This is a genomic window from Frigoribacterium sp. 2355, from assembly GCF_054060695.1.
In genome coordinates this window covers 1-54,420 of sequence record NZ_JBSSDL010000013.1, presented here as the reverse complement: position 1 = coordinate 54,420, position 54,420 = coordinate 1, and the positions used below count along the sequence as shown (strand labels likewise).

General features: G+C 72.7%; 57 protein-coding genes and 3 tRNA genes (1 of these 60 only partly in view). 35 read left to right on the top strand and 25 right to left on the bottom strand.

Annotation, left to right across the window (positions count from 1 at the left end; genetic code table 11):
• From ACVJ1F_RS13460 to ACVJ1F_RS13445, 4 genes are all read left to right on the top strand, one after another.
• On the top strand, positions 1-35 hold the 3' end of the coding sequence (locus ACVJ1F_RS13460) for a HAMP domain-containing sensor histidine kinase (protein WP_456886805.1). The gene continues 1,576 nt to the left of window position 1, outside the view; 35 of the gene's 1,611 nt are visible here — the last part of the coding sequence; its start codon lies beyond the left edge, outside the window; its stop codon occupies positions 33-35.
• Between the two features lie 228 nt (positions 36-263).
• Positions 264-905, top strand: a complete 642-nt coding sequence (locus ACVJ1F_RS13455; RefSeq protein WP_456886803.1) for a PepSY domain-containing protein — start codon at positions 264-266, stop codon at positions 903-905.
• A 71-nt stretch (positions 906-976) separates the two neighbouring features.
• The gene (locus tag ACVJ1F_RS13450) at positions 977-1,852 is read left to right on the top strand and encodes an alpha/beta fold hydrolase (protein WP_456886801.1); all 876 of its coding nucleotides are present in this window, start codon (positions 977-979) and stop codon (positions 1,850-1,852) included.
• Between the two features lie 9 nt (positions 1,853-1,861).
• Positions 1,862-2,911, top strand: coding sequence for a lipoate--protein ligase family protein (locus tag ACVJ1F_RS13445; RefSeq protein WP_056047318.1), 1,050 nt, complete (start codon positions 1,862-1,864; stop codon positions 2,909-2,911).
• 93 nt (positions 2,912-3,004) lie between these two features.
• On the opposite strand, the gene ACVJ1F_RS13440 is transcribed toward ACVJ1F_RS13445, so the two are convergent.
• Positions 3,005-3,289: a GNAT family N-acetyltransferase gene (locus ACVJ1F_RS13440; protein ID WP_123571960.1), complete on the bottom strand. Its 285-nt coding sequence runs from the start codon at positions 3,287-3,289 to the stop codon at positions 3,005-3,007.
• Positions 3,290-3,360: 71 nt separating this feature from the next.
• Between ACVJ1F_RS13440 and ACVJ1F_RS13435 the strand changes: the two genes are divergently transcribed.
• Positions 3,361-4,221 (top strand): DNA-methyltransferase, encoded by an 861-nt coding sequence (locus ACVJ1F_RS13435; RefSeq protein ID WP_159825869.1) that lies wholly within the window; start codon positions 3,361-3,363, stop codon positions 4,219-4,221.
• A gap of 114 nt (positions 4,222-4,335) precedes the next feature.
• Here ACVJ1F_RS13435 and ACVJ1F_RS13430 read toward each other — a convergent pair whose 3' ends face one another.
• From ACVJ1F_RS13430 to ACVJ1F_RS13420, 3 genes are all read right to left on the bottom strand, one after another.
• Positions 4,336-4,509 carry a hypothetical protein gene (locus ACVJ1F_RS13430; protein WP_456886798.1) on the bottom strand — a complete coding sequence of 58 codons (174 nt, stop codon included), beginning with the start codon at positions 4,507-4,509 and terminating at the stop codon, positions 4,336-4,338.
• Between the two features lie 150 nt (positions 4,510-4,659).
• Entirely contained in the window at positions 4,660-5,244 is a 585-nt protein-coding gene (locus ACVJ1F_RS13425; RefSeq protein ID WP_456886796.1) for a MarR family winged helix-turn-helix transcriptional regulator, read from the bottom strand.
• Positions 5,245-5,639: 395 nt separating this feature from the next.
• A complete protein-coding gene (locus ACVJ1F_RS13420; protein WP_456886794.1) occupies positions 5,640-7,469 on the bottom strand; it encodes an MDR family MFS transporter in 1,830 nt (609 codons plus the stop codon).
• 137 nt (positions 7,470-7,606) lie between these two features.
• Between ACVJ1F_RS13420 and ACVJ1F_RS13415 the strand changes: the two genes are divergently transcribed.
• Positions 7,607-8,416, top strand: a complete 810-nt coding sequence (locus ACVJ1F_RS13415) for a M15 family metallopeptidase (protein WP_456886792.1) — start codon at positions 7,607-7,609, stop codon at positions 8,414-8,416.
• A gap of 133 nt (positions 8,417-8,549) precedes the next feature.
• Here the strand turns inward: ACVJ1F_RS13415 and pgm are convergent, their stop codons facing one another.
• Positions 8,550-10,169, bottom strand: coding sequence for a phosphoglucomutase (alpha-D-glucose-1,6-bisphosphate-dependent) (pgm, locus tag ACVJ1F_RS13410; RefSeq protein ID WP_456886790.1), 1,620 nt, complete (start codon positions 10,167-10,169; stop codon positions 8,550-8,552).
• 69 nt (positions 10,170-10,238) lie between these two features.
• Here pgm and pheA point away from each other — a divergent pair, with 69 nt between their 5' ends.
• Positions 10,239-11,192: a prephenate dehydratase gene (gene pheA / locus ACVJ1F_RS13405; protein ID WP_200412814.1), complete on the top strand. Its 954-nt coding sequence runs from the start codon at positions 10,239-10,241 to the stop codon at positions 11,190-11,192.
• A 51-nt stretch (positions 11,193-11,243) separates the two neighbouring features.
• Here pheA and ACVJ1F_RS13400 read toward each other — a convergent pair whose 3' ends face one another.
• The gene (locus ACVJ1F_RS13400; RefSeq protein WP_137847873.1) at positions 11,244-12,269 is read right to left on the bottom strand and encodes a diacylglycerol/lipid kinase family protein; all 1,026 of its coding nucleotides are present in this window, start codon (positions 12,267-12,269) and stop codon (positions 11,244-11,246) included.
• A gap of 98 nt (positions 12,270-12,367) precedes the next feature.
• On the opposite strand from ACVJ1F_RS13400, the gene serS reads away from it, so the two are divergent.
• From serS to ACVJ1F_RS13385, 3 genes are all read left to right on the top strand, one after another.
• Positions 12,368-13,633, top strand: coding sequence for a serine--tRNA ligase (gene serS, locus ACVJ1F_RS13395; protein ID WP_456886789.1), 1,266 nt, complete (start codon positions 12,368-12,370; stop codon positions 13,631-13,633).
• Positions 13,630-14,484, top strand: a complete 855-nt coding sequence (locus ACVJ1F_RS13390; RefSeq protein WP_456886788.1) for an HAD family hydrolase — start codon at positions 13,630-13,632, stop codon at positions 14,482-14,484. Before serS ends, ACVJ1F_RS13390 begins: the two co-directional genes overlap by 4 nt.
• Before the next feature lie 117 nt (positions 14,485-14,601).
• Positions 14,602-14,689: transfer RNA gene (locus ACVJ1F_RS13385), tRNA-Ser, on the top strand.
• A 136-nt stretch (positions 14,690-14,825) separates the two neighbouring features.
• Here ACVJ1F_RS13385 and ACVJ1F_RS13380 read toward each other — a convergent pair.
• Entirely contained in the window at positions 14,826-15,125 is a 300-nt protein-coding gene (locus tag ACVJ1F_RS13380) for a hypothetical protein (protein ID WP_056047292.1), read from the bottom strand.
• Positions 15,126-15,426: 301 nt separating this feature from the next.
• On the opposite strand from ACVJ1F_RS13380, the gene ACVJ1F_RS13375 reads away from it, so the two are divergent.
• The 7 genes from ACVJ1F_RS13375 to ACVJ1F_RS13345 all read left to right on the top strand — a co-directional run bounded on the left by ACVJ1F_RS13375 (position 15,427) and on the right by ACVJ1F_RS13345 (position 22,663).
• On the top strand, positions 15,427-16,626 hold the full coding sequence (locus ACVJ1F_RS13375; protein WP_456886786.1) for a glycoside hydrolase family 6 protein: 1,200 nt from the start codon (positions 15,427-15,429) through the stop codon (positions 16,624-16,626).
• A gap of 141 nt (positions 16,627-16,767) precedes the next feature.
• Positions 16,768-18,150 carry an LCP family protein gene (locus tag ACVJ1F_RS13370; protein ID WP_456886784.1) on the top strand — a complete coding sequence of 461 codons (1,383 nt, stop codon included), beginning with the start codon at positions 16,768-16,770 and terminating at the stop codon, positions 18,148-18,150.
• A 479-nt stretch (positions 18,151-18,629) separates the two neighbouring features.
• A tRNA-Ser gene (locus ACVJ1F_RS13365) sits at positions 18,630-18,719 on the top strand.
• Positions 18,720-18,883: 164 nt separating this feature from the next.
• On the top strand, positions 18,884-19,216 hold the full coding sequence (locus tag ACVJ1F_RS13360) for a hypothetical protein (protein WP_456886782.1): 333 nt from the start codon (positions 18,884-18,886) through the stop codon (positions 19,214-19,216).
• Positions 19,217-19,299: 83 nt separating this feature from the next.
• Positions 19,300-20,484 (top strand): acyl-CoA dehydrogenase, encoded by a 1,185-nt coding sequence (locus ACVJ1F_RS13355; protein WP_456886780.1) that lies wholly within the window; start codon positions 19,300-19,302, stop codon positions 20,482-20,484.
• A 29-nt stretch (positions 20,485-20,513) separates the two neighbouring features.
• Positions 20,514-21,911 (top strand): PIG-L family deacetylase, encoded by a 1,398-nt coding sequence (locus ACVJ1F_RS13350; protein WP_456886778.1) that lies wholly within the window; start codon positions 20,514-20,516, stop codon positions 21,909-21,911.
• Positions 21,908-22,663, top strand: coding sequence for a glycosyltransferase (locus tag ACVJ1F_RS13345; protein WP_456886776.1), 756 nt, complete (start codon positions 21,908-21,910; stop codon positions 22,661-22,663). The genes ACVJ1F_RS13350 and ACVJ1F_RS13345 overlap by 4 nt, the downstream gene beginning before the upstream one ends.
• 120 nt (positions 22,664-22,783) lie before the next feature.
• Here ACVJ1F_RS13345 and ACVJ1F_RS13340 read toward each other — a convergent pair whose 3' ends face one another.
• The gene (locus ACVJ1F_RS13340) at positions 22,784-23,449 is read right to left on the bottom strand and encodes a TetR family transcriptional regulator (RefSeq protein WP_173151885.1); all 666 of its coding nucleotides are present in this window, start codon (positions 23,447-23,449) and stop codon (positions 22,784-22,786) included.
• Positions 23,450-23,751: 302 nt separating this feature from the next.
• Between ACVJ1F_RS13340 and ACVJ1F_RS13335 the strand changes: the two genes are divergently transcribed.
• The 3 genes from ACVJ1F_RS13335 (at position 23,752) to ACVJ1F_RS13325 (ending at position 29,191) form a co-directional block, all read left to right on the top strand.
• Complete coding sequence (locus ACVJ1F_RS13335; RefSeq protein WP_456886774.1) at positions 23,752-26,295, top strand: ATP-binding protein; 2,544 nt, start codon at positions 23,752-23,754, stop codon at positions 26,293-26,295.
• Between the two features lie 5 nt (positions 26,296-26,300).
• Entirely contained in the window at positions 26,301-27,080 is a 780-nt protein-coding gene (locus ACVJ1F_RS13330) for a response regulator (protein ID WP_456886854.1), read from the top strand.
• Positions 27,081-27,277: 197 nt separating this feature from the next.
• Positions 27,278-29,191 (top strand): APC family permease, encoded by a 1,914-nt coding sequence (locus ACVJ1F_RS13325; RefSeq protein ID WP_123571946.1) that lies wholly within the window; start codon positions 27,278-27,280, stop codon positions 29,189-29,191.
• 89 nt (positions 29,192-29,280) lie between these two features.
• Here the strand turns inward: ACVJ1F_RS13325 and ACVJ1F_RS13320 are convergent, their stop codons facing one another.
• A complete protein-coding gene (locus tag ACVJ1F_RS13320; protein ID WP_456886772.1) occupies positions 29,281-30,327 on the bottom strand; it encodes a hypothetical protein in 1,047 nt (348 codons plus the stop codon).
• A gap of 300 nt (positions 30,328-30,627) precedes the next feature.
• Here ACVJ1F_RS13320 and glgX point away from each other — a divergent pair, with 300 nt between their 5' ends.
• Entirely contained in the window at positions 30,628-32,685 is a 2,058-nt protein-coding gene (glgX, locus tag ACVJ1F_RS13315) for a glycogen debranching protein GlgX (protein ID WP_267658922.1), read from the top strand.
• A gap of 138 nt (positions 32,686-32,823) precedes the next feature.
• Here the strand turns inward: glgX and ACVJ1F_RS13310 are convergent, their stop codons facing one another.
• The 3 genes from ACVJ1F_RS13310 to ACVJ1F_RS13300 form a co-directional block, all read right to left on the bottom strand.
• Positions 32,824-33,093, bottom strand: coding sequence for a hypothetical protein (locus ACVJ1F_RS13310; protein ID WP_173151877.1), 270 nt, complete (start codon positions 33,091-33,093; stop codon positions 32,824-32,826).
• Positions 33,094-33,359: 266 nt separating this feature from the next.
• Complete coding sequence (locus ACVJ1F_RS13305) at positions 33,360-34,292, bottom strand: aminotransferase class IV (protein ID WP_456886770.1); 933 nt, start codon at positions 34,290-34,292, stop codon at positions 33,360-33,362.
• 404 nt (positions 34,293-34,696) lie between these two features.
• The gene (locus ACVJ1F_RS13300; RefSeq protein WP_148053722.1) at positions 34,697-35,116 is read right to left on the bottom strand and encodes a hypothetical protein; all 420 of its coding nucleotides are present in this window, start codon (positions 35,114-35,116) and stop codon (positions 34,697-34,699) included.
• 58 nt (positions 35,117-35,174) lie between these two features.
• On the opposite strand from ACVJ1F_RS13300, the gene ACVJ1F_RS13295 reads away from it, so the two are divergent.
• Positions 35,175-35,828 carry an HAD-IA family hydrolase gene (locus ACVJ1F_RS13295; RefSeq protein ID WP_456886767.1) on the top strand — a complete coding sequence of 218 codons (654 nt, stop codon included), beginning with the start codon at positions 35,175-35,177 and terminating at the stop codon, positions 35,826-35,828.
• A 135-nt stretch (positions 35,829-35,963) separates the two neighbouring features.
• Here the strand turns inward: ACVJ1F_RS13295 and ACVJ1F_RS13290 are convergent, their stop codons facing one another.
• The 3 genes from ACVJ1F_RS13290 to ACVJ1F_RS13280 form a co-directional block, all read right to left on the bottom strand.
• Positions 35,964-36,980 (bottom strand): NAD-dependent epimerase/dehydratase family protein, encoded by a 1,017-nt coding sequence (locus ACVJ1F_RS13290; RefSeq protein WP_456886765.1) that lies wholly within the window; start codon positions 36,978-36,980, stop codon positions 35,964-35,966.
• 72 nt (positions 36,981-37,052) lie between these two features.
• On the bottom strand, positions 37,053-37,925 hold the full coding sequence (locus ACVJ1F_RS13285) for a metallophosphoesterase family protein (RefSeq protein ID WP_456886763.1): 873 nt from the start codon (positions 37,923-37,925) through the stop codon (positions 37,053-37,055).
• 144 nt (positions 37,926-38,069) lie between these two features.
• Positions 38,070-38,465: a hypothetical protein gene (locus ACVJ1F_RS13280; protein WP_056047249.1), complete on the bottom strand. Its 396-nt coding sequence runs from the start codon at positions 38,463-38,465 to the stop codon at positions 38,070-38,072.
• Positions 38,466-38,651: 186 nt separating this feature from the next.
• Here ACVJ1F_RS13280 and ACVJ1F_RS13275 point away from each other — a divergent pair, with 186 nt between their 5' ends.
• A complete protein-coding gene (locus ACVJ1F_RS13275) occupies positions 38,652-39,077 on the top strand; it encodes a YchJ family protein (RefSeq protein ID WP_456886761.1) in 426 nt (141 codons plus the stop codon).
• Positions 39,078-39,389: 312 nt separating this feature from the next.
• On the opposite strand, the gene ACVJ1F_RS13270 is transcribed toward ACVJ1F_RS13275, so the two are convergent.
• The 3 genes from ACVJ1F_RS13270 to ACVJ1F_RS13260 all read right to left on the bottom strand — a co-directional run bounded on the left by ACVJ1F_RS13270 (position 39,390) and on the right by ACVJ1F_RS13260 (position 41,240).
• Complete coding sequence (locus tag ACVJ1F_RS13270; protein ID WP_456886759.1) at positions 39,390-39,749, bottom strand: hypothetical protein; 360 nt, start codon at positions 39,747-39,749, stop codon at positions 39,390-39,392.
• Positions 39,750-39,765: 16 nt separating this feature from the next.
• Positions 39,766-40,278 carry a GNAT family N-acetyltransferase gene (locus tag ACVJ1F_RS13265; protein WP_159825105.1) on the bottom strand — a complete coding sequence of 171 codons (513 nt, stop codon included), beginning with the start codon at positions 40,276-40,278 and terminating at the stop codon, positions 39,766-39,768.
• 110 nt (positions 40,279-40,388) lie between these two features.
• Positions 40,389-41,240: a DUF429 domain-containing protein gene (locus ACVJ1F_RS13260; protein WP_173151862.1), complete on the bottom strand. Its 852-nt coding sequence runs from the start codon at positions 41,238-41,240 to the stop codon at positions 40,389-40,391.
• A 33-nt stretch (positions 41,241-41,273) separates the two neighbouring features.
• Between ACVJ1F_RS13260 and ACVJ1F_RS13255 the strand changes: the two genes are divergently transcribed.
• The gene (locus tag ACVJ1F_RS13255; protein WP_192124186.1) at positions 41,274-42,452 is read left to right on the top strand and encodes a VIT1/CCC1 transporter family protein; all 1,179 of its coding nucleotides are present in this window, start codon (positions 41,274-41,276) and stop codon (positions 42,450-42,452) included.
• A 53-nt stretch (positions 42,453-42,505) separates the two neighbouring features.
• Here the strand turns inward: ACVJ1F_RS13255 and ACVJ1F_RS13250 are convergent, their stop codons facing one another.
• The 3 genes from ACVJ1F_RS13250 to ACVJ1F_RS13240 all read right to left on the bottom strand — a co-directional run bounded on the left by ACVJ1F_RS13250 (position 42,506) and on the right by ACVJ1F_RS13240 (position 45,441).
• Positions 42,506-43,366, bottom strand: coding sequence for a phosphatase PAP2 family protein (locus ACVJ1F_RS13250; RefSeq protein ID WP_456886756.1), 861 nt, complete (start codon positions 43,364-43,366; stop codon positions 42,506-42,508).
• Positions 43,367-43,438: 72 nt separating this feature from the next.
• Positions 43,439-44,845: an MFS transporter gene (locus tag ACVJ1F_RS13245; protein ID WP_456886754.1), complete on the bottom strand. Its 1,407-nt coding sequence runs from the start codon at positions 44,843-44,845 to the stop codon at positions 43,439-43,441.
• 8 nt (positions 44,846-44,853) lie between these two features.
• On the bottom strand, positions 44,854-45,441 hold the full coding sequence (locus ACVJ1F_RS13240) for a helix-turn-helix domain-containing protein (protein ID WP_056047229.1): 588 nt from the start codon (positions 45,439-45,441) through the stop codon (positions 44,854-44,856).
• A gap of 182 nt (positions 45,442-45,623) precedes the next feature.
• Here ACVJ1F_RS13240 and ACVJ1F_RS13235 point away from each other — a divergent pair, with 182 nt between their 5' ends.
• Positions 45,624-45,914, top strand: coding sequence for a hypothetical protein (locus ACVJ1F_RS13235; protein WP_056047225.1), 291 nt, complete (start codon positions 45,624-45,626; stop codon positions 45,912-45,914).
• 88 nt (positions 45,915-46,002) lie between these two features.
• A tRNA-Arg gene (locus ACVJ1F_RS13230) sits at positions 46,003-46,075 on the top strand.
• A gap of 243 nt (positions 46,076-46,318) precedes the next feature.
• Here ACVJ1F_RS13230 and ACVJ1F_RS13225 read toward each other — a convergent pair.
• Positions 46,319-47,170 carry a helix-turn-helix transcriptional regulator gene (locus ACVJ1F_RS13225; protein WP_456886752.1) on the bottom strand — a complete coding sequence of 284 codons (852 nt, stop codon included), beginning with the start codon at positions 47,168-47,170 and terminating at the stop codon, positions 46,319-46,321.
• A 176-nt stretch (positions 47,171-47,346) separates the two neighbouring features.
• On the opposite strand from ACVJ1F_RS13225, the gene hxlA reads away from it, so the two are divergent.
• Complete coding sequence (gene hxlA, locus ACVJ1F_RS13220) at positions 47,347-47,970, top strand: 3-hexulose-6-phosphate synthase (protein WP_043597635.1); 624 nt, start codon at positions 47,347-47,349, stop codon at positions 47,968-47,970.
• Positions 47,971-48,069: 99 nt separating this feature from the next.
• Here hxlA and ACVJ1F_RS13215 read toward each other — a convergent pair whose 3' ends face one another.
• The 3 genes from ACVJ1F_RS13215 to ACVJ1F_RS13205 are packed head-to-tail and all read right to left on the bottom strand — an operon-like array spanning position 48,070 to position 49,642.
• A complete protein-coding gene (locus ACVJ1F_RS13215) occupies positions 48,070-48,405 on the bottom strand; it encodes a hypothetical protein (protein WP_456886750.1) in 336 nt (111 codons plus the stop codon).
• On the bottom strand, positions 48,402-49,010 hold the full coding sequence (locus ACVJ1F_RS13210; protein ID WP_456886748.1) for a hypothetical protein: 609 nt from the start codon (positions 49,008-49,010) through the stop codon (positions 48,402-48,404). The genes ACVJ1F_RS13215 and ACVJ1F_RS13210 overlap by 4 nt, the downstream gene beginning before the upstream one ends.
• Positions 49,007-49,642, bottom strand: a complete 636-nt coding sequence (locus tag ACVJ1F_RS13205; RefSeq protein WP_123571924.1) for an RNA polymerase sigma factor — start codon at positions 49,640-49,642, stop codon at positions 49,007-49,009. The genes ACVJ1F_RS13210 and ACVJ1F_RS13205 overlap by 4 nt, the downstream gene beginning before the upstream one ends.
• Positions 49,643-49,833: 191 nt before the next feature.
• On the opposite strand from ACVJ1F_RS13205, the gene ACVJ1F_RS13200 reads away from it, so the two are divergent.
• From ACVJ1F_RS13200 to ACVJ1F_RS13165, 8 genes are all read left to right on the top strand, one after another.
• The gene (locus ACVJ1F_RS13200) at positions 49,834-50,271 is read left to right on the top strand and encodes an Asp23/Gls24 family envelope stress response protein (RefSeq protein WP_056047193.1); all 438 of its coding nucleotides are present in this window, start codon (positions 49,834-49,836) and stop codon (positions 50,269-50,271) included.
• Positions 50,268-50,456: a DUF2273 domain-containing protein gene (locus ACVJ1F_RS13195; RefSeq protein WP_043597628.1), complete on the top strand. Its 189-nt coding sequence runs from the start codon at positions 50,268-50,270 to the stop codon at positions 50,454-50,456. The genes ACVJ1F_RS13200 and ACVJ1F_RS13195 overlap by 4 nt, the downstream gene beginning before the upstream one ends.
• Complete coding sequence (locus tag ACVJ1F_RS13190) at positions 50,453-50,806, top strand: hypothetical protein (RefSeq protein WP_043597627.1); 354 nt, start codon at positions 50,453-50,455, stop codon at positions 50,804-50,806. Before ACVJ1F_RS13195 ends, ACVJ1F_RS13190 begins: the two co-directional genes overlap by 4 nt.
• Positions 50,803-51,381 (top strand): hypothetical protein, encoded by a 579-nt coding sequence (locus ACVJ1F_RS13185; RefSeq protein WP_456886745.1) that lies wholly within the window; start codon positions 50,803-50,805, stop codon positions 51,379-51,381. The genes ACVJ1F_RS13190 and ACVJ1F_RS13185 overlap by 4 nt, the downstream gene beginning before the upstream one ends.
• Entirely contained in the window at positions 51,378-51,980 is a 603-nt protein-coding gene (locus tag ACVJ1F_RS13180) for a hypothetical protein (protein ID WP_456886743.1), read from the top strand. Before ACVJ1F_RS13185 ends, ACVJ1F_RS13180 begins: the two co-directional genes overlap by 4 nt.
• A 97-nt stretch (positions 51,981-52,077) precedes the next feature.
• Positions 52,078-53,127 carry an Asp23/Gls24 family envelope stress response protein gene (locus ACVJ1F_RS13175; RefSeq protein WP_456886741.1) on the top strand — a complete coding sequence of 350 codons (1,050 nt, stop codon included), beginning with the start codon at positions 52,078-52,080 and terminating at the stop codon, positions 53,125-53,127.
• A gap of 65 nt (positions 53,128-53,192) precedes the next feature.
• Positions 53,193-53,540 (top strand): hypothetical protein, encoded by a 348-nt coding sequence (locus ACVJ1F_RS13170; RefSeq protein ID WP_456886739.1) that lies wholly within the window; start codon positions 53,193-53,195, stop codon positions 53,538-53,540.
• A 77-nt stretch (positions 53,541-53,617) separates the two neighbouring features.
• A complete protein-coding gene (locus tag ACVJ1F_RS13165; RefSeq protein ID WP_267658902.1) occupies positions 53,618-54,226 on the top strand; it encodes a hypothetical protein in 609 nt (202 codons plus the stop codon).
• The last annotated feature ends 194 nt before the right edge of the window (positions 54,227-54,420 follow it).

The window sequence follows — 54,420 nt, the reverse complement described above, 5'->3', positions numbered from 1 at the left end:
GGTTCGTGGTCCACCTCCCCGCCGGTCCCGCCTGACCCGAACGCCCCACCGGGTGGTCGGCCGGTTCCCGCCCTCGGGCGGGTGCGCGCCGACCCGCCGAGGGGCACGTGGACCCGCCCGCTCCGGTGACGCGACCCGCGCCTCCTGAACGGATCTTCAGGTCGCTTCAGGACCGCTTCAGTGCCCTCTCGCGAGAGTGGGGTCCATCGGCTCGAGAGAGCGACAGACCCGGCCGCCCGGCGGCCCCACGAACGGAGCGAACCATGCTGAAGAACACCCTCACCAAGAAGAAGTCCCTGCTGATCGCCGGCGGGATCGCGGGCGTCCTCGTGCTGGGCGGCGGCGGCGTGGCCCTCGCCTCGGGCCTCGACGACGGCGTGTCGGCGCAGACCCGCGACCGGGCCCAGGAGGCGGCGCTCGCCGAGACCGGCGGCGGCACCGTGACCGAGGTCGACACCCTCGACGACGGACTCGTCGGCTACGAGGTCGAGGTCGTCCTGCCCGACGGTCGCGAGGCGACGGTGCTGCTCGACGGCGACTACTCCGTCACCTCGAGCCGCGTCGACGACGACGACTCGCGCGGGTCCGGCGCCACCCCGACGCCCGTCGCCGGCGACGACCGCGACGACGACTCGCTCGGGTCGGAAGCCACCCCGACGCCCGTCGCGGGTCCCGGGCGCGACGACTCGGCCCGTGACGACGACCTGACCGGCGCGGACTACGACCGGGCCGCGGCCGCCGCCCTCGCCGCCGCCGGTGGGGGCACGGTGACCGACGCCGACCGCAGCGACGACACCGGCGTGGCCTACGAGGTCGACGTGCGCCTCGACGACGGCACCGAAGTCGACGTCGACCTCGACCAGGCGTTCGGCGTGGTGCGCACGGACGTCGACGCCCGCCGCTGACGGGACGGGGCCCGGCCGGGCCGGGCCGGCCCGGCCAGGCCCGCGGGGCCCCGTGATGGGAGACTGGCTCCGTGCCCACCTTCTCCGCCGCCCGAGGCGACTACGAGTTCACCGACGCCCACGGCGTGACCGTGCACTACTACGTCTGGAAGGCGGCGTCGCCCAAGGCCGTGGTGCAGCTCGCCCACGGCCTCGGCGAGTACGCCCTGCGCTACGAGGACCTCGCCCAAGACCTCGTGCGGGCCGGCTACACGGTCTACGCGAACGACCACCTCGGTCACGGCGAGACCGGCCTCGGCCAGTGGGGCGGTGACCACACGAAGCTCGGCCGCCTGGGCCCGTCGGGGCTGCGCGGGGCGATGGAGGCGGTGGTCCGGATGACGGGCATCGCGCGCTCCGAGAACCCCGGCTCGCCGCTCGTGCTGCTCGGGCACTCGTGGGGCTCGTTGATGGCGCAGAAGCTCGTCGACGAGGGCTCCGACCGGTTCGACGCCGTCGTGCTGAGCGGCACGGCCTACCGCATGCCCGGCAGCATGAACGCGGGCGACCTGAACGCCCGGCACGCCCACCTCGGCGACACCGGCTACGAGTGGCTCAGCCGGGACCGGGCCGTGGTCGACGCCATGGCGGCCGACCCCCTGTCGGTGCAGGCGACGGCCCGACAGCTGTTCGGCACGGCCGACACGCTGCGGCTGATGGGTCGCCCCTCGACCCGGCTCGCGAGCGACCTCCCCGTGCTCGTCCTCGTCGGCGACGACGACCCGCTCGGCGGCGAGGCCAGCGCCCGCAAGCTCGCCGACGCGTACGTCAACCGCAGTCGGCTCAGCGACGTCGAGCTCGTGGTCTACCAGGGCGCCCGGCACGAGGTGTTCCGCGAGACCAACCGCGACGAGGTCGTCGCCGACCTGGTGCGGTGGCTCGACGACCGCGTGGGGCACCAGGCATAGGCTGCGACCATGCACGGTGAGTACAAGGTCCCAGGCGGAAAGCTCGTGGTCGTCGACCTCGACGTCAGAGAGGGGCGCATCGCCGGGTTCCGTCTCGCCGGTGACTTCTTCCTCGAGCCCGACACGGCGCTCGACGCCGTCGACCGGGCGGTGAACGGCCTGCCGGTCGAGTCCGACGCGGCGACGATCGCGGCGACGATCAAGCAGGGGCTGCCGGCCGACGCGGTGCTGCTCGGCTTCTCGCCCGAGGCGATCGCCGTGGCGATCCGCCGCAGCCTCTCGAAGGCGACCGACTGGCGCGACTACGACTGGCAGATCATCCACGACGCCCCGGTGTCGCCCAACGTGCACCTCGCCCTCGACCAGGTGCTCACCGAAGAGGTCGGAGCGGGCCGCCGCGGGCCCACGCTCCGCTTCTGGGAGTGGGACCAGCCCGCCGTGGTCATCGGCAGCTTCCAGTCGTTGAAGAACGAGGTCGACCTCGACGCCGCCTCGACCCACGGCTTCGAGGTGGTGCGCCGCATCAGCGGCGGCGGCGCGATGTTCATGGACGCCCAGTCGATCGTGACGTACTCGCTCTACGCTCCGGGCGAGCTCGTGCAGGGCATGAGCTTCGCCGACTCGTACGCGTACCTCGACGAGTGGGTCATCACGGCGCTCAAGTCGCTCGGCATCGACGCCTTCTACCAGCCGCTCAACGACATCACCAGCGCCAAGGGCAAGATCGGCGGGGCTGCGCAGAAGCGCCTGGGCAACGGGGCCCTGCTGCACCACGCCACCATGTCGTACGACATGGACGGCGACAAGATGGTCAAGGTCCTGCGCATCGGCCGCGAGAAGATGAGCGACAAGGGCACCACCAGCGCCGCCAAGCGCGTCGATCCCCTCCGGAGCCAGACGGGATTGTCCCGCGCCGAGATCATCGAGCGGCTCAAGCAGACCTTCACCGGCCTCTACGGGGCGACCGAAGGCCACGTCACCGAGGCCGAGCTCGAGAAGGCCGAGCAGCTCGTCACCTCGAAGTTCGCGACGCCCGAGTGGCTGGCGCGCGTGCCCTGAGCACGTGAGGGGCGCCGTCGAGGCGACCCGCGCCTCCTGCCGGGGGTCCGCCTCGGCGGTCTCGCCGCGGTCGCCTCGGCGGCCGCACCGCGGTCAGCGGTCGAGCAACTCGCGGTAGTCGACGTGGTCCTCGACGAAGTCGACCACGAACGGGCAGAGCGGCACGACGCGAAGGTCGGTGTTCGCGCGCACGTCGTCGAGGGCACCCTGGACGAGCCGGGCCCCCAGGCCGGCGGATCGTCGGCTGGGGTCGATCTCGGTGTGGGTGAAGCGGATCTCGTGGCCGGCGACGTCGTAGGCCGCGAAGCCGATCGTCTCGCCGTCCTCGACGAGGGCGTACTGGTTCTGGGTGGGGCGGTTCTCTACCTCGGTGGTCATCCCGACACGCTACGCGCCCCGGGCCGGGAGTCGGGCGCGTGTCGGTGCCCGCCAGGCAGCAGAATGGTCGGATGCCCCTCGACTGGACCACCGCCTCCCCGAGCCTCGTGGTCCACGGCGACGCCCTCGACGTCACGGCGCAGCTGCCCGACGGCGGGTTCACGATCGTCTACCTCGACCCCCCGTTCAACACCGGGCGGCAGCAGCGTCGCCGGTCGACGACGTCCGTGCGCAGCGCCGAGGACTCGACCACCTCGGTGGCGGGCTTCAAGGGCGTGCGGTACGAGCGCATCCGGGGCGACCTGATGGGCTACGACGACCGCTTCGAGGACTACTGGTCGTTCCTCGAACCGCGCCTGGCGGAGGCCTGGCGGCTGCTGGCCCCCGACGGCACCCTCTACCTGCACCTGGACTACCGCGAGGCGCACTACGCGAAGGTGCTGCTCGACGCCCTGTTCGGGCGGGACTGCTTCCTGAACGAGATCATCTGGGCCTACGACTACGGCGCCAAGAGCCGCACCCGGTGGCCGACCAAGCACGACACGATCCTGGTCTACGTCAAAGACCCCACGAAGTACCACTTCGACTCGACGAGCGTCGACCGCGAGCCGTACATGGCCCCGGGGCTCGTCACGCCCGAGAAGGTCGCCCGGGGCAAGCTGCCGACCGACGTGTGGTGGCACACCATCGTGTCGCCGACCGGTCGCGAGAAGACCGGCTACCCGACGCAGAAGCCCGAGGGCGTGTTGCGTCGCATCGTGCAGGCCTCCAGCCGCGAAGGCGACTGGGTGCTCGACTTCTTCGCCGGCAGCGGCACCACCGGGGCGGTGGCGGATGCCCTCGGTCGTCGTTACCTGCTCGTCGACAGCAACGAGGAGGCGGTGGCCGTCATGCGCAGACGGCTCCCGTCGGCGCAGGTCGAGTCGGTCTGACGGCGTGCAGGTCGGCGGCCGAGACGGCCGTCGTGACCGACCCGCGGACGAACGACACGAGTTGCTCGTGGGTCAGACTCTGCATCTGCTGGGCGGAGAAGCCCGACGGGCACGTCATCGCACGACGCCGAGCGCGAGGAGCAGGGCGGCGACGAGGCTGACGCTCGCGCCGGTGGCAGCCGTCGCGATGACGGCGAGCGTTCGCTGGCGGGCGGTGTCGCGCACCTCGGAGAAGGCGCTGCGGGTGGAGGTGGAGCGGTCGCTACGAGCGACGTCGATCGTGGTCATGTTCGGCTCGTCTCTGGCACCCCTGCGATGCCTGGCGGAACGGTGGGACTTCGGACGGTCACGACACCGCCGTGAATCGGCGCCGTGCGGTCAGACTGTCACGTCGATGGTTAGTCGATCTAGTCAGTTCACCAGTTGTTCGCTCAACGGCTAGGACGGACGGTGGCCCGTGCCCGTGCCCGTGCCCGTGCCCGTGCCGGCCCGGTCGGCCGGATCGCCGTCGACGTGGTGGTCGTCGATCTCGATCGCGGCCGTCATGCGCTGCAGGAAGCCCACGACCACGGCCGCCTCGTCGGCGTCGAGGGACTCGGCCGTCGAGATCATGCGGGCGTGCATCGCCGCCATGGTGTCGCGCACCTCGGTGTTCGAGTCGCCCGTGGCGGTCAGCAGGACCCCGCGCTTGTCGGTCGGGTGGGGGTGGCGCAGCATGTGCCCGCTCGCGACGAGGCGGTTGATCAGCACCGAGGTCGAGGCCGAGGTGATCTTCAGCTGGGCGGCCAGTTCTTTCGCGCTGACGGGGTCGCCGAGCCTCTGGGCCCGCAGGAGGAACCGCAGGGCGGCGAGGTCGGTGTCGTTCATCTTCATCGACTTGCGGGTGCGGGCCCGCATCGCCACCTCGGCGGCACGGTAGGCGCGGAGGGTGTTCAACACCGTGACGCCGCGCTCTTCGGTGCTGCTGCTATACCAATAGCCGGACGCGTCGAAGGGTGCGGCGGTGGCGTGCTGATCGGGCATGAGGGGAGTCTAGCCCCGTCGCTAGTCCGTCTAGCAAAAATCATCGCTGACCAGGTTTTTCTCGTTGTCAACCCCTGTGCTGCCGCTCGTGTCCGTCCTAGGCTCGACACGTCCGCCTCGCGTGGGCAGAGACGTCCCGCCGTGTCGACCAGAGCTTCACGCAGGGAATCGATTCGGTGGGGCGTCCCATGACGGAGAAAGGCCGCACACCCCGTGGGTGTGCGGCCTTCGGTCGTCTCGCCTCCCGCGTGAGCTTCACGGGCAGGGAACGCCGGACGCGGGACGAACCGTTCGGCACCGAAGCGCCGTCGAGGGAACGCTACCCGACACCTGCCGTGTCGCGACACCAGCTCGAGCGGATCGGGTGCCGGGCGGACGTCGCGCCGGGCACCGGATCAGCGCCGAGGCGAGGTGTCGTCGCCCCGTTCTTCCGTGGGCACGACGTCGATCGAACCCGTGTCGGGGGCGACCAGCGAACCGGTCTGCGCGGCGGCGGCCTGCGCCGAGAGTGCGGCGTCGGCGGCCACGGCGGCCCGTGCGTCGTCGGCTGCCTCGTCGATGGCCGACTTCTGGCGCAGCGGCGTGGCCTTGAGGAAGAAGCTCAGCACGAAGGCCACGAGCACCACCACCAGGGCGACCCAGAAGACCGTCACGGCCGCGTTCGCGAAGCCGTCGAGGAACGGCGCGGCGAGACGGCGGTCGGCCGTGTTGAGGAACGACGTGTTGCCGTCGAGTGCGCCGCCGACCTGCGACGTGTCGCCGCCTCCGGCCGCCTGGTAGAGCTTGAGGATCGCGGCGTTCGCCGGGTCGCTCAGCACCGACTGGTCGGCGAGGGCGGCCTGGGCACGGCCCTGCAGGCTCGAGTCGGCGAAGGCGTCCGCGATCGTCTGGGGGATGCGGCTGAAGAGCACGGAGAACAGCACGGCCGTGCCGAGCGTCCCGCCGATCTGTCGGAAGAACGTCGACGCCGACGTGGCCACGCCGATGTCGCGGGCCCCGACCGAGTTCTGCGAGGCGATGGTCAGGGTCTGCATCAGCTGTCCGAGTCCCAGGCCGACCAACAGCATGCCGACCATCATGAACCAGTACGGCTTGTCGAACGAGAGGTTCGTGAACCAGAAGAACCCGGCCGCCATGAACGCCGTGCCCGTGATCGGGAAGATCTTGTACTTGCCCGTCCGTGAGATGAGCTGGCCGGCGACGATCGACGAGATCATCAGGCCGGCGATCATCGGCAGCATCTGGAAGCCGCTCTCGGTCGGGGTCGCCCCGTTCACGAGCTGCAGGTACAGCGGAACCGTCAGCAGGGCGCCGAACATGCCGAACCCGACGAGCACGCCGAGCACGGTCGCCATCGAGAAGGTGGGGTTGCGGAACAGCTTGAGCGGGATGAGTGCGTCGTCGCCCATCGATCGCTCGATCACGACGAACGCGACGATGCCGACGGCCCCGATCACGTAGCAGGCGAAGGCTCCGGGCGAGCTCCAGCCCCAGGTGCGGCCCTGCTCGGCCACCAGCAGCAGCGGCACGGCGGCCACGATGACGGCGGCGGCGCCGAACCAGTCGATGCGCACGTTCTCACGACGCTTCTGGCCCGGGATGTGCAGGAACCGCACGACGATGAACAGCGCCACGATGCCGATCGGCACGTTGATCAGGAACACCCAGCGCCAGCCGGTGACGAAGAGGATCTGGTCGGCTCCGGCGAAGAGTCCGCCGACGAGCGGGCCGATGACGCTCGAGATGCCGAACACGGCGAGGAAGTAGCCCTGGTACTTCGCGCGCTCACGCGGGGCCAGGATGTCGCCCATGATCGTCAGCGGCAGGGCCATGAGGCCGCCGGCGCCCATGCCCTGGATCGCCCGGAAGATGGCGAGCTGGTACATGCTCTCGGAGAAGCCGGCCGCGACGGACCCGAGCAAGAAGATCGTGATGGCGATCAGGAAGAGCGGTCGCCTGCCGAAGATGTCGCTGAGCTTGCCGTAGATCGGCGTCGAGATGGTCGACACGATCAGGTAGGCGGTGGTCACCCAGGCCTGCAGGCTGAGCCCGTCGAGGTCGTCCGCGATCGTCCGCATCGAGGTGCCGACGATCGTCTGGTCGAGGGCCGAGAGGAACATGCCGGCCATCAGGCCGAAGATGACGTACAGGATCTGGCGGTGGGTCATCAGGCCCTGGCGCTCGGCGGGGGCCGTGGTCGTGGGTGCGGAGGCGGCGCTCGACATGGTGTCTCTTCTGTCTGGACGGGGGAGGCGCGACGAGGAATTGCGCAGTACGCAAAGTTACTTCACGGGCAAGCATCCGACAACAAGAGGAATCGTCCGTCCGTGTCGGTCCGCTGCTCGTGACTAGGCTCGACGCGATGTCACGCCGCCCCTCCCTGCCGCACCCCGCGGCCACCGTCCTGGCCGTCGTCCTCTCGGCCGGCCTGCTGGCCGCGTGCTCGGGGGGCGCGCCCGAGCCGAGCCCGAGCACGTCGGTCGCGACCGTCTCGCCGACGCTCACCCCCACCACGACCCCGACCGAGGAGGCGCCTCCCACGTCCCCCACGACACCCGCGTTCGACAAGGCGGCCCGGTCGGTCGACGACCCCGCCAGCCTCTGGGTCGTCAGCGACAAGCTACGCGCGCTCGACCCGGTCGACTACGTCCCCGGCGACCTCGTCACGCCCGACGTGGCGCACCAGAACCCGCCGACCCTCCGCGCCGAGGCCGCCGCCGCGGTCGTCGAGATGTTCCGGGCGGGCCAGGCCGAGGGGGCCGGGGCGTTCCAGGTGCAGAGTGCCTACCGCTCGTACGACACCCAGGTGAGCGTCTACGCCGGCTGGGTCCAGCGTCTCGGGCAGGCACAGGCCGATGCACAGAGCGCCCGTCCGGGTTTCAGCGAGCACCAGACCGGGCTCGCCCTCGACATCAGCCCCGTGCCGCTCAGTTGCGCGTTGCAGGCCTGCTTCGGGGACACACCGCAGGGGCAGTGGCTCGCGGCCAACGCATGGCGCTTCGGGTTCTTGCTGCGCTACCCGGCCGACAAGGTCGCCGTGACGGGCTTCACCTTCGAGCCGTGGCACTTCCGGTACGTGGGCGTGCCCCTCGCCACCGAGATGCACGACACGGGCGTCACCACGCTCGAGGAGTTCTTCGGCCTTCCGGCCGCCCCGGACTACGCGGGCTGACCCTGCCGCCTGCCCGCCGCCTGCCCGCCGCGCGGCCCCGCGAACCGCAGGACGGGCGTGTTCGTTGGACACGGGCGACCGAAGTCGCCCGTCCGTCACGAACACGCCCGTCGGGCGGTGCGGGAGGCGCGGGTCAGGCGCCGAGCGCGGCGTCGACGATGGTCTTCGCCTCGGCCTGGACGCGGGCGAGGTGCTCGGGGCCCTCGAAGGACTCGGCGTAGATCTTGTAGACGTCCTCGGTGCCGCTGGGGCGGGCCGCGAACCAGGCCTTGTCGGTGACGACCTTGACGCCGCCGACGGCCGCGTCGTTGCCCGGAGCCTTGCTGAGCTTGGCCGTGATGCGGTCGCCCGCGAGCTCGGTCGCCTCGATCGCGTCGCCGTCGAGCTTGCCCAGACGGGTCTTCTGCTCTTTCGTCGCCGCCGCGTCGACCCGCTGGTAGACCGGGTCGCCGTACTTCTCGACCAGTTCGGCGTAGAGCTGCGAGGGGGTCTTGCCGGTGACGGCGATGATCTCGCTCGCGAGCAGGGCGAGCAGGATGCCGTCCTTGTCGGTCGTCCAGACGGTGCCGTCCTTGCGCAGGAAGGACGCGCCGGCGCTCTCTTCGCCACCGAAGGCGACCGAGCCGTCCACCAGGCCGGGGACGAACCACTTGAACCCGACCGGGACCTCCCACAGGCGACGCCCGTGCGACTCGGCGACCTTGTCGATGATGCTCGACGAGACCAGGGTCTTGCCGATGGCCGCGTCGTCGCGCCACTCGGGGCGGTGCGTGTAGAGGTAGTCGATGGCGACGGCGAGGTAGTGGTTCGGGTTCATCAGGCCGCCGTCGGGCGTGACGATGCCGTGCCGGTCGGCGTCGGCGTCGTTGCCGGTCAGGACGTCGAACTCGTCCTTGCGGCGCACGACGCTGGCCATCGCCGAGGGGCTCGACGGGTCCATGCGGATCTTGCCGTCCCAGTCGAGCGTCATGAAGCGCCAGGTGGGGTCGACGCCCGGGTTCGTGACGGTGAGGTCGAGGCCGTAGACGTCGCGGATCGCGCCCCAGTACTCGACGCTCGCGCCACCGAGCGGGTCGGCGCCGATCTTGACGCCGGCCTGCTTGATGGCGTCGATGTCGATGATGTTGACGAGGTCGCCCACGTAGCCGCGGAGGAAGTCGTGGCGGCCGGGCGTGCCGACGCCGCGCTTCACGTCGACGTTGCCGGCGGCGATGATCTCGTTGGCGCGGTTCGCGATCCAGTTCGTGGCGTCGCTGTCGGCCGGCCCGCCGTGGGGCGGGTTGTACTTGAAGCCGCCGTCGCGAGGCGGGTTGTGGCTGGGGGTGACGACGATGCCGTCGGCCTTGTCGGTGTTCGCGGGGTCGTTGTTGTAGACCAGGATCGCGTGGCTGAGCGCGGGCGTCGGCACGTAGCCGCCCTCTGCGTCGGCCAGCACCTTCACGTCGTTGCCGGTGAGCACCTCGACCGCGGTGCGCTCGGCGGGGCCGCTCAGGATGTGCGTGTCGCGCCCGATGAACAGCGGGCCGGTGATGCCCTGACCCGCGCGGTACTCGACGATCGCCTGCGTGATGGCGGCGATGTGGGTCTCGTTGAAGGCGGCGTCGAGCGACGACCCGCGGTGGCCCGAGGTGCCGAAGACGACCTTCTGCTCGACCTCGCCGACGTCGGGGACGAGTTCGTAGTACGCGGCCGTGACCTCTTCGGGGTCGATCAGGTCGCTGGCTTCTGCGGGGGTTCCGGCACGGTCGGTCATGGGGACATCCTGGCACCCGCCGCCGACCTTCGTCGCGGTGCCCGGGCGGCTCTCAGTAGGCTCCTCGTCATGCCGACCCGCGCCTCCTCGACGACCTACAGCTACCTCGGGCCCGCGGGCACATTCACCGAGGCGGCGCTCAAGCAGGTGCCCGAGGCCGTCGGGGCCACCTGGAAGAGCGTCAACAACGTCGGCGAGGCCCTGGCCGACGTCGTCTCGGGCGTCAGCACGGCCGCGATGATCGCCATCGAGAACAGCGTCGAGGGCGGGGTCAGCGCGACGCAGGACGCCCTCGCCACCGTGCCGGGCCTCCGCATCGTCGGCGAGTACCTGGTGCGCGTCAACTTCGTGCTCGTCGCCCGGCCGGGCACCCGCATCGAGGAGGTGCGGCTCGTCAACGCGCACCCGGTCGCCTACGCGCAGACCCACCGCTGGCTCGAACGCAACCTGCCCGGCCACGGTCACCTGCCCGCCTCGTCGAACGTGGCCGCCGCCGCCTCGCTGCTCGAGCCGGGCGGCGCCGGGGGCTCCGCGGACGCCGCGGTCGCGCCTCCCGGCATCACCGACCACCACGACCTCGAGGTGCTCGCCCGCGAGATCGGCGACAACGACCAGGCCGTCACGCGCTTCGTGCTGGTCAGCCGGACGGTACCCGTGCCGCCCGCGACCGGTGCCGACAAGACCAGCCTGATCGTCGAGCTGCCGGCCGACGGCTCGGGGGCCCTGGTCGACATGCTCGAGCAGTTCGCGACCCGCGGCATCAACCTCAGCCTCATCCAGTCGCGGCCGATCGGCGACGCCCTCGGGCGCTACCGGTTCGTCATCGACCTCGAGGGGCACGTGCTCGACGAACGCGTGGCCGACGCCCTGCTCGGGCTGAAGCGCTTCAGCCCGAGCGTGATGTTCCTCGGGTCGTACCCTCGTGCCGACGGCGCCCCGGCCGAGGTCTCGCCGCGGTACGACGACGAGGCCTTCGTCGACGCCCGCGACTGGTTGCGCGGGTTGATCAGCGGCCTGCGCTGATCAGCGGCCTGCGCTGACGACCGGCCTCGCTCGGCCGGCCGCCCGTGCCGATCAGGCGTCGGCCGGCACGCGGACGGTCAGGCCGCCCGGGTCGACGACCGCACGCAGGGCGACGACCTTGCCGACGGAGTCGCCGTCGATCTCGAAGTCCTGGGGGGAGTCGAGGCGGACCACGAGCTTCTTGCCCTTGTTGTAGCGCAGGGTGCGCACCTCGCGGCTGTTGGCGGCGAGGATGCGGCGGCCGACCTGGGTGCGGCGCATGACGCCGTTCTCCCACACGATCTTGACCCAGATCTGCACCCAGCCGAAGAAGCCCTCGGGGCGCAGGGCGACGATGTCGAAGATGCCGTCGTCGATCGCCGCGTCGGGCAGCAGCATGATGTTGGCGGGCAGCAGGCCGCAGTTGCCGACGATGATCGTGTGGGCGCGCATCGACTTGCGGCCCTGGTCGTCGAGCTCGTACCGGACGTCGATCTTGTTGTCGTCGCGGAGCGCGCGGGCGATGGCGTCGACGTAGGCGAGCCACCCGACGCGCTTCTTCAGCTCGTCGTTGGTGTTCGCGAGCATCTTCGCGTCGAGGCCGACGCCCGCCATGACGACGAACGCCTTGGTCTCGCGCGAGCCGTCCTCACGCTCGACGTCGACGACGCCGAGGTCGATGTCACGGTCGCGACCGCTGAACGCCGTCGCGATCGAGTCGTCGAGGTTGTCGAGCGAGAGCTCGAGGTTGCGGGCCAACAGGTTGCCCGTGCCCGAGGGGAGCAGGGCGAGGGACGCGTCGGTGCCCTGCAGGGCCTCGGCCACGGCACGCACCGTGCCGTCGCCCCCCGCGGCGATCACCATGTCGGCGCCCTCGGCGAGGGCCTGCTTCGTCACCTCGCCGCCCGGGTCTTCCTTGCTGGTCTCGTAGAACTTCGTGGGGGCCCAGCCGTTCGAGAACTCGTGGCGCCCGACGGCCGTCTTGATGGCGTCGAGGTCGACCTTGATCGGGTTGTAGACGACCGCGGCGGTCTGGCGAGCCGTCTCGGGCTCGGATGCCGAGGCGTGCTCGGCGGGGGAGGGGGAGGTGGCGGTCATGGGGCGAGCGTATTGGACGCACCCCCGTGAGGTAACGGGAAGGCGAAGGCTCTGTGCAGAACGTCGGCCGCGCGGGTGCCGTTGCCTAGGATGGGCGGGTGATCGATCCCCAGTTGCTTCGTGAATCCCCCGACCTCGTCAAGCAGAGCCAGCGGGCCCGGGGCGATTCCGAGTCGCTGGTCGACGACGCGGTGGCGGCCGACCAGGCCCGCCGCGCGGCGATCGCCGCCTTCGAAGACCTGCGCGCCGAGCAGAACGCCTTCGGCAAGACCGTCGCCAAGGCGCCGAAAGACGAGAAGAAGGCCCTGGTCGCGCAGGCGCAGCAGCTCGCCGCCCACGTGAAGGAGGCGCAGGCCGCCTCGAACGAGGCCGATGCGGTCTTCGACACGGCCGCGCGCGGCATCGGCAACCTGATCATCGACGGCGTGCCCTCGGGCGGCGAAGAGAACTTCGTGACGCTCCGTGAGCACGGCACCCGCCCCTCCTTCGACTTCGAGGCCCTCGACCACGCCGACCTCGGCGAGAAGCTCGGCGCGATCGACATCAAGCGCGGCACCAAGGTGTCGGGCTCGCGCTTCTACTTCTTGCGCGGCATCGGTGCGCGCCTCGAGCTCGGCCTGATGAACATGGCCCTCGACCTCGCCCTGAAGAACGACTTCACGCCGCTGATCACCCCGACGCTGGTGCGACCCGAGGTCATGGCCGGCACCGGGTTCCTGGGTTCCCACGCCGACGAGGTCTACCACCTGCCCGCCGACGACCTCTACCTGACCGGCACGAGCGAGGTCGCGCTCGCCGGCTACCACTCCGACGAGATCCTCGACGTCGAGGCGGGCCCGATCCGCTACGCCGGCTGGTCGACCTGCTACCGCCGCGAGGCCGGGGCCGCCGGCAAGGACAACCGGGGCATCCTGCGCGTGCACCAGTTCAACAAGCTCGAGATGTTCAGCTACGTGCACCCCGACCAGGCAGAGGCCGAGCACGACGCCCTCGTCGGGTTCCAGGAGAGCATGCTGCAGGCCCTCGGCCTCACCTACCGCGTCATCGACGTCGCCGCCGGCGACCTCGGTTCGAGCGCCGCACGCAAGTTCGACATCGAGGCCTGGGTGCCGACGCAGGGCACCTACCGCGAGCTGAGCAGCACGTCGAACTGCACCACCTTCCAGGCCCGCCGCCTCGACACCCGCTACCGCACCGAGAGCGGCAAGACGGCCCCCGTCGCGACGCTCAACGGCACCCTCGCGACCACGCGGTGGCTCGTCGCGATCCTCGAGACGCACCAGCAGGCCGACGGTTCGGTGGTCGTGCCCGAGGCGCTGCGCGGCTACCTCGGTGGCCTCGAGGTCATCGAGCCGGTCGCGTGAGCCAGGCCGCCGCCGCACCCCGGCCCGGCGACGAGCCCGTGGCCGCCGCCGACCGCTGGTTGGTCGCGCTCGACGTCGACGGCACGATCATGCCCGAGGACGGCACCATCTCCGAGGGCGTCCTCGGCGAGATCACGCGCCTCCACGACCAGGGTCACCAGGTCATGATCGCGACCGGACGCTCGGTGTCGATGACGCTGCCCGTCATGGAGCGTCTCGGTCTCGTCTCGGACTACGTCGTCTGCGCGAACGGTGCGATCACCCTGGGCCGTGACGAGTCGGCCCCGACGGGGTACCGCCGCGTGCACGTCGAGGAGTTCGACCCGACCCAGGTGCTGTCGACGATCCGCGAGGCCCTGGCCGACGCGGGGGCCGGGTACGCCGTCGAAGACCAAGAGGGGCTGCTGCGGTACTGCGGGTCGTTCCCCGCGGCGGCGGCGGCACTGAACGCCGAGAAGGTCGAGTTCGACGACCTCGTCGGCCGGCCGGCGACCCGCGTGGTCGTCGTCTCGCCCGACCACGACACCGAGGACTTCCTCACGGCCGTCGAGCGCATGGGCCTCCAGCACGTGAACTACAACGTCGGCTGGACGGCCTGGCTCGACATCGCCCCGGACGGCGTCACGAAGGCGACCGCCCTCGAGCGCGTGCGGCAGTGGCTCGACGTGCCACGGTCGCAGGTCCTGGCCGCCGGCGACGGACGCAATGACATCGACATGCTGCGCTGGGCCGCGGCCGAGGGTCGCGGGGTGGCCATGGGCCAGGCGCCCGACGACGTCGCCGCGGTGGCCAGCGAGCTGACGTCGAGCGACCTGGACGACGGGCTCGCCGAGGTGCTCGCAACGCTCTGAGCCGGTAGACTCGGCCCGGTTGCCCGATGCGTGCATCCCGCCACGACATGAACACGACACCACGTTTAGACGTGGCGCAGTGATCACATCGTGGCGGCGTAGCTCGTCCGGCCACCGGGAGGGCTGTCCGAGCGGCCGATGGAGCTTGTCTTGAAAACAAGTGGGCAGAGATGTCTCGTGGGTTCGAATCCCACGCCCTCCGCCAGTCGGGTTACGCGTTCCGCACCGCGCCCTGGAGGGCGCCGACCGGGCGGACGCGTCGCTGGCGCGCCGCGGGGTTCGAATCCCACGCCCTCCGCCGGTCGGGTCGCGCGTTCCGCAGATGACGCGACCCGCGCCTCCTAGGCCTTGGCGGCGGCGTAGGTCGCGAAGGCCTCGCCGATCAGGGTGCTGAGGTCGCGCCAGGTGGTGTCGTCGACCGAGACGGCGGCGTCGCCGTCGACGAAGCCCGCGTGCTTGTGCAGCACGTCCGAGCCGACGGCCGGCAGCACGAAGAAGTCGCGGGTCCAGTCGTCGGTGTCGGCCATCACCGGCGCGCGGTACCAGTCGAGGTAGCCGTCGAAGACGTCGTTGCGCTCGTCGCCCTTGAGCCAGGTCTCGACGGAGTCCCGCCATGCGTCTCGGTTGGTCTCGCCGTTCATGTGGTCCTCCCGGGCCTGGTGCGCGCGCGGGAGCGTCCGCGACCGCCCGTCCAGTCTCCCAGGTCGGCCGCCGCGAGGGCCGCCGCGACGACCTCCTCGGGTGCCGAGCCCGGAACCCCGCCTGAGGCCTTCTCCGACCCTCGTGGCCCCCGAAGTGGAACGCTCCGTCCCCCCGAACAGGGACTGAACGCCGACGCACCCCCGTGTTGCACTGATCGGGCCTCCCGCTGCGGTCCCGCACCGGTCGGCACCCCGGGTGGGCCGAACACCGCCCGGGCCCCTCGACACCAGGACCCCAGCCATGACCCACATGACCCCGACGACCCGCGCCGCCGTCGTCCTCGGCGTCGCCGTCGCCCTGACGGCCGGCCTCGCGGTCGCTCCTGCGCGAGCGCACGCGGCCCCCGTCGCCCCCTCGGCGACCTCGGTCACGGCCTCGCCGCCGACCGCGTCGAGCCCGCCCGCACGGTCGTCCAAGTCGGCCGAGCGCGCCATCGCCGCCTTCACCTCGCGCGGCGAGCGCGGGTCGACCGGGGCGCCGGTGTCGCCCGACCCGACCTCGACGTCGGTCCCGTCGGTGACGACGCCCGCCGCGGTCTCGCAGACCATCCGCACCACGCCCACCACGACGCTGTTCCGGGGTGGTCTGTACGTCGACCCCGCCGGTGAGGCGGCGCGCGCCGCGACCACGCTGACGTCCGAGGGTCGGACCGCCGAGGCCGCGGCGGCCCGCACGATCTCGAAGCAGCCGGTGGCGACCTGGCTCGGCAGCTGGCTGACCGACGCCCAGCTCGTGAAGAAGATCGACGGCACCGTCGCCGCCGCCGAGAAGGTCGGCGCGACCCCCTTGTTCGTCACGTACAACATCCCGAACCGTGACTGTGGCAGCCACTCGGCGGGTGGGTCGGCCGACAACGCGGCGTACCTGCGCTGGAACTCCCTCGTCGCCTCGCGGCTGGCGGGCCACCGGGTCGTCGTGGTCGTCGAACCCGACGCCCTCACGCTCATCAGCAACTGCCCCGAGCAGACGAGCGGGCGGGAGGCCACCATCGCCTCCGCGGTCGCGACCCTGGCGGACGCGGGCGTCCCCGCCTACCTCGACGCCGGCAACTCGAACTGGGTGCCGCCGCAGACCATGGCCGCGCGCCTCAAGGCGGCCGGTGTCGACCGTGCCCGCGGCTTCGCGACCAACGTGTCGAACTACTACCCCGTCGAATCCGAGCGTGCCTACGCCGAGAAGGTGTCGCAGGCGACGGGAGGCGCACGGTACGTGATCGACACGTCGCGCAACGGTCGCGGCTGGAAGGGCACGTGGTGCAACGCGCCCGGGGCCGGCCTGGGGGTCGTGCCCTCGGTGCAGACCGGCACGACGAAGCTCGACGCCCTGCTCTGGATCAAGACGCCGGGAGCGAGCGACGGCGAGTGCAACGGGGGACCGGCCGCCGGCAAGTGGCACGCCTCGTACGCCGTCCAGCTCGTCGCGAACCGTGCGACCGGCTGAGTCCCGGCATCGGCCCAGGACCGCCTGGGTAGTATCTCCATCTGCCCGTACACCGAACGGTGCCCTTCTGCCCGCTCGATCCTCGAACGATTCCGAGGCCGCGCGAGCGAGGGTCGCCCTCGATGACCGAGAGGACACCGCGTGAGCGACCTTCGCGACCGATCCGGCCGTGGCCGACGAGCTGCCCGACCCGAGGCGACCGCCTCCGGACGCCGTTCCGCCCCCGCGACGACGGGAGTCGCCCGACACGGCCGGCTCAAGAGCGGAGGCGCGGTGCGGGCCGTCACGAAGGTGGTGGCCGCCTCGGTGGCCGTCCTGCTCGTGAGCGGAGCCTCGGTCGGCGCCATCGCGGCGTACCAGGTGCGCAGCGACCTCGGTGACGGGGTCGAGCTGCAGGCGGCCCAGGGCGAGACCACGAAGCCCGCTCCGCCGTCGATCAGCGAGTACGAAGGCGGCTTCAACATCCTCGTCGTCGGGACCGACAACGACGCCAGCCAGGACCAGGGGGCGTTCGGCGAGCGGGACGCGACCCTGAACGACGTCAACATCCTGCTCCACGTGTCGGCCGACCACACCAACGCGACCGCCGTCAGCATCCCCCGCGACATGGTCGTGCCGATCCCGTCGTGCGCGAAGGAGGACGGCTCGGGGTACTACTCGGCGATGTCGGCCCGACCCATCAACGAGGCCTACTCGTACGGCGGGCTGAGCTGCGTCGCCTCGACCGTCTCGAGCCTGACCGGTCTCGACATCCCCTTCGCGGGCATGATCTCGTTCAACGGCGTCATCGAGATGTCGAACGCCATCGGCGGCGTCCCCGTCTGTGCCGCCACGCCCATCAAGGACCGCTACACGGGCCTTGACATCCCGGCCGGCGAGACCGTGCTCTCGGGTGCCGACGCCCTGGCCTTCCTGCGCACCCGCCACGGCGTGGGCGACGGGTCCGACCTCGGCCGCATCAGCAGCCAGCAGGTCTACCTCTCGTCGCTGTTGCGGACGGTGAAGAGCGCCGACACCCTCAGCAACCCCACGAAGCTCTACTCGTTGGCCCGCGCCGCGGCGAGCAACATGACCCTGTCCGACCAGCTGACCAAGATCGACACCATGGTGCAGATCGGTCTCGCGCTCCGGGACCTGCCGCTCGACGCCGTCAACTTCGTCCAGTACCCCGGCACGACCGGAGGCTCGGGCGTCTACGAGAACAAGGTCCAGCCCGACGAGGCCGTGGCGACCCAGCTCTTCGACGCGATCGCGAACGACGTCCCGTTCTCGATCCCCGAGGGCAGCACCGGCATCGGCTCCGAGAACACCGCCACGGGTGACGGTGAGGCGGCGACCCAGGCCCCGGCCGCTCCGGCCGAGACGGCTGCTCCGGCCCAGACCGCTGCTCCGGCCGACACGGCGGCACCCACCGATCCGGGCGCGGGGGCGTCGACCACGCCTCCGACGACCGAGGTCATCGAGGGGCTCACCGGCCAGACGGCGGCCGACCAGACCTGCTCGGTCGCGTTCGGCTCGAACTAGGCGCTCCGCCGAGAAGTCGCCCCGGCGAGTAACCAGCTCGCCGGGACGACCGGTGACCTCAAGCGGCGGCCCGAACCGGCACGCATGAGAACCCCGCGATGCCGGGATCAGGGGTGCGGCACCGTGGGGGGTGTGGAGGCCGGCGTCGGTGCCGGCGGCGAGCCCCTCGGGCGCAGCCGTTCGGGTGCGGCGCTCGATGGTGGGGCACGTGACGCGGCGACCGTCGGGGGGCGTGTTCGGCAAGGGTGAACGGGCCCGTGCTGTCGGGCCCCGGCCCCTCGGCCGTCGTCGGCGTCAGGGGTACTCTATGTGTCGGCACAAATGCCGACAAGCCGATCACGCCCCCCAGAGCGGGTGGGGCACGGGTGGTTCTGTCCACGCCCGTCCCGGCCGCACGTCCGACCGGCCCCGGGCCCCGGTTCGGCATCTGGCCTCCGGGCCGCTATGCTTGTCCCTGCGTGTTCGCTCGCGAGCCGCATGGAGCCGTCGCATAGTTCGGCCTAGTGCACCACCCTGCTAAGGTGGAGTTCCCTTTGTGGGAACCGTGGGTTCAAATCCCACCGGCTCCGCGGAAAGCCACGTCGGTTCTCTCTCTCGCCAGAGATGTTCCGGGGTGGCTTTTCTTCTGCCCGCTCGAGGGCCACCGACGTCGCCCGGCACGGGGCCTTCCCGCCCCGTCGCGCGTAGCGTGATCGGTGACGACGAGTCGTCTCGACTGCAGGGAGAACCACGGGTGAAACGCATCCACTACACCGACGAGTACCTGGTCACCGGCGACGCGATCGCGGCGGCCGTCGTCGAGTACGCGCGAGCGCTGGCGATGCAGAACAAGTCCGACATGGTCGACCTGCCCGGCATGGATCGTGGCGGGGTGCACCAGCGGTTCCAGGTGCTGCTCGGTCCCGCCAGCCAGATGCTGGTCTCCGAAGAACAGACCGACGAGGCGGAGATCGACGACGACGCCCTGGTCGACGACATCGAGGGGCGCATCGGCCGACTCCGCGGAATCGAGCCCCAGACCGCCGAAGTGGCCGAGCGCATCCCGCTCGACACCGACGAGTTCTGAGCCTCCCGCCACTGACCGACACCTGTCGTCCGCCTCCTTGTCAAGCCCCACGCTCGATCGGACGACCGACTAGCGTCGAGACCATGAGTCCCTCCGCGCCCGCGCGCTCGACCGACCCCATCGAGCCGGTCACCCTGGGAGGCGCGGGTCCGGTCGTCGGGACGGCCACCGCTCTCGTCGTCGAGGGGTTGCGATCCCGTCCGGCGCCCTCGGTGGGCGACGCACTCGACCTCGCCGTCGAGCTCGGTCGACACGGGGCCCTGCCCGGACTGGGCTCGACGGCCGACCTCTGGCAGGCCCTGGCGACGCTCGCCGCGCACGATCTCGGTGCGGCCCGAGCGGCCGAACCGCACCTCGACGCCCTCGCCATCCTCGACCAGCACGCCGAGGCCGGCGCCGCGACCGCCATCGAGACCCTGTCCGACGAGGACGACGGCGACCGCTCCTCCGTCCCCCCGCGCGCTCGGACCGCCGACCCCTTCACCTGGGGCGTGTTCGCCGCCGAGGGGCCCGGCGTCCGTCTGACGGCGACCCGGGGCCCGGACGGGTCGGGTCCGTGGTCGCTGGCCGGCACGAAGCCCTGGTGCTCCCTGGCGGGCACCCTCGACGGCGCGCTCGTCACCGCCTGGGTCGGCGACGAGCGTCGCCTGTTCTCGGTCGACCTCCGTCAGGCGGGCGTGACCGTGACGGCGGACGCCTGGCACGCCAGGGGCCTCGTCGAGATCCCCTCCGGCCCGGTCGACTTCGACGACGTCGAGGCACGCGAGGTCGGCGCTCCCGGGTGGTACCTCGAGCGTCCCGGCTTCTCGTGGGGCGGGATCGGCGTCGCGGCGTGCTGGTACGGCGGCGCGGTCGGCGTGGCCCGCACGCTGCTGGCCGCGGCGGTGACCGCCTCGTCGCGCACGCCGGAGCGCCCTGCCGACCCGCACCTCCTGCAGGCCCTCGGCCTCGTCGACACGCGACTGGCCGACGCCCGCCGGGCTCTGGTCGAGGCCGCCGACCTCGTCGACGCCGGTGAGGCGACCGGTGACGCCGGGCGGCTGCTGGCCAAGCGCGTCCGCGGGACCGTCGCCCACGCCTGCGACGACGTGCTCGCGCGGGCGTCCCGTGCCCTCGGCCCGGCCCCGCTCGCCACCGACGCGGCCCACGCCAAGCGCGTCGCCGACCTCGAGCTCTACCTCCGCCAGCACCACGGCGAACGCGACGACGCGTCGCTCGGCCAGACGGTCCTGCGCCGGGCCGTGGCCGACGGACGTTCCACGTGGTGAGCTTCGACGGTCGCGCGCCGGGGACCCCGGTGGAGACCTGGGAGGCCGACCCGCGCCTCCTCGACCTGCCGCCGCTCGACGGCGCCGTCGTCCCGACCAGCGCGTCGCGCGTGGTCGTGCTGGCCGCCCACCCCGACGACGAGACCCTCGGCGCCGGCGGGCTCATCGCCCACGCGGCCGCCCACGGCATCCCGGTCACGGTCGTCGTGGTGACCGACGGCGCGGCCTCGCACCCCGGCTCGACCACGAGCGCCGAGGACCTCGTCGCGACGCGGGCCGAGGAGGCGCGGGTCGCGGTGGACCTGCTGGGTCACGACGTCGAGCTGGTGCACTGGAGCATCGCCGACGGGACGGTCCGCGAGGCCCGACCCGAGATCACCGAGCGGCTGCGTCCCCTGCTGCCCGGGCCCGGTGGCCTGCTCGTCGCGCCCTGGCGCGGCGACGGGCACCGGGACCACCGCGTGCTCGGCGAGATCGCCGCCGAGCTGGCGGCCGAGGCGGACCAGGCCGGCACGACGGTGCTCGAGTACCCGATCTGGCTGTGGCACTGGGGTTCGCCCGACCATCCCGACGTGCCCTGGCCGTCCCTGCGGCTGTCGTCCCTGGACGCCGTCGCCGACGCCGCGAAGCGCTCGGCCCTCGCGGCGTACGTCTCGCAGCGCCGACCCCTCTCGACCGCGCCCGAGGACGCACCCGTGCTGCACCCGGTGTTCGAGCGGCACTTCACCCGCGGGCGCGAGGTCTTCGTCGTGGCCGGGTCGGAGGCGCACGGTCGGGACGCGGGCGGCCAGGACGCGGACGGCCAGGGCGCGGGCGCCGCGGCGTCGGTCCCGGCGACCGAGGCGACCTTCGACCGGACGCACGCCCGCCGCGCCGACCCGTGGCGGGTCACGACGCGCTGGTACGAGCGCCGCAAGCGCGCCCTCACCGTGGCGTCGCTGCCTCGTGAGCGCTACGGCCGCGTGCTCGAGGTGGGCTGCTCGATCGGCGTGCTGACGGGCGACCTGGCCCCCGCGGCGGACCGCCTGCTGGCCCTCGACGTGTCGTCGGTCGCCGTGCAGGCCGCTCGCGAGCGGCTCGCGAACCTGCCGCACGTCACGGTCGAGCAGGCCGACGCCGCCGCCGACTACCCGTCGGGCACCTTCGACCTCGTCGTGCTCAGCGAGGTCGGCTACTACCTGGCCCCGGAAGCGTTCGGGCGGCTGGTGGACTCGATCGTCGACGGTCTGGCCGACGACGGCGACGTCGTGGCCTGCCACTGGACCCAGCCCGAGGGGGACTTCCGGCAGGGCGCGGACGACGTCCACGCCCGGCTGGGCGCCGACCCGCGCCTCCACCGGGTCTCGCACCACGTCGAGGGCGACTTCGTGCTCGACGTCTTCTCGCGCGACCCCCGGTCGGTCGCCCAGCGGACGGGCCTGCGATGAGCGCCGCGCCCGCCCGATCGACCCCGGCCTCGACCCCGGCCCGCCCCGTGCGGGCCGTCGCGGTCGTCGTCCCCGCGCACGACGAGGAGGAACTCGTCTCGCGCGCACTCGACGGCGTCGACGTCGCGCGGCGGCACACGGCCAGGACCCATCCGGAGGTGCGGGTCGTCGTCGTCCTCGTGGCCGACGCCTGCACCGACGGGACGGTGGCGGCCGCCCGTGCGCACGCCCGCGTGACCGTCGTCGAGATCGAGGCCCGCGGGGTCGGTGTCGCACGGGCCGTCGGCGTCGACGTCGCCCTGGACGAACTCGGCGCGCCCTCGGACGACCTGCCGCTCGACGCGGTGTGGCTCGCCTGCACCGACGCCGACTCGGTCGTGCCGCCGGGCTGGATCGACGACCAGCTCGACCGGGCCGCCTCGGGCGCCGACGTCGTGATCGGGACCGTGCGCCCGGACTTCGCCGACCTCTCGCCGCGTCAGATCGCGGCCTGGACGGCCCGGCACACGCCCGGGCGGCCGAACGGCCACGTGCACGGCGCCAACCTCGGGGTGCGGGCGTCGTCGTACCGGTCCGTCGGCGGGTTCGCGCCCGTCGACCTGCACGAGGACAACGTCCTCGTCGACCGGCTGCGCGACGCCGGCGCGACGCTCGTCGCCTCGGACGTCGGCGAGGTGCTGACCTCGGGACGGCGCGACGGACGCACGTCGGGCGGCTACGCCGGCTACCTCGCCGTGGACCTGCTGGCCTGACGAGGCCGGCGCCGCGCCTCCTCGTCCCGAGCCCAGCGTGTTGCACCGCGTTTCGTGCACGGCACCGCGTCTCTACCCGGTGCCGTGCACGAAACGCGGTGCGGTGCGGTGCGGACCGGCTCAGGCGACGGGGCCGAAGCCCGTGCGGAAGCGCTCGAACGTCGTCGCCCAGTAGGCGCGGAGGGCGTCGACGCGTTCGTCGTCGGTGGTCGTGTCGACCCAGGGGTCGTAGACGCCGCGCAGCACGGCGATGACGGCACCCCAGGTCGAATGGATCAGCAAGGACGTGGTCAGGTCGTCCCGCGAGGGGCCGACGGCCAGGCCGATCACGTCGCCGACGCGTTCGGTCATGGGGACGCCGACCGCGAGCACGTAGGGCAAAAGGGGTTCGTGCGTCCGCAGCAGGTGGCGGAGGCTGATCATGTAGTCAACGAGCTGGGTGTCGACGGCCGACAGCAGCAGCAGCTCGAGCAGGTCGATGTCGGTGCCCTGGAAGGACGCCAGCATCGACAGGTCGGAGGCGTCCACCGCCGCGCCCGCCTTGTTCAGGAGCACCGAGGCCACGGCGTCCTCCTTGCACGAGTAGTGGTTCGCGAAGGTGCGCCTCGAGTAACCGGCCAGGGCGGTGACGTCCTCGACGACGAAGCCGTCGAAGCCCTTCTCGGTCGCCAGTCGGAAGGCCGCGTCGGCGAGCCCACGGCTCGTCGCCCGACGCTTCTCGTCGCGCCCGCCGACCGCTTCCGTGCCGAATCGGGTGAGGTCCCCACGCGCCGGAGTCTGCTGCATCGGACCATCGTGCCGGGGCTTCCTGAGAATTTCCATGCCCAATGGGCAACGGAGCCTCCGGATCGCGTATCCTGCAAGAGTCCGATTCGGGTCGGACGGCCTCGAGAGGCACCAGGCACACAACCCCCTGTGAGATCGCGCAGGGTCGCGTCGGGTGCGACCCTCCAGCTGAACCACGGAGGGGGCCAGGTCCCCTCGAGACACACGCCTCGTGGCCCCCGTGGTCACGGGGCGTTCCCGTGTGCCCGGCGGGTGGTCCCCGTCCGGCACGCTCGGGTCCGCAGGGGTGACAGGCTGAGCCCATGAAGCGAGGGCGGTTGCGGGTGGTGCTGGGGGCGGCGCCCGGCGTGGGCAAGACGTACACGATGCTCGAAGAAGGGGCACGGTTGCGATCCGAAGGGGTCGACGTCGTCGTGGCCGTCGTCGAGACGCACGGCCGGCGGGCGACCTCGGCGCTGGTCGGCGACCTCGAGGTCGTGCCCCGCCGGGCGGTCGTCCACCGCGGCGTCGCGCTGGACGAACTCGACCTGGAGGCGGTGCTCGCGCGGGCACCGCAGCTCGCGCTGGTCGACGAGCTCGCCCACACGAACGCCCCCGGCTCCACCCACGAGAAGCGGTGGCAGGACGTCGAGGCCCTGCTCGTCGCCGGCATCGACGTCGTCTCGACCGTCAACGTCCAGCACGTCGACTCGCTCACCGACGTGGTCGAGCGCATCACCGGGGCGACGCAGCGCGAGACGGTGCCCGACGCCGTGCTGCGGGCGGCCGACCAGGTGGAGCTCGTCGACCTCGCCCCGCAGGCCCTCCGGGACCGACTGGCCGAGGGCGTCGTCTACCCGGCCGACCGGGTCGACGCGGCGCTCTCGAACTTCTTCCGCCTCGGCAACCTGACGGCCCTCCGCGAGCTGGCGCTGCTCTGGCTGGCCGACGAGGTGGACAGCGCGCTGAAGGCGTACCGCGACGAGCACGGCATCGACAGCACCTGGGAGGCCCGGGAGCGCGTCGTCGTCGCCCTGACCGGCGGCCCCGAGGGCGAGACGCTGATCCGACGGGGTGCCCGCATCGCCGCCCGGTCCTCCGGAGGAGAACTCGTCGCCGTGCACGTCAGTGCGCAGGACGGCCTCCGGCAGGGAGCACCGGGTGCCCTGGCGGCCCAGCGGGCCCTGGTCGAGAAGCTCGGCGGCACGTACCACCAGGTCGTCGGCTCGGACGTTCCCCGTGCGCTCGTCGCCTTCGCCCGCGGGGTGAACGCCTCGCAACTCGTCATCGGCGTCAGCCGACGGGGGCGCCTGGCCGCGGCGTTGACCGGGCCCGGCATCGGCTCGACGGTGATCCGCGAGTCGGGACGCATCGACGTGCACATCGTCACCCACTCCTCGGCCGGACGCGACCGGGTGCTGCCGCGACTCGGCGGGGCCCTGTCGCGACGCCGCGTGATCGCCGGGTTCGTGCTCGCCCTCGTGGCCGGGCCGCTGCTGACCGGGCTGCTGGCCGGGCACCGCTCGGAGGACGGCATCGCGGGCACCGTGCTGGTCTTCCAGCTGCTGGTCGTGGTGGTCGCCGTCACGGGTGGCATCTGGCCGGCCCTGCTCGCGGCGTTGCTCTCGGGCGTGACGCTCGACCTGTTCTTCATCGCGCCGATCTACCAGCTGACCATCGCCGAGCCGCTGCACCTGGCGGCACTCGTGCTGTACGTGCTCAACGCCGCGATCGTCAGCTACGTGGTCGACCAGGCCGCACGCCGCAGCCGTGCCGCCGCCCGGGCGCTCGCCGAGACCGAGCTGCTCGCCACGGTCGCGGGGAGCGTGCTGCGCGGCCAGGACGCCCTGCAGGCCCTGATCGGCCGCACCCGCGAGGCCCTGGGCATGACCCGGGTGCGCGTCGTCCAGGGCGGGGTCGAGATCGGGGAGGCGCGGCTCGCCGACGACGGCCGTCCCGGAACCGGGTCCCCGGCCGGGACCACCACGTCGATCGCCGCGGGCGCCGACGCGACCCTCGAGCTGACCGGACCCGAACTGCAGGCGGCCGACCGGCGCCTCCTGGACGTCGTCGCGGCGCAGGTCGAGGCGGCCCTCGAGCACTCCGAGCTGAGCCGGGCCGCAGGCCAGGTCGCGCCGCTCGCCGAGGTCGACCGCATGCGCAGCGCCCTGCTCGCCGCCGTCGGTCACGACCTGCGTCGCCCGCTGGCCGCCGCGACGGCCGCCGTCAGCGGACTGCGGCAGACCGACGTCGCCTGGAGCGACTCCGACCGGGACGAGCTGCTGTCCACCGCCCACGAGAGCCTCGACTCGCTCTCGACCCTGGTCACCGACCTGCTCGACGTCAGCCGCGTGCAGGCCGGTGCCCTCGCCGTGACGCCCGCCGACGTCGACGTCGACGAGGTCGTGCTCGGCGCCCTCGACGAGCTCGGCCTCGGGCCGGCCGACGTCGAGCTCGCGCTGCGGGCGACGGTGCCGCCCGTGCGGGCCGACGCCGTGCTGTTGCAGCGCGTGGTCGTCAACCTGCTCGACAACGCCCTGCGCCACTCGCCGCCGGACGCGAGCGTCCGCATCTCGACGAGCACCTTCGGCGACCGGGTCGAGCTGCGGGTCGTGGACCGGGGACCCGGGGTCCCGGTCGAACGACGGGACGAGATCCTCGTCGCGTTCCAGCGGCTGGGCGACACCGACAACGGCACGGGCCTCGGGCTCGGGCTGGCGCTCAGCAAGGGCTTCGTCGAGGCCATGGGCGGCACGCTCGCACTCGACGACACCCCCGGCGGCGGGTTGACCATGGTGGTCGGGCTGCCGGCGGTGCCCGGGCCGGGCGGGGCAGGCGAGGCCGATCGGGTACGGTCGGCCACGTGAGCGCCGTGAAGATCCTGATCGCCGACGACGACCCGCAGATCCTGCGGGCGCTCAAGGTGACCCTCGGGGCGCGCGGCTACGACGTCGTCACGGCCGCCGACGGGCGGGAGGCGCTCGACCTCGCGGCCAGCCGGCACCCCGACCTCGTCATGCTCGACCTCGGCATGCCCCATCTCGACGGGGTCGAGGTGATCACCGGTCTGCGCGGCTGGTCGACCGTGCCCATCCTCGTCGTGTCGGGCCGCACCGACGCCGCCGACAAGGTCGAGGCGTTGGACGCGGGCGCCGACGACTACGTCACGAAGCCCTTTTCGATGGACGAGCTGCTCGCCCGCATCCGGGCGCAGACCCGCCGGTTGCCGTCGGGCACCGACGACGAGCAGCCCGTGGTCACGTTCGGCGACGTACAGGTCGACCTCGCGGCGAAGACCGTGGTCCGTCGACCGGGGGGCGGCGCGGGCGGCGGCGCGGGTGCGCGCGGCGGCGCGGGTGCGGGCGGCGGCGCGGGCAGCGGCGGCACGGCCGTCCGGCTGACGCCGACCGAGTGGAAGATCCTCGAGTTGTTGCTGCACAGCCCCGACAAGCTGATCACGCGCGAGACCATCCTGACCGAGGTCTGGGGCCCCTTCCACGCGAAGGACACCGGCTACCTGAGGCTCTACTTCGCGCAACTCCGCAAGAAGCTCGAACCCGTGCCGGCCGCACCGCGACACCTCGTCACGGTGCTCGGCATGGGCTACCGCTTCGTGCCCGACGCCGGGGCAGAGGTCGTCGAGGAGGCGTGACCGCGGTCGCCGTCGGGATCCTCACGGTTTCCTAACGCCGGGCGTCACCACCGGGAGGCGCGCGAGGCCTAACGTTGCAGGGCGCGTGCCCGCCTCCCGGTCGGTGCGCCCCGCACGTCCGAGAGGAACCCGTGTCCGCGCAGCCCGAGTCACCCGCCAGGGTCGCACCGCCGACCCCGCACCCGACCACGCGACGGATGCGGAGCTGGCTGCTGCACGGCCTCACCGAGACCGCGGGGACGCACCAGGGTCCGCACGCCGAGACCCCGGAGAAGACGCACTCGTGGTGGCGGGTGATGTGCCTGACCGGCGTCGACTACTTCTCGACCCTCGGGTACCAACCGGCCATCGCGGCCGTCGCGGCGGGGCTGCTCTCGCCTCTCGCGACCATCGTGCTGGTGCTGCTGACGCTGTTCGGCGCGCTCCCCGTCTACCGCCGCGTCGCCCGTGAGAGCCCGCGCGGCGAGGGCTCGATCGCGATGCTCGAGCGCCTGCTGCCCTGGTGGGGCGGCAAGCTGTTCGTCCTCGTCCTGCTCGGCTTCGCCGCCACGGACTTCATGATCACCATCACCCTGTCGGCGGCCGACGCCACGGCGCACGCCGTCGAGAACCCGTTCGCCCCGTCGTGGTTCCACGGGGCCGAGGTGCCGCTGACGCTCGTGTTGGTCGCGTTGCTCGCCGCCGTCTTCCTGCGGGGCTTCCGCGAGGCGATCGGCATCGCGGTCGTGCTCGTCGCGATCTTCCTGACGCTCAACCTCGTCGTCATCGCCGTGTCGCTCTTCCACATCGGCGAGAACCCGGTGGTCATCGGCAACTGGTGGGAAGCGCTGACCGTGCAGCACGGCAACCCGTTCGTCATGGTCGGCATCGCCCTGATCGTCTTCCCGAAGCTGGCCCTCGGCCTGTCGGGCTTCGAGACCGGGGTGGCCGTCATGCCCCAGATCACCGGCGACCCGACCGACACCCCGGCCAAGCCGGTGGGACGCATCCGTGGGGCCCGTCGCCTGCTCGCCACGGCCGCGATCATCATGAGCTCGTTCCTGATCCTGTCGAGTTTCGTCACCACGCTCTTGATCCCCCAGGCCGAGTTCCAGGCCGGCGGGTCGGCCAACGGCCGAGCCCTGGCGTTCCTGGCGCACCAGTACCTCGGCGACGGCTTCGGCACGCTGTACGACGTCAGCACCATCTGCATCCTGTGGTTCGCCGGGGCGTCGGCCATGGCCGGGCTGCTCAACCTCGTGCCGCGCTACCTGCCGCGCTACGGCATGGCGCCGCAGTGGGCCCGGGCCGTCCGTCCCCTCGTGCTGGTCTTCACGGTGATCGCCTTCGTCATCACCATCGTGTTCGAGGCGGACGTCGACGCCCAAGGCGGGGCCTACGCGACGGGGGTCCTCGTGTTGATCACCAGCGCCTCCGTGGCCGTGACGCTGTCGGCGCGACGCGCGCGCCAGCGGAAGCGCACGATCGGCTTCGGCGTCGTCGCCCTCGTGTTCGTCTACACGACCATCACCAACGTCGTCGAGCGTCCCGACGGCGTGCGCATCGCCGCGATCTTCATCATCGGCATCATCGCGGTGTCGCTCGTCTCGCGCGTGCAGCGGTCGTTCCAGCTGCGGGCGACCTCGGTCACCCTGGACGACACCGCGCTCGCGTACGTGCGCGAGGACGCCGACGAGTACGGCACGATCCGCGTCATCGCCCACGAGCCGGGGCGCGAGGTGGCCGAGATCTACAAGAAGAAGCTGACGGCCGAGCGGAAGTACAGCGGCATCCCGCAGCGCTCGCCGGTCATCTTCCTCGAGGTGCACAAGGGGGACTCGTCGAACTTCGAGGAGGACCTCGTCGTGACGGGGCACGCACTTCACGGCTACCGGGTGCTGCGCACGACGAGCGGCGCCGTGCCGAACGCCGTGGCCAGCGTGCTGCTGGCGATCCGCGACGAGACCGGCGTCGTGCCCGACATCTACTTCGAGTGGACCGAGGGCAACCCGCTGTCCAACATGGGGCGGTTCTTCCTGACCGGGGTGGGCGAGGTCGCACCGGTGACCCGCGAGGTGCTGCGCCGGGCCGAGCCCTCGCGCAGCCGCCGCCCCGACGTGCACGTCAGCTAGCCGCCCCTGCCCTGACCCTCTGCACGCGCGCGAACCCCGTTTGCGAAGATGCACCCCGTTTGAACGGGGTTCATCTTCGTGAACGGGGTTCATCCGGACGCCCCGACGAAGCGCCGTCGAGCGACCCGCGCAGCGTCCGTCACCCGACGTGGATCGATGAGGACGTCGGCCGCCCGGAGGAGTTCGACCAGCCTCTCCGGGAACACCAGATCGGCGTATTCGCAGTGCACCACGTGATGGATCTCGGGATGGCGCAGGAGGCGGCGGTCGCGACGTCCCCGGAGCCTGATGGCCTCCGCGGGAGTCCTTCCGGCGAGGATCTCGGGGTCGGTGAGCTTGATGTGGCCGTCGAACTCGACCGCGACGCCGAAGGTCCGGAGGAAGACGTCGCAGCGTCCGAGGAACCGGTCGCCGAGGATGAAGGTCTTCTGCAACTCGACCGACGACAAGCCCAGTTCGAACAGCACGACACGCAGGAGGGATTCGCCTCCGTTCTCGGCCCACGCGGACGAGAACTCGACGGCGCGACGGGCCATCCGTCCGCCCGGGTGTGAGGACGGGCCCAGTCGGGACATGAGTCGAGTGCGTCGGCGGAGGAACTCGGCCTCGACGGCAGCGCCCGTCCGGTGTCCGTCGGGCAGGACCAGGCGGCGCAGGACGGCGTCGACACACAGCACGGCATCGCCGAACGAGGCGCTCCGAGCCACGTCGACGGCGGTCCGCTCGAGGCTCGTGAGCCACACTCCGTGGAGTTCGTCGCGGTCGGCCGCCTGAACCGAGCCGGGGCGTCGCAGGAGGTCGGTCGAACGCCTCGTGGTCGTCCGCCGAGGATCGATGACGGTCACCACGTCCGCGTAGGCGTCGTGGACCCGCGGCAGACCCCACAGGGCCGCGGCCGAGTCGTGGGAGACCGTGCACCGTCGGTCCAGCCCTTGGGTGACCGCCCTGGTCAGGACGACGTGCCGCCCTCGCGCGTCGAGGTCGTCCCAGTCGGCGGCGGCGGCGTAGGTGCCCCGATGGACGCGGACCAGCGATCCCCGCCGCGCCTCGAGCTGCAGGCGTCGCGCCTCGCGCGTCGTGCCCCCGTGGGTCGAGGTGAAGACGAGCGGGCAGAGGTGGGGCGGGGTGCTGGTCATGGGGCGAGCGTGACGGGCGGCGCCCGACCAGCGTGATCCGCGCCTCCTCGCCTGGGGGCGGTGGGAGCTCGCTCCCGATGTGTGGGGGAGGCGTGGTCGTCCTCGACACGAGGCCATGAACCCCGTTCACGAAGTTGAACCACGCGGAAACGGGGTTCATCTTCGTGAACGTGGTTCATGGCGGGGAGGGCCGGGCAGGCGGGGGGAGGAAGGAGGCGCGGGCGGGGCGGGCGGGACGGTTCGGCGGGGTACGGCGCTCAGCTTGGCCGCCGGCGGCGCTCCTCCTGTACTGCTGGGAGCATGAACGACTCCCGCTCCCTGCCCTACCCCCTCGGCGTGACGCCCCTGCCCGACGGCGGCGCCCACGTCGCGGTGTACTCCGAGACCGCCGACCACGTCTGGTTCTGCCTGTTCGACGACGAGGCCGACGGCGGCACCGAGCGCCGCTTCGAGCTGACGAACCGCACCGGCCACGTCTTCCACGCCGTGGTCGAGGAGGCGCGGGTCGGCTCCCGCTACGGCCTCCGTGTCGCAGGCCCCTGGAACCCGGCCGCCGGCCTCCGCCACAACGAGCACAAGCTGCTGCTCGACCCGTACGCGACGGCCCTCGACGGCACGTTCGACTGGGGTCAGGCCGTCTTCGGGCACGACATGGACGAGCCCGAGACGATGGACGAGTCCGACTCCGCCGCGGCCATGCCCCGCAACGTCATCGCCGACCGCGACTTCGACTGGGGCGACGACCAGCGTCCGCTCACGCCGATGGAGGACACGGTCGTCTACGAGGTGCACGTCAAGGGCTTCACGCAGACGCACCCCGACGTCCCCGAGGACATCCGGGGCACCTACGCCGGCATGGGGCACCCCGCCGCGATCAAGCACTTCACCGACCTGGGCGTCACCGCCGTCGAATTGCTGCCCACGCACCAGTTCGTGCAGGACAGCCACCTCGAGGAGAAGGGCCTCCGCAACTACTGGGGCTACAACTCGATCGGCTTCTTCGCCCCGCACGACGAGTACGCCTCGAAGGCCGCGGGCACGGCCGGCGGCCAGGTCGCCGAGTTCAAGCAGATGGTCAAGGACCTCCACGCCGCCGGCCTCGAGGTGTGGATGGACGTCGTCTACAACCACACGGCCGAGGGCAACCACATGGGCCCGACGATCTCGTTCAAGGGCATCGACAACGCCGCCTACTACCGACTGGTCGAGGGCGACGAGGGCAACTACTTCGACACGACCGGCACCGGCAACAGCCTGAACGTCAGCCACCCGGCGGCGCTCGGCCTGATCATGGACAGCCTGCGCTACTGGGTCACCGAGATGCACGTCGACGGCTTCCGCTTCGACCTCGCCACGACCCTCACCCGTCAGGGCGGCGAGGCCAGCGAGCACAGTGCGTTCCTCACGCTGATCCACCAGGACCCGGTGCTGCAGAGCGTCAAGATGATCGCCGAGCCCTGGGACACCGCCGGTTACCAGGTCGGCGGCTTCCCGGCCGACTGGTCGGAGTGGAACGGCAAGTTCCGCGACGACGTGCGCGAGTTCTGGAACGGCGAGCCCGGCGTCCTCTCGACGTTCTCGGACCGCGTGCTCGGCAGCCCCGACGTCTACGAGGGCGACCGCCGCTCGCCGCTGTCGAGCGTCAACTTCGTCACCGCGCACGACGGCTTCACCCTCGCCGACCTGACGAGCTACGCCGAGAAGCACAACGAGGAGAACGGCGAGGACAGCCAGGACGGCGAGAGCGACAACAAGTCGTTCAACGGCGGCGCCGAGGGCCCGACCGACGACCCCGCGGTCAACGAGTACCGCGACCGCCAGCGTCGCAACTTCCTCGGCACGCTGCTGCTCAGCGCGGGCGTCCCGATGATCCTCGGCGGCGACGAGATCGCCCGCAGCCAGGGCGGCAACAACAACGCCTACTGCCAGGACAGCGAGATCTCGTGGTTCGACTGGGAGCGCGCCGACCGTGACCTGCTCGCCTTCACGACCGAGCTGATCACGCTGCGTCGCGAGAACCCGGCGCTGCGGCCCGACTGGTTCCGATACGCCCCCGAGGTCGAGAGCGACGACCACGTGCAGGTCCGCCGTGCCGACGACCACTCGTTCTCGAGCGGTGACTGGCAGCAGGGCGAGAACAAGGCGATCACCTTCGTGCTGACCCACAAGGACGCCGACGCGTTCGCCTACCTCGTCAACGGGTCGACGGCGGTCGTCGAGTTCAACGTGCCCGACGCGCCCCACGGCGAGTGGGAGCTCGCGGCGTCGAGCGACCCCGGCCAGCAGGTCGAGGGCGCCGTCACGACGCTGCTCGTGCGCGACGCGAGCTTCACGCTGCTGCGGAGCCGCGCCTCCTAGGCGGAGGGGCGAGCGCAGGAGGCGCGGTGCCGGTCCTCGGGATCGGCGCCGCGCCTCCTGCGTCCCCTGGGAATGCGAAAGACCGCCGCCCCGAGGGGACGGCGGTCGTCGTGTGGGTCGGCCGGGGCCGAACGGGGATCAGGCGGTGGCGAGCTGCTGCGCCTCGGGGGCGAAGAAGTCGGCGTAGCTCGGTCCCGGCGTGATGTCGACGACGGTGCCGCAGACGACGGGCCCGGGGTCGACCGGCGACCGGTGGGCTCGACCGGCGGGTCGACGCTTGGGGTAGACCTCGATGCGGGCGGCGGGCACCCGCTGGTCGGCGGCGTAGTGGCCGGTCACGTCGACGGAGCGACGGACGTGCGCCACGAGCTGGTCGTGGCTGAGGCGGGCGAGGTCGGCGGCGCTCATGCCGCGGCCTCGACCAGGAGGAGTGCGCTGATGTCGATCGGCTCGGTGGGAGCCAGGTCGTGCGCGAGGGGGTGGTGCCCGGAGGCGTGGACGATGTTCATGTGTTCAGCTCATCTCTGCGGCCCTGCGACCGCGTGCGGAACGGGGTGATGCGGGTCGCGTCGCCGTGAATCGACGCGTTCCCGACTCTCGCAGGTCACCGGGTGATCGCCACCATCGCCCGCCACATCGTTCGCAAGGTGGACATCTGTTCGAACGGCGGGGGCTCAGGTGCGACGGGCCCAGAGCGCCTCGACCAGCGTCGTCGTCAGCTCGTGGTCGATCGCGAACGACCGGCCGTCGAGGTCCGACACGGGTGCGATCTGACGCCCGCTCGACAGCAGCCACAGGGCGTCCGCCTCGTGCACGCGGGTGAGCGGCAGCAGCTCGTACGCGGTCTCGTGGTCGAGGTCCGTCAGGGCCTCGAACACGGCCGCCTGGGTCGTGCCCTCGAGGATGCCCTGGTCGGTGCGCGGGGTGACGAAGCGGTCGCCGAAACGCGCGACGAGCGAGGCCGACGGCCCCTCGAGCGCGTACCCGTCGCTGCTGACGAAGAGGACGTCGTCGGCGCCCCGGCGGGCGGCCTCGCGCAGCACGCTCTTGTTCACGGCGTACGAGAGCGTCTTGGCGCCCTGCAGCAGCCACGGCGAGGTCGTCGCGACGTCGTGCCGGTAGCCGCGGTCGAGCGCCACGACGCGGATGCCGTCGCGGCGCTCGACGGCGTGGTCCTCGAAGACCTCGGTCCGGGCCCACGCGGTCGGCTCGCTGTCGGGCACGCCCTCGAGGCCGCGCGTCACGATGAGCTTGGTCAAGGCGAACGGGACGGGCGCGTGGGCGGCGGCCGAGGCGAGCACCGCCTCGCGGATCAGGTCGAGGTCGAGGACGGGCAGGTCGAGCAGGGCCGCCGACCGCGCCAGGCGGTTCAGGTGCGGCTCGAGCGCCTGCACGGCACCGTCGACGACGCCGAACGCCTCGAAGATGCCGTCGCCGCGGGTCACGCCCAGGTCGACGACGTTCACGGTCGGCTCCGCCGCGTCGGCGACGTGCCACCCGGGACCATCGCCTCGAGCGCCGGCCCGGGCCCGGTCGATCACCACGAGCACGGGGGCAGGAGGCGCGGTGTCGGTCGTGGGGGAGGCGTCTGCGGCGAGGTCGGTCACGCCCTCGACCGTACCTCGGGCGCGGTTTTTCGCTTTGTGGACAGGCTGTGGAGAATCACTCGTCGTCGAGAGGTTAGACGTCCACGTGATCTCGATCGGCTCGGCGGCTGCTCGGAGCTGAGCATCGGGCACCCTGTGGCCCAAGTGGTTAGTGCTTCTAGCTAATTCCGCGCGCTGAACAGGCGTTTTCCTGGCAGGGTCCTCTTTGCCCGCCCAGACTGCAGCGGTACCGTGAGCGAGCCCGCCCACGGTGGGCGCGTGGTGCCCGGTGGGCCGGGAGCTTCTTCACGGGGCGGCCCGCCCGGCACCACACCACACACGTAGGACCACCCGCGCCACTGCGCGCACGTCGAAGGGCCGCACCGTCGAGACGGTGCGGCCCTTCGTGGTCGGTCCGGGAGGCGTCAGCCGCGGGGCCGGGGCGGCCCGGGCTTCGGGTGCGACGGCGCGGCGCCGTCACCCGAGGGCGCGTCGGCGGGATCGGGCTCGCCGGGCTTGGGGTGGCCGGGGATCGAGTCGCCCGAGAGGTTGAGGTCGTCGGGGTCGACCTCGATGTCGCCGCCGTCGTCCGGCCCGCCCTCACCGGGCAGGGCCTGGACCGCGTCCAGGTCGGTGTCGGAGTCCACGGCGGGGGAGTCCTCCGTCGCCGACCGCTGCATCTCGGCGGTGGTCGCCTCGCTCCGCGGGAAGTCCGCGGTCGGGTCGTCGGCGTCGCGACGGTCCGGTGCGGTCTCGGCGGTGCCTGCGTAGCCGACGCCGTCCGTGGCCGTCGTGGCGTCGCCCGTGGTGGTGCCGGTCTTCGTGTCCTGCTCGTCTTCGTGCATGCGGGCACGGTACGCCGTGGGGGTGCGTGCCGCATGTGCGCCGGGGCAGACTGTGGCCATGACGACCCTCACCTGCCGCGCGATCGTGTTCGACATGGACGGCACGCTCGTCGACTCGACCGCCCTGGTCGAACGCATCTGGGGCGACTTCGCGGCCGAACACGAGCTCGACGTCGTCGAGTTGCTGGCGTTCGCGCACGGCCGGCAGACCCACGACACCGTCACCCGGTTCCTGCCCCGGCTGCCCGAGGACGAGGCACGGTCCCTGACCGACGGGCTGCAGGCGGTCGAGGCCGGCACCCGGGACGGGACCGTCGAGATCCCGGGCGCCGCCGCCTTCGTGGCGAGCCTGCCGGGTGACCGGGTGGCCCTCGTGACGAGCGCGAACCACGAGCTGGCGCGGTCGAGGATGGCCGAGGCGGGCGTGCCCTGGCCGGCGGTCGTGCTGGCGTCCGAGCAGGTGGCGGTGGGCAAGCCGGCCCCGGACGGTTACCTGCTGGCTGCCGAGCTGCTCGGCGTCGACCCGGACGAGGTCGTCGTCTTCGAGGACGCCGCGGCGGGGCTCGAGGCCGCCCGCGCCTCCGGAGCCTCGGTCGTCGTCGTGGGCGACCACGACGGGCCGGCCGCCGACGGGCTGCCGCGCGTCGCCGGGTACGAGGACGTGTCGGTGACCGTGCGGGCCGACGGGCTGCTCGAGCTCACGCTGCCGTAGGGCCTGCAGCTCGCGCGGGCTCGCAGGTGGCACGGGCTCGCGGCTCGCGCGGGCTCGGGCTCGCGGCTCGCGTGGGCTCGGGCTCGGCCTCGGCCTCGCTCGGGCTCGGCCAAGTAGCTCGCTCGGGCCCGCCACTCAGCCGTGCAGCGGGTGCGACCCCTCGTGGTTGGTCCGGTGGGCGAGGGCGTGGGCGAACTCGCGCAGGGTCTCGTCCGAGGTGTGACGGGGCGTCCAACCGAGGACGTCCCGGGCCTTCTCGGTCGACATGACCGGGATCTTGGCCGCGATGTCGAGCCAGCCCGGCTCGGTCGGCTGCAGGCGGGCCAGCCAGGTGAGCTGGACGACGGCGCGCAGCAGGCGGTAGGGCACGGGCAGCAGGCGGGACTCGAAGGCCCGGGCGATGCGGTCGGGGTCGACCACGGGTTCGGCGGCGAGGTTGAACGCCCCACCGGCGCGGCGGTCGATGGCCCGCCAGAACGCGTCCGCGACGTCGCTCGCGTGCACGACCTGCGACACGAAGCGCGGGGCGAGCGGGATGAACGGGGGGCGCACGCGCTGCATCCAGCGGGTGGGCACCCAGCGGCCGGCGAAGAGTCCGACGATCTCGCTCGCCGCGGAGGCCTGGAACACGAGGCCCGGGCGCATGCGGGTCAGCGTGACCTCGGGGTGCTGCTCGACGAAGGCGTCCATGACGCGCTCGTTGATCGACTTGTGCTTCGAGTAGCTCGAGCGGCGGACGCCCTTGGTCTTGTAGGTCTCGTCGACCCGTCGCCCCTTGGGGCCCCGCGAGTATGCACCGACCGACGACGCGACGAGCACGTGCGGCACGCCGGCCCGGGCGGCGGCGTCGAGGACGTGCGACGTGCCGAGCACGTTGGTGCGGTACATGACGGCCTTGTGGTGGCTCGGCTGCAGGGCCCAGCCGAGGTGCACGACGGCGTCGGCCCCGGCGAACGCCCGCTCGAGGGCCACGGGTGAATCGTCGGCCCCGACGTCGATCGAGAACCAGGTCACCTCGCCGTACGGCGGCGTCGCCATGCGCGGCCCCCGGCGGGCGACGCCGACGAGGGAGGTCACCTCGGGTTCGGCCTGCAGACGGGTGAGCAGGGCGGTGCCCAGGTTGCCCGTGGCTCCGACGACGACCACGCGCATGGGGGTCTCACTTTCACGACTCGACGATCGGCCAGGCGCCGACCCCGGGTGGGCGGCAGGCCTGCCCCGAGCCTACGCGCGGCCGCTGGGCGGCGGTCCGGCCTCGGCGGCGATGCGGGCGACGGCGGCCTCGTCGAGCACGAAGACCTCGTCGCCGTCGCGCGGGTCGTGCGCGCGCACGACGGTCGAGCGCACCGACCCGTCGGCCGCCACCTCGACCACGGCGAAGCCCGAGCCGCGCACGGCCCGTTCCGTGCCGACGGTCGCCAGCACGTCCGTGTCGTTCGCCACCCCGGGCGCGACCACCACGGGGACGCCCGCGAGGTGGCCGACGATGTGGTGGTGGTAGTGCCCGGCGAGGACGACGCGGACGTCCGACGCCTCGAGGACCGCGGCCAGCGCCTCCGGGTCCTGCAGGGCGAGCGACTCGTGCAGGGTCGTCGGCGCCGCGATCGGCGGGTGGTGCAGCACGAGCACGGTGCCCCGCGCGGCGGGCGTCGCGAGCTCGTCGCGCAACCAGGCGAGCTGCTCGGGTCGCAGCAGTCCGTAGCCGGCCCCGGGCACGGACGTGTCGAGCCCGACCACCCGCCAGCCGTCGACGTCGCGCACGAGGTCGAGCGGCCTCGCCGGGTCGCCGCCGAGCACCTCGGCGAAGGGCTCGCGCACGTCGTGGTTGCCCGGCACGAGCACCACCTCGGCACCGGCCGCTCGGGCCCAGGCGTCGGTGCGTTCGAGGAGGTGCCGGTAGGAGGCGCGGGTCCCGTCGTCCGACAGGTCACCCGACCCCACCAGCAGTCGCACCCCCTCGACCCGCGCGGCCTCCGCCAGCACGAGGCCGAGGGCCTCGGCCGTGTCGACGACACCCTGGTGCAGGGCTCCGTCGGCGAGCAGGTGGGCGTCGCTGAGGTGGACGATGCGGAGGGCTCCGGGCGGCAGGGCGTGCATGCCGCGACGCTACCGGGTGCGGGGCGGCGCGTGCGCCTCGGGAGGCTCGGGCGGTCGGGTCGCACCACCCACGTGGCGTCGAACCACGCACGGGGGTGGTTCGACGACGCAACCGTGGTGCGACCTCGCGTGTGGCGGGAGGGCTCAGCCGCGGAACTGGTCGGCGGGGGCGAGGCGGCCGTGCACGCGGCGCCCGAGCTCGGCGAACATGTCGGTGACGGTCGCCCAGTCCTCGTGGGTCGGGGAGGTCGGTTCGACGAACAGGCCGTAGAACCGTCGCCCGCTGTTGAGCGACTCGACCAGGACGGTCTCGGAGCGGTCGAAGAACTGCGTCCCGTCGTGCTTGAGGGCGGACGCCCGGACGGGTTCGCCGGTCAGGGTGCTGAAGCCGGCCGACGCCAGGGCCCGTGCGGTCCTGCGCCGGGACAGTCGGGGGAGGACGGGACCCGCCTCCCCCGCGCTCAGCACCGCGCGCACGTGCGCGAACACGAGCTCTTGCTCGTGGACGGGGTGCGAGGTGGAGGTCGGCGAGTTCGTCACGGCATCACCGTGGCAGGTCGTGGCCCGGAGTGCGACGCCCAGTGCGGGGGCGGCCCCTTGGGGTGCGACCCGGACTGGGGAGCCGACCGGGTGTACCCGGCGCCCGCCCACGGTGTAGCTCGGGTCGGCAGGCGCGGCCGAGGAGGCCCGGGGACGGGGCGCCGGGGCGTGCCGGAGAATGGCCCGATGCTTCCTGCTGCTCCTGCCGCCGGCTCCGGCCGCGACCTCGACGACTCGGCCCGGTGCCCCTGCCTCAGCGGCGAGACCTACGGATCGTGCTGCGGGCCGCTGCACCGGGGCACGACGCCCGCCCCGACGGCGGAACGGTTGATGCGCTCGCGGTACTCGGCGTTCGTGCTCGCCCGCGCCTCCTACCTGCTCGAGACGTGGCACCCGACGACGCGGCCCGCGACGCTCGAGGTCGACCCGGGCACGCGCTGGTTCCGGCTCGACGTCGTGCGGACGCAGGCGGGCGGGCCGTTCGACGACGAGGGGACGGTCGAGTTCGAGGCGCACTTCCGCGACGACGAGGGCGTGGGGTCGCAGCACGAGGTCAGCCGGTTCTCCCGGGTCGACCGGCGGTGGCTCTACGTCGACGGGATCTCGGGCTGACCAGAGGCGCGCCGAGCACGTTCGGGCCTGGCATCGTCCAGTGGGGCGGAGGCGAGACGTCGGCATCGGGCGTCACGAAGAGGACGGCGGGTCCGTCGGGCCCGGCATCCTCTCCGTGACGCCGCCGGGCCGCAGGGAGAGCTTCACGGGCAGGGACCCACGGTCCGGACGACACCGATGCAGGGCTTGCACCCTCCATCTCGACGAACGCTAGGCCGCACGAGATGGTGCGGTTCAGACGTGGACGCTCCTCACAGGCAGGGCCTCGGGACGCGTGTTTCGGGGGACAGGACGCGCCGCGGGTCGAATCCGTCAGGGGGCGCGGCGTGCGAGGGCGACCGCCTCGAGTGCCCGGACCACCTTGCCGACGGCCCGCTGCGCCCGGACGACGCCGACCGGGCCGCCGAGCACCGACAGGGTCGGTTCGTGCACGACCCGCACCACGAGGCGTCCCCGGTCGTCCACGAACCACTGCACGCCGAGGGTCAGCAACTGCGCCCGCCCGGCGAAGGCGCGCAGCGCGAGGGTGGAGGCCAGCGTGCCCCGGACGGCCCGGGTGCTGCCGTCCGACGCGAGCGACAGGGTGAAGCCGTGATCGATCAGGGTCTGCTCGACGAGGTGTCGCGACTCGTCGTGTGCGCCCTCGAGGAAGACGTCGTGCGTGCTCGCCACCGGACGGGTGCGGCGGTCAGCGCAGCGGCGCGAGCATCTCGAGCTCGCGCGCGGTGGGGTCGAGGGCGTAGGGGTTCGTGTGTCCGGTCGGTTCGTACCCGCGTCGACGGTAGAAGGCGATGGCCCGCTCGTTCTGCTCGTGGACGTGCAGGCGCAGGGTGTCGCCCTCGGTCGCGGCCCACGTCTCGACGCCGTCGAGCAGCAGGTCGGTGACCCCGGCCGAGCGCCCCCGATGGCTCGGGGCGACGTACACGCCGACCAGCAGGGGCTGCCCCGCCGCCTGCAGGAAGCCGCCCATGGCGCCGACCCAGTCGCCCGTCCCGTCGTCGATCGCGACCAGCGAGGTGCCGTGCTCGGCCTCGCCCCGGGCCCCGCGCATCCGCCACTCGGCCTCGGCGTGACGACGGGCGACGGCGAGCGTCTCGCCGTAGGCGATCGGCGTGTCCGCCAGCATCGCGAGGCGCAGGTCGCGGACGCGCTGCCAGTCGTCGGCGGTCGTGCGGCGGACGGTCACGGGTCGTGCGGGCATGCCGCCACCCTGCCACACGGGCGGGACGCGGCGGGTGCAGGAGGCGCGGGTCGCGTCCCGACGCGGACCCGCGCCCCGGGGTCGTCACGTCAGGAGGCGCGGTGCGGCCCTCAGCCGACCCGCGCCACGGGGGCGGGGCCGAGGCGCTGCTCGGGGCGGGCCGGCGAGATCAGCGTCGCGCGCCTCCCGCGGTCGTCCGGCTCGGTGTCGACGCCGAGCACCTGCAGGCGCTCGGGCGTCCGCGCGCGGAGCGCCGCCGTCCAGGCGCAGACCAGTGCGTCGAGCAGGTCCTCGCGGTGTTTGTAGGCCCGGTCGACCAGCGGCGAGGGCTCCTCGAGCAGCGCCGCCGACACCGGGTGCGAGTCGAGGCGCAACGGCACCTCGGCCCGGGCCAGCCCGCCCAGCCGACGCAGCAGCTCGTCGCAGGCCGCCGCGCGGGCCTCGCGCCGCGCCTCCTTCGGCAGGGTGAGGTCGGGTCGCTTGTAGCGGGGACGCTTGTCGTCGTAGGCGAGCTCGGCCATGCCGACGAGCGTCGTGTACGGGTAGCACTCGAAGTGCCCCACCGCGTCGGCCGCCACCGGCACGACGCCGTCGTCGTAGACGCCGCCGGCACGCTCGAGGCGCTCGCCGAGGGTGCGCCCGCCGAGCCAGGGCAGGGAGGCGCTGCTCGCGTTGGCCGACACGTGCCAGCGACCGTAGGCCCGCGCCACGAGGCGTTCGCTCGCCCGCATGCCCGTGGCGTTCGGCACGAGCACGGGGGCGTCCACCGCGACGACCGAGCCGGGCGTCGACCAGCGCCGGACCCACGCCTCGACCTCGTCGACGCCGCGCGCCCAGCCGGCGTCGAGCACCGTGCCGTCGGCGTCGATCACGGCCAGGCCGGTCTCGTTCGCGGGGCGCTCGGGCGTCGAGTCGCGCCAGGCGAGGTCGACGCCGAGGTAGCGGGGCCGGGGTGTGGTCACCGCTCGACCGTACTCGCGGCCGATACTGTCCCCATGCCCACGAGCAGCACCCGCACCAGCGGCGGCACGAGCACCCGCACCCCCGCCGACCTGCGTCGCTGGCGGCGTTACCTCGCCGACGAACGCGCCGAGGAGTCGACCTACCGCGACCTCGCCCGCCGCCGGGACGGCGAGGAGCGCGCGATCCTCGTCGCCCTGGCCGACGCCGAGGGCCGCCACGCGCAGCACTGGGTGGACCTGCTCGGCGCCGACGTCGGGCGTCCGGCCCGCACCGACCTGCGCACCCGCGTGCTCGGGGTGCTCGCCCGGCGCTTCGGCTCGATCTTCGTTCTGGCCCTCGTGCAGAGCGCGGAGGCGCGGTCGCCGTACGCGACCGACGCCGACGCCACCGACGCGATGGCCGCCGACGAACGCATCCACGGCGAGGTCGTGCGCGGCCTGGCCGAGCGTGGACGCAACCGCCTGTCGGGGTCGTTCCGCGCCGCCGTGTTCGGGGCGAACGACGGTCTGGTCAGCAACCTGGCGCTCGTGCTCGGCATCAGCGCCTCGGGCGTCGCGAACCACGTGGTGCTGCTGACCGGGCTGTCGGGCCTGCTCGCCGGGGCGTTGTCGATGGGTGCGGGCGAGTACGTCTCGGTGCGGTCGCAGCGCGAGCTGCTCGACGCCTCCACCCCCGACCCGACGGCGCGACACGTGCTGCCCGACCTCGACGTCGACGCGAACGAGCTGGCGCTGGTCTACCGGGCACGGGGCATGTCGCCCGACGAGGCCGAGACCCACGCGCGGGAGGTGCTCGCGGGCGCGGGGCGAGGGGCCTCGTCGCCGAGCGCGCCTCCTGCGGGGGCCGCACCGGGCGCCGCCACGGCCGGCTGGGCGGACGCCCCGGACCAGGAGGCGCGCTCGGCCGACGAGCCCGCCACCCACGAGACCCTCGGCACGGCCTTCGGCGCTGCCGCCTCGAGCTTCTGCTTCTTCGCGTCCGGGGCCGTGATCGCCGTGCTGCCCTACCTGTTCGGGCTGTCCGGGCTCGTGGCGGTCGTCGTGGCGTCGGCGCTGGTCGGCGTCGCGCTGCTCGGCACGGGCGCCGTCGTCGGGTTGCTGTCGGGGGCGAGCCCGGTCAGGCGGGCGCTGCGCCAGCTCGGAATCGGGTTCGGGGCGGCCGCCGTGACCTACCTGCTGGGGCTGTTGTTCGGGACCGGCGCCGCGGGCTGAGCTCGCCGCGGGCCGTGCTCGCCGCGGGCTGAGCCGATCGGGCCACGTGCGCGTCAGGCCTTGCGGTCGAGCTTCCAGGCGATCCAGCACGTGACGAGGACGACGCCGGCCGCGGCGAGGCGCGCGCCCATCAGCACCCCTTGGCCGGTCGAGGTCGTGAGGCTCATGTCGGAGCCGATGCCGATGCTCCAGATCGCGCCCGACAGGGTGAGGCAGACGACCAAGGCGAGGCCCAGCACCACCGAGGTGGCCCCGTGCGACCGGGGGCACACGTCGTCGCGGCCGCGAGGGTCACGTGAGAGGCGGGCGGCGGCGATGCGGACGAGGCCGAGCCAGAGCAGGGCCACGGCGCAGGCGCCGACGACGTCGCTGCAGCGGTGCCAGCCGAAGGCGACGGTCTGCTCGGCGACGACGGCCGCGAACGCCGCACCGACCATGTAGAACAGGGGCCGGGCGTGCCGGCCGAAGGTGGTCATGATCGCCAGGACCGCGGCGACGGCGACCGTGACGTGCCCGCTGGGGAAGCTGTTGCCGTAGAGCTCGCCCGTCAGCTCGGGACGGGGCGCGAGCTGCTTGAGCACCTGGGTGGTGACCGTCGCACCGATGATCAACACGCCCGCCTGGACGGCCGACCCGGGCCGGCGGCGGAGGAACGCCACCACCATCGTGAGGGCGACGACCAGCAGCACGGCCGGGGGAGAGATGGCGTCGAGCGCGACCCCGGACTGCAACAACGTGGTGCCGTCGACCGAGCGGAGGATGCTGTCCTCGATGGACTGGCCGGTCTCGGTGAGGACCGCGATCGTGTAGACGCCCGCCAGCACGACGAGCGAGGCCGACGACGCGACCACCCAACGACCCGTGACCCGTCGACGGACGGCAGGCGTCGTCGAGAAGGTCGGGTGAGCAGTCACCGGACGAGCTAACTACACGTCGCCTGGAAACAGGCTCGGTCCGACCTGCCGATGCGCCGGGGCCGTCCCGACTCACAGCGAGGGTGCAGGTGGCCGGCCGCCGGTCAGGCCCCGACGCTCCATCAGCCGCCAGTGACCGCCGGTGAGCGGGGCGAGCGTGACGGTCGTGTAGACCACGGCGACGATGCCGAACGCGACCGTCAGCCCGATCGTGTCGGCCGCGACCCCGCCGAGGAGGGCGCCGGTCGGGATGCCGGCCCAGGCTCCCGCGGTGACCAGTCCGAAGACCCGCCCGCGGAGGTGCTCGGGGGTGCGCTCGAGCTGCACCGTGCCGAGGATCGGGTTGAGGGCGCCGGCGGCGAGACCCGAGAGCGCGGTCGCGGCGACCAGCACCGGCAGCGGGGCGCCGAGGGCGAACGCCAGGCTCGACGGCCCGCCGGCGAGGGTGAAGCAGGCGACGAAGGTGAGGCGGCGCGGCACCCGGTGGGCGACGAAACCGAAGGCGACGTTGCCGGCGAGGGCGCACCCGCCCATGGTGGCGACGAGTAGTCCCAGGGCGGCCGCGCCTCCGAGTCGGTCGTTGGCGTAGAGGGGCAGCAGGGTCGACCCGCGTGCGGCGTCGAGCAGGTTCGTGACCAGCACGAGCGCGACGATCAGCCGCATCAGCGGGTCGCGGACGACGAAGCGGGCGCCCTCGACGAGGTCGGACCGGTAGGAGGCGCGGGTCGGCTCGGTCGCGTCGGTGGCGTCGGTCGGGTGGTCGTCTCTCGGATTCGGTGATCCGGTCCGTGCCGGACCGGACACCGGGACGAGTGCCCCGGTCAGGGCCGCCGAGACGGCGAAGGTGGCGGCGTTGACGAACAGGGACGCGACCGGTCCGACGGCGGCGACGAGGAGCCCGGCGATCGACGCCCCGATCAGCTTGGCGAAGCGCTCGGACCCGTCGAGGAGCCCCACGCTGCGTTCGATGCGGACTCCGGCCCGCTCGGTCAGCGCGGGCAGCATCACCCGGCGCGCCGTCTGTCCGGGGCTGTCGAGCAGGCCACCGACGAAGACGAGCGCGAGCAGGGCCCAGAACGGCAGCCCGACGGTGAGCGCGAGCACGGGCATCGCGAGGACGGACGCGCCACTCACGAGGTCGGCGACGATCGCGGCCCGCCGGTGCCCGACCCGGTCGACGACGACGCCCCCGAGCGGGCCGCCGATGATCACCGGGGCCGTCGCGAACGCCGCCGCGAGCCCGACCTCGGCCCCCGACCCGCCGAGACCCAGGACGTAGAAGGGCACGGCGAAGGCCGTGACGACGTTGCCGGTCTGTGAGATCGCGTGGGCCGCGACGAGGGACGACAGGGCCACCCGGTCGGTGCGCCCGGTGCGGACAGTGTGACCCGTGCGCCCGCCGCGGGGCCGGGCCGGACGACCGCCGCGAGTGGCGCTGTCGGTGCCCCGCGCCTCCTCGGCCGGCGTGCTCTCGCTCACGACGCGCCTCAGGGGCGGCGGTAGGCCTGGTAGACGAGCACGACCGGCGCGGCGCCGTCGTCGGCCGCCGGGTCGTGGGCGGCGCTGACGTCGAGCCAGCGGTCGACGACGCCCTCGAGGTCGCGGCGCAGGGCGGCGAGCTCGGTCGTGGTGAGGCGCAGGCTGCGGTCGCCGCTCGCCCCGGCCGCGATCCACTCGCGAGGCAGGGTGGGCATCGCGTCGACGTACTCGCCGAAGCGGGCGGCGTAGGCCTGGCCGATCGACTTCTGCAGCGCGGACGAGGCGACGAGGCGGTCGGGGTCGTCGAGCAACTCGGCGGGCTCCCAGCTGGTGAGCTGCGCGGTGGCCTGCCACCAGCGCTCGCGCCGGTCGGTGGTCTGCGGCTCGGCCGCCTCGATCAGGTCGATCGAGGCGAGTTTCGAGAGGTGGTAGCTGATCGTCCCCGGGGCCTCGTCGACGGCGTCTCCGAGCTGGGCGGCCGTCTGCGCGCCGCGTTCGCGCAGCAGACCGAGGAGGCGCAACCGGGTCGGGTGGGCGAGCACGCGCATCGAGGCGGCGTCGGTGAGGGTGCTGCGGGAGGTCTCTCGGGGGGACATGGAGTCGACGATAGGTGCACAAGAGCCGTTGCGCAAGAGTCGTTGTGCTTCTCGACGAGGGCGTGGTCGGGCCGACCAACCGTTCGAGCCGTGAGTGTGGTGGGTGTCGCGGGCGGAGGTCGGACCCGCGGCGCATGCTCGGAGCACGACCGCCGGACAGTCCGGCGCGCAGGAGGAACCCGATGACGAAGACCCCGGACGACCCGCACGGCACCGACGAGACCGACCTCGAGCGTCGTGGCAACAGCAGTGGCGAGGGTCACGGCGACCACACCGTCGGCGAGAGGGACGACCGCCCCGTCGAGATCACCAGCGAGAACCACCCCGACGGCGGCACCGGCTCCCGTTCGCTCGACGACGGGCCGGCCGACGACGCCGTCCCCACCCGCCAGCCCGGTCAGGCCGAGGCCGGCCAGGTCGACGAGCTCATCGGCGACTACAAGGGCGACGGCGAAGGCAAGCACACCTACTGACACGACCCGAGGAGGCGCGGGTCGGCCTCGATTCGCGCCCCGCGCCTCCCTCGTGTAGTGTTTCCTCTGGCCAATCGGCCAGCGAAACGCGCCTGTAGCTCAACGGATAGAGCATCTGACTACGGATCAGAAGGTTGGGGGTTCGAGTCCCTCCAGGCGCACGACTCAGCGTGGCCCCTGCCCTACACGGCAGGGGCCATTCTTCGTCTTGGTGCTTGTTTGGCCGCCTCCGGCGGCGTGCGCCTTCGGCGCGGACCTGAACGACGAGACTTGGCGCTTCGCGCCGCGTCCGTCCAGCCCCGGTCGTCGAGTGGGCAGAAGATGTCCTTCATCCCGACGGGAAGGGCATCTTCTGCCCACTCGGCCGGCCGCAGGGGGCGAGAGGGCAGAGTGCCGCCTCCGGGTCAGGGGGACGAGGCGAGGGCGGCGAGCTCGGTGCGGCTGCGGGCCCCGAGCTTGCGCAACAGGTTCGACACGTGGAACTTCACCGTGTTGTCGCTGATGCCGAGCGCTGCCGCGATGTCGCGGTTCCGGTCACCGGCCGCCACGCGGTGCAGCACCTCGCGCTCGCGCTCGCTCAGAGCCCCGACCAGCTCCCACGGCTCGTTCGACGGCGGCGGGTCGAGCGGCAGGCGCACCGTGAGCTCCGAGCCCCACCCCACGGTCGACGCCACCGTCAGCTCACCCCCGACCCCCGAGACCTGCTCGGTGATCGGCCGCAGGGCGTCGTCGTGTGCCGTCAACTCGCCCGCTCCGTCGTCCCGGATCGCGATCAGCAGGTTCAGGCCGTCGCAGTCCCACTGGATGCGCACCCGACGCGCGTCACCCGCGTCGACGAAGGTGAGCACGGCGTTCCGGACGACGGCCCGGGCCACGTGCGCCACGTCGCCCGGCAGGGCCCGACCCGTCGCCGGCGGCTCGACGAACTGGACGTCCAGGTCGCCGAAGCGCACGAGCGGACGCAGATCGGACCGGAGGCGCGCGAAGGCGCCGACGACCGGCTCGAGGGTCGTGCCCCGGTCGCGGTCGGAGCCGGTCCTCAGGGCGACCAGGGCCCCCGCCGCGACGTCGATGGCCTCGGCCCGGGCCGCCCGGTCGTCGAGGCGTCGCGAGCGCAGGGCGGCCAGCACGGACTCGAGCGTCATCGCATGCCGGTCGACCAGGTCGGCGGTCGCCCGCGCGTGCTCGGACGCCAGGGTGCGGGCCAGGGTGTCGGAACCGGCCCGACCGGGGACGTCGTGCATGGTGTGGCTCATGGGCCCACCCTAGGCGTCCGCCTACCCGACGCCACCCTCCCTACCCGAACGGGTGGGTGGGACGCCCCCGTCGAGGGGCTGCTCTCACAGCATCGTCGGACCAGGATCGAAGGCAACGGGATCGACGACGTACCAGAGGCCCGATCGGGCCCCGTCGCCCCCACGAGGAGCACCACATGAAGCTGCAGTTCGCCATGGACACCCTGACCACCGACGCCGCCCTCGAGCTGGCCGCCGCCGCCGCGCCGAGCGTGGACATCATCGAGCTCGGCACTCCGCTGATCAAGGCCGAGGGCTTCCGCGCCATCACCGCGATCAAAGAGGCGCACCCCGACAAGATCGTCTTCGCCGACCTCAAGACGATGGACGCGGGCGAGCTCGAGGCGGGCGAGGCGTTCAAGGCCGGCGCCGACCTGGTGACCGTGCTCGGCGTCGCCGGTGACAGCACCATCGCCGGTGCCGTCAAGGCCGCCAAGGCCCACGGCAAGGGCATCGTCGTCGACCTCATCGGCGTCGGCGACAAGGCCGCCCGTGCCAAGGAGGTCGTCGCGCTCGGCGCCGAGTTCGTCGAGATGCACGCCGGGCTCGACGAGCAGGCCGAAGAAGGCTTCACCTTCGAGAAGCTGCTCGAGGCCGGCAAGGCCTCGGGCGTGCCGTTCTCGGTCGCCGGTGGCGTCAAGGCCGCCACGGTCGGCTCGGTCCAGGACGCCGGAGCCGACGTCGCCGTCGCCGGTGCCGCGATCTACTCGGCCGACGACGTCGCCGGTGCCGCAGCCGAGATCCGCGCCGCCATCAAGTAGCAGCACCAGCACCACCCGCAGCGGCTCACGAGAGAGCGCTGACGCGCAGGAGGCGCGGTGTCGGTCGGACCGGCACCGCGCCTCCTCGTCGTCCCGCGGTCAGCGGGGTGCGTCGACCAGGCGGGCCGAGACCGACACCACGACGTCGTCGCCCGTCACGCCGGAGGCGGCCAGGCGTCCTCGCAGCGCGTCGGCCGCCCGGGCCAGCGTCTCGGGCGTCGGGACGTCGAGTCCGGTCGCCACGTGGGCGGTGACGGACACCGAACCGGCCGCCCGCGAGATCTCGACGAGGCCGGTCGAGCCGGCGAGGTCGAGGCCGGCCGCGACGGCCCGCACCGCCCCCTCGACGACGGGGTGCGCGTCGAACACGTCGACCACGCCCTCGACGCCGCGCAGCACCTCGGTCAGGTAACGGGAGAGCAGGTCGTCGCTCATCGGTCGTCCTCTCTCGCCACGAAGACGTCGTCGACGAGCACGTCGACCCGGACGACGGTCAGGCCGGTGTGCCGCGTCAGCGTCTCGGTGATGCGGGTGCGCAGCTCGTCCGCGACGGCGCCGAGGTCGAGTCCGTACCGGGCCGCCGCGGTCACCCGCACGACCACGTCGGCCCCCGCCGTCGTCAGGTCGCCGTCGAAGGTCGTCGACCCGAGCACGACGCCGGACTGCTCGTCACCCGCCCGGCGTACCAGCCCGCGCGCTGCGGCCTCGGTGACGCTCAGCCGGACCGCGGGGTCGGGGTGGCCGACCGGGATCTCCCGGCCGCCGACGACCTCACGGCGGATCGAGTCGAGGAGGCCGTCGATCCAGGCACCGTCCCGGTCGGGTTCGCGGCGGGCCTCGTGCTCGAGGGAGGCGCGGGACAGGTCGTGCACCCGGGCCAGCGACTGCAGGTACAGGCGGCAGGCCGCCGAGCCCTCGATGGCCGGGTCCCGGGGCGTGCGCCCGGCGTCGAGGTAGTCCGCGAGGCGGTCGGCGGGGATGCCGTCCACCGTGTCGTCGTCCTCGGGCACGTCGAGGGGGGAGCGGTCGTCGGTCGTCATCGCCACGCCTCCATCTCGGTCATGAGGAACACCCGGGCCCGCGCGATCTTGCCCCGGACCGTCGAGACGGGCAGGTCGAGGGCCTCGGCGATGTCCGCGTACGAGTAGTCGGCGGTCTCACGCAACAGCCAACACCGTCGCTGGTCGAGGGGGAGCTTGTCGAGGGCCGACCACATGGCGTCGAGCTGCAACCGGGCCTCGACCACGCGTTCGGGCGTCTCGTGGCGCGGGGCCGACACCTCGAGCCGGTCGACGTCGTCGTGGTCGCGTCGCACGCGCAGACGGTCGACCGCCTTGTTGCTGACGATGCGCATCAGCCAGTTGCGCACCCGCGACGGGTCGTCGAGGTCGGCCAGGCGTCGCCAGGCCGTCATGAAGGCGTCCTGCACGACGTCGTCCGACTCGAGGTCGGAGCCGAGGAGGCGCGCGGCGTACACGCGCATCAGTGGTCCGTGTCGGCGCGCGATGACCTCGTAGGCGTGGACGTCGCCGTCGCGGGCCCGCACGGCCAGCGTCGCGTCCGCAGCGTCGAGGAGAGGGTCGTCGGTGGTGATGACGACCTCCTGCGATCGGACGGGGCGGGACGGGACGCGGCGGGACCCCGGCGACGAGGACCGGACGGCCCGCGCCATGCCTCTTGACTACCACCCCGTGCCCGGATCGGGGGACGTGATGGCCGAAATGTGAGTGGTGGTGAATCGTTCCCTGAAAGCTGGCTGACCCACCATGACACCTGCCGTGCCCCATGCGTCTGAATGATGTGACCCGCTTCACGGGCACCCCGACACCGACCGGTCCCACCGGTCCAGAGCAAGGAGCAACCATGAGCAACGTGACCCCCTCCACCAGCACCGCCGCTGCCAAGACCACGCAGTCCCACGCCGCCGGCAAGAACACCATCGCCGAGGGCGTCGTCTCGAAGGTCGCCGGCATCGCGGCCCGCGAGGTGCGCGGCGTCCACGACCTGGGCAACGGTGCCGCCCGTGCCATCGGCGCGATCCGCAACGTGATCAACCAGCAGGACCGTGGCCAGGGCGTCTCGGTCGAGGTCGGCGAGAAGCAGGTCGCCGCCGACATCGTCATCGTCGCCGAGTACCCCGTCGAGCTGCAGAAGGTCGCCGACGACGTGCGCAAGTCCGTCACCGACGCCATCTCGCAGGTCGTCGGCATGGAGGTCACCGAGGTGAACGTCACCGTCTCCGACGTGTACATCCCCTCCGAGGACAACGACGACGACGCCGACGACAGCCGCGTCAAGTGACCGCCACGACCACCGGCATGCTGGTCGGCGCCGTCCTGGCGCTGACCGCCCTGGCCTTCGGCTTCTGGGCCTTCGTGTTCGTCGCGATCGCCATGGCGATCGGGTTCGGCGTCGGCCGTGTCGTCGAGGGCAAGCTCGACGTCCGCGGCCTCGCCGACGCACTCCGCGGGCGGCGGTCGTCGTGACCGCGGCGGTGACGGCCGACCGGGCCCTCCACGGCCGGAACAAGATCACGTCACGGGCCGTGCGTCGGGTCGTCTCGGCCGTCACCGCGGAGGCCCTCGAGGTCTCCGCGTCGAAGGTGTCGGTCGAGCTGGCCGACCACGACGGCGCTCTCAGCGTGATCGCCAAGACCCCCATCCGGGTCTCGCCCCTGGGCGTCTCCGAGCGTCGTTCGGGCACCCTGCTGGACCGCCTCACGGCGGCCCAGTCCACCATCCGTGACCGCGTGCTGCAGCTGACCGGGTCGAGCATCGACAAGGTCGACCTGCAGATCACCGGTGCCGACATCCGAGAGAGGAAGCGCGTCGCATGAGCACCGCATCGCTCTACAAGCGCATCGTGCGCCGTGAGACGCACTCGTCGCGGGCCGGCATCGCCATCACCCTCGCCGTCCTGCTGATCGTCGTCCTGGCGTGGATCGGCACCGAGGCGGTCCTCGCCGCCGTCGGGACGGCTCCGCTGCTCCTGGCTCCGACCGACCTCGTCGGTTCGACCCTGGACGCCGCGAGTGCTCCGGTCGGCGTGCTGACCGCCGTCGCGGTCGTCGTCGCGCTGATCGGGCTCGTCCTGATCGTCGTGTCGCTCGCGCCGGGCCGTCGTGGCCGTCGTGGCGCGAAGGCCGAGCGCACCGTGGCCGTGGTCGACGACCGGGTCATCGCCCGCTCGCTGGCCCGCACCGCGAGCTACGCCGGCGACGTCGACCCCTCGCAGGTCAGCGTCAGCGTGGGCAAGCGCAGCGCCCTGATCGAGGTCACCCGCACCTCCGGCCGTCAGACCGACGTCCGCAGCATCGACGAGGCCGTCCGCGACGAACTGGGCGCCTACGACTTCAGCCCGGCACTGCGTCACAAGGTCAAGCTGTCCGAGAAAGGAACGGTCGGGTCATGAACAGCACCAATCGCGCTCTGAACCGCATCGTCGTCTTCGTCATCGGCCTCGTGCTCCTGCTCGCCGGCGGAGCCGTCGCCGTCGGGGCCCTCGTGCCCGACGTCCAGGAGACCGTCTCGCAGGGCGCCTCCGATGCGAGGAGCCCCGCGACCGACGCACTCGGCGACCAGCCGTGGATTCTCTGGGTGGTCGCGGTGGCCAGCCTCGTGCTGATCGTCCTGCTCGCCTGGTTCGCCCTGCGACAGGGACACGGCCAGACCGGCACGTTGCTCACGGTCGACGAGGGGTCGCGTCGCGACCAGACCACCGGTGGTCGCCTGGTCGTCGACGCGAAGGTCGCCGAACAGGTCCTCGAGGAGGCGCTGGCCGACACCCCGGGCATCGTCTCGGTGGACGTGACCGCCTTCCGCGTCAAGCGCGAGTCGGTCCTGCGCGTCACCGCGAACGCGCGTCGCGGCGTCTCGCCGACCGACATCCGTCGGAGCATCGACCAGGCCGTCGCCCACTGGGACGGCGTCCTCGGGACCGAGACGCCCGTCGTGATCCAGATCAACGGCGGTCTGCGCAGCCAGATGTCGTCCGCGACGCGGCTCGACTGACCTCCCTCGCCCCACCGCACGGACGGCCCTCGCCCTCGACCCGAGGACGGGGGCCGTCCGTCGCCCCACCCACGTTCCACGATGAAAGGCCGGTCTCATGAGCGAGTCCACCCACCACGTCACCCCCATCGACATCGACGCCGCGGCGTCCACCCGGGCCACCTCGCCCGAAGAGGTCCTCGAGCACACGATCGGCGTCACCGTCCTCGGCGTCTCGGGCGTCCACGCCCTCGGCACCGCGTCCCAGCGGCTCGCCGGCGCCTTGCGCACGGCGATCGGCACGGGCTCCGTCCCCGGCGTCCGCGCCGGCACCACCGACGAGGGACTCGTGGTCGACATCGCCGTCGTCGCCGAGTACCCGACGAACGTCACCACGCTCGCCGACACCGTCCGGACGCAGGTCAAGCACGCCGTCGGGCAGCTCGACGGCGAGGAGGTCACGGTCAACGTCACCGTCACGGACGTGCACGGCCCGTTCGACTCGGACGAGGACGCCGCCGACAAGGTGAACGCCGCCGCCGACAAGGCGAAGCAGACCGTGTCCGACGCCGGCGACCGGGCGAAGGAGGCCGGCGAGAAGACCAAGGCCGCCGCCGGCGAGGCACGCGACCGCGCCGCGACCGCCGCGGGCGACCTGTCCGACAAGGCCCGGACGGCCGCGGGCGACCTGTCCGACAAGGCCCGCGAGCTGGGCGACAAGGCCGGCGAGGTCGCCGAGCAGGCGAAGGCCACCGCGGGCGAGGTCGGCGAGGAGGCGGCCGCCAAGGCGGACGACGTCGCCGACGATGCCCGCGACGTGGCCGACCAGGCGCGGGACGCTGCTGCCGACGCCCTCGACTCCGCGGCGGACCGTGGCGAGGACGCCCGCTCGACGACAGGCGACGTCACCGCCGCCGCACTGGACACGACGTCCGAGGTCGTCGCCGGCGCCCGCGAGAAGGCCGCCGACGCCGTGGACGGCGTGGCCGACGCGGTGGACGAGAACCGGGCCTCGGACGGCGACGCCACCCGCGCCTCCTCGGGCGACGCCCACGACGCCGACGTCACCGTGACGGTCGACGGCGGAAGGGTCACGGTCGAGGTCGACTCCGACAGCGACGCGCAGGTCGTCGTCGACGGCGACGACGTCGCCACGACGGAGAAGTGATGTTCGGGCGGCGCACCACGACGACGACCCGACGCCCCCGGCCGCGGGCCGTCTGGGCGGCCCTGGTGACCTCGGTGGTCCTCTGCGTGCTGATCGTCGTCGGCGTGCTGCTGCCCGTGCTCACCCTGATCGGTGCGGCGGACGGCGGCACGGCCGGCGCCCTCGACGTGCCCGTCGGCTCGATCGTCGCGGCGATCGCCATCGGTTACGTCCTCGCCCTGGTCGTGCTTCTGCTCATCGTGAAGGTGCGCAACGGTGCCCTGGCCTGGGTGCTCGGGGTGGCGGCCGTGATCTCGACGCTCGTGGTGTCGCTGTGGCCCCTCGTGGCCGTCGCGATCGCCGGCGTCGACCAGGTGCAGGACCTGATCCCGTTCATCCAGGACCTGATCACCCGCTTCTGGCCCGGCAGCTGACCCACCCCGAGGTGGACCGACCCGTCTAGGCTGAGGCGGTCGTCGGAAGGGGTCCGGCGCAGCACCGGGGGACCACCATGCGCACCACCACCACGCCCGCACTCTCGACCGTCGTCGGAGCCGTCGCCGTGACCTTCCTGCTCGCGGGCTGCACCGGAGGCGGTGCCGACTCCGGTGACGCCGGTCGGTCGTCGTCCCCGGGGCAGGCGACCGCCACGGCGGACGCCGCCGACCAGCCGACCGGCGAGTTCACCCTGCCGGCCGACTGCGAGGCGGCGGGGGCCGTCCTCGGCGATCTCGTGACGGGGCGGACCCTCGTGGCGGAGACCTCGACCATCGGGTCCGACGAGGCGAACTGCACGTGGACCAGCGAGGCCGACGGGTCCCGGGTCGGCTTCATCGCCACGGTCCAGGAACTCGACCAGGCGGGCATGGACGCCGAGGTCCCCGCAGGGGGCGGCGTCGACGGGCTGTCGCTCGAGCAGGTCGAGGACGAACGGGCCGACGCCTTCGGCGGGCGCGCCTTCGTCGCGACCGCCCAGGACGGGTCGCCGGTCGTCGGGGGCGGGTCGATCCTGCTGACGCCCCACGGGCTCCTGAGCGTCATCGTCGCGGCCCCGGCAGGGTCGACCGCTCCGATCGATCCCGCCCGATCGCTCGATCTCGTCTTCGACTTCCTCGACTGACGCGAGGCCTCGAGGAGGGGGGGGGGGGGGGGGGGCCCCCCCCCCCCGCCCCCCGGGGGGGGCCGCCGGGGGGGGGGGGGGGGGGGGGGGGGGGGGGGGGGGTGGGGGGGGGGGGGGGGGCCGGGGCGGGGGGGGGGGGGGGGGGGGGGGGGGCGGGCGTTGTGTTGTGGTCTTTGCTGGGGGGGGGGATCGAA

What these genes read in the sequence shown, in the direction of transcription:
- ACVJ1F_RS13290 (WP_456886765.1), bottom strand. Translation starts at nt 36,980, where the DNA reads ATGCGCGTGGTCGTCGTCGGAGCCACGGGCAACCTGGGCACCGCCCTG.
- ACVJ1F_RS13175 (WP_456886741.1), top strand. Translation starts at nt 52,078, where the DNA reads ATGAGCGAGTCCACCCACCACGTCACCCCCATCGACATCGACGCCGCG.
- ACVJ1F_RS13425 (WP_456886796.1), bottom strand. Translation starts at nt 5,244, where the DNA reads ATGCCCGATCAGCACGCCACCGCCGCACCCTTCGACGCGTCCGGCTAT.
- ACVJ1F_RS13200 (WP_056047193.1), top strand. Translation starts at nt 49,834, where the DNA reads ATGAGCAACGTGACCCCCTCCACCAGCACCGCCGCTGCCAAGACCACG.
- ACVJ1F_RS13435 (WP_159825869.1), top strand. Translation starts at nt 3,361, where the DNA reads ATGCCCCTCGACTGGACCACCGCCTCCCCGAGCCTCGTGGTCCACGGC.
- ACVJ1F_RS13320 (WP_456886772.1), bottom strand. Translation starts at nt 30,327, where the DNA reads ATGACCAGCACCCCGCCCCACCTCTGCCCGCTCGTCTTCACCTCGACC.
- ACVJ1F_RS13400 (WP_137847873.1), bottom strand. Translation starts at nt 12,269, where the DNA reads ATGACCGCCACCTCCCCCTCCCCCGCCGAGCACGCCTCGGCATCCGAG.
- ACVJ1F_RS13445 (WP_056047318.1), top strand. Translation starts at nt 1,862, where the DNA reads ATGCACGGTGAGTACAAGGTCCCAGGCGGAAAGCTCGTGGTCGTCGAC.
- hxlA (WP_043597635.1), top strand. Translation starts at nt 47,347, where the DNA reads ATGAAGCTGCAGTTCGCCATGGACACCCTGACCACCGACGCCGCCCTC.
- ACVJ1F_RS13210 (WP_456886748.1), bottom strand. Translation starts at nt 49,010, where the DNA reads ATGACGACCGACGACCGCTCCCCCCTCGACGTGCCCGAGGACGACGAC.
- ACVJ1F_RS13430 (WP_456886798.1), bottom strand. Translation starts at nt 4,509, where the DNA reads ATGACCACGATCGACGTCGCTCGTAGCGACCGCTCCACCTCCACCCGC.
- ACVJ1F_RS13235 (WP_056047225.1), top strand. Translation starts at nt 45,624, where the DNA reads ATGACGAAGACCCCGGACGACCCGCACGGCACCGACGAGACCGACCTC.
- ACVJ1F_RS13345 (WP_456886776.1), top strand. Translation starts at nt 21,908, where the DNA reads ATGAGCGCCGCGCCCGCCCGATCGACCCCGGCCTCGACCCCGGCCCGC.
- ACVJ1F_RS13295 (WP_456886767.1), top strand. Translation starts at nt 35,175, where the DNA reads ATGACGACCCTCACCTGCCGCGCGATCGTGTTCGACATGGACGGCACG.
- ACVJ1F_RS13185 (WP_456886745.1), top strand. Translation starts at nt 50,803, where the DNA reads ATGAGCACCGCATCGCTCTACAAGCGCATCGTGCGCCGTGAGACGCAC.
- ACVJ1F_RS13325 (WP_123571946.1), top strand. Translation starts at nt 27,278, where the DNA reads ATGCGGAGCTGGCTGCTGCACGGCCTCACCGAGACCGCGGGGACGCAC.
- ACVJ1F_RS13340 (WP_173151885.1), bottom strand. Translation starts at nt 23,449, where the DNA reads ATGCAGCAGACTCCGGCGCGTGGGGACCTCACCCGATTCGGCACGGAA.
- ACVJ1F_RS13300 (WP_148053722.1), bottom strand. Translation starts at nt 35,116, where the DNA reads ATGCACGAAGACGAGCAGGACACGAAGACCGGCACCACCACGGGCGAC.
- ACVJ1F_RS13335 (WP_456886774.1), top strand. Translation starts at nt 23,752, where the DNA reads ATGAAGCGAGGGCGGTTGCGGGTGGTGCTGGGGGCGGCGCCCGGCGTG.
- ACVJ1F_RS13420 (WP_456886794.1), bottom strand. Translation starts at nt 7,469, where the DNA reads ATGTCGAGCGCCGCCTCCGCACCCACGACCACGGCCCCCGCCGAGCGC.
- pgm (WP_456886790.1), bottom strand. Translation starts at nt 10,169, where the DNA reads ATGACCGACCGTGCCGGAACCCCCGCAGAAGCCAGCGACCTGATCGAC.
- ACVJ1F_RS13285 (WP_456886763.1), bottom strand. Translation starts at nt 37,925, where the DNA reads ATGCACGCCCTGCCGCCCGGAGCCCTCCGCATCGTCCACCTCAGCGAC.
- ACVJ1F_RS13275 (WP_456886761.1), top strand. Translation starts at nt 38,652, where the DNA reads ATGCTTCCTGCTGCTCCTGCCGCCGGCTCCGGCCGCGACCTCGACGAC.
- ACVJ1F_RS13165 (WP_267658902.1), top strand. Translation starts at nt 53,618, where the DNA reads ATGCGCACCACCACCACGCCCGCACTCTCGACCGTCGTCGGAGCCGTC.
- ACVJ1F_RS13225 (WP_456886752.1), bottom strand. Translation starts at nt 47,170, where the DNA reads ATGAGCCACACCATGCACGACGTCCCCGGTCGGGCCGGTTCCGACACC.
- ACVJ1F_RS13355 (WP_456886780.1), top strand. Translation starts at nt 19,300, where the DNA reads ATGAGTCCCTCCGCGCCCGCGCGCTCGACCGACCCCATCGAGCCGGTC.
- ACVJ1F_RS13415 (WP_456886792.1), top strand. Translation starts at nt 7,607, where the DNA reads ATGTCACGCCGCCCCTCCCTGCCGCACCCCGCGGCCACCGTCCTGGCC.
- ACVJ1F_RS13255 (WP_192124186.1), top strand. Translation starts at nt 41,274, where the DNA reads ATGCCCACGAGCAGCACCCGCACCAGCGGCGGCACGAGCACCCGCACC.
- ACVJ1F_RS13240 (WP_056047229.1), bottom strand. Translation starts at nt 45,441, where the DNA reads ATGTCCCCCCGAGAGACCTCCCGCAGCACCCTCACCGACGCCGCCTCG.
- ACVJ1F_RS13265 (WP_159825105.1), bottom strand. Translation starts at nt 40,278, where the DNA reads ATGCCCGCACGACCCGTGACCGTCCGCCGCACGACCGCCGACGACTGG.
- ACVJ1F_RS13205 (WP_123571924.1), bottom strand. Translation starts at nt 49,642, where the DNA reads ATGGCGCGGGCCGTCCGGTCCTCGTCGCCGGGGTCCCGCCGCGTCCCG.
- pheA (WP_200412814.1), top strand. Translation starts at nt 10,239, where the DNA reads ATGCCGACCCGCGCCTCCTCGACGACCTACAGCTACCTCGGGCCCGCG.
- glgX (WP_267658922.1), top strand. Translation starts at nt 30,628, where the DNA reads ATGAACGACTCCCGCTCCCTGCCCTACCCCCTCGGCGTGACGCCCCTG.
- ACVJ1F_RS13180 (WP_456886743.1), top strand. Translation starts at nt 51,378, where the DNA reads ATGAACAGCACCAATCGCGCTCTGAACCGCATCGTCGTCTTCGTCATC.
- ACVJ1F_RS13375 (WP_456886786.1), top strand. Translation starts at nt 15,427, where the DNA reads ATGACCCACATGACCCCGACGACCCGCGCCGCCGTCGTCCTCGGCGTC.
- ACVJ1F_RS13310 (WP_173151877.1), bottom strand. Translation starts at nt 33,093, where the DNA reads ATGAGCGCCGCCGACCTCGCCCGCCTCAGCCACGACCAGCTCGTGGCG.
- ACVJ1F_RS13380 (WP_056047292.1), bottom strand. Translation starts at nt 15,125, where the DNA reads ATGAACGGCGAGACCAACCGAGACGCATGGCGGGACTCCGTCGAGACC.
- ACVJ1F_RS13215 (WP_456886750.1), bottom strand. Translation starts at nt 48,405, where the DNA reads ATGAGCGACGACCTGCTCTCCCGTTACCTGACCGAGGTGCTGCGCGGC.
- ACVJ1F_RS13440 (WP_123571960.1), bottom strand. Translation starts at nt 3,289, where the DNA reads ATGACCACCGAGGTAGAGAACCGCCCCACCCAGAACCAGTACGCCCTC.
- ACVJ1F_RS13455 (WP_456886803.1), top strand. Translation starts at nt 264, where the DNA reads ATGCTGAAGAACACCCTCACCAAGAAGAAGTCCCTGCTGATCGCCGGC.